Source organism: Acinetobacter sp. IRS14 (genome assembly GCF_034650275.1).
Taxonomy (GTDB): Bacteria; Pseudomonadota; Gammaproteobacteria; order Pseudomonadales; family Moraxellaceae; genus Acinetobacter; species Acinetobacter oleivorans.
Map to the genome: position 1 here is coordinate 23242 of NZ_JAOVFN010000007.1, position 57671 is coordinate 80912.

At 38.7% G+C, this 57671-nt stretch carries 56 protein-coding genes and 1 riboswitch (1 of these 57 running past the window's edge); of the genes, 21 read left to right on the plus strand and 35 right to left on the minus strand.

Translation table 11 applies throughout. The annotated features are described in order from the left end of the window. The first annotated feature begins 89 nt into the window (after nt 1–89). The 4 genes from ODQ17_RS08690 to panD all read left to right on the plus strand — a co-directional run bounded on the left by ODQ17_RS08690 (nt 90) and on the right by panD (nt 2547). The gene (locus ODQ17_RS08690) at nt 90–1040 is read left to right on the plus strand and encodes a ribose-phosphate pyrophosphokinase (RefSeq protein ID WP_005303079.1); all 951 of its coding nucleotides are present in this window, start codon (nt 90–92) and stop codon (nt 1038–1040) included. Nucleotides 1041–1136: 96 nt separating this feature from the next. Next, nucleotides 1137–1433 (plus strand): 50S ribosomal protein L25, encoded by a 297-nt coding sequence (gene rplY, locus ODQ17_RS08695; protein WP_004794199.1) that lies wholly within the window; start codon nt 1137–1139, stop codon nt 1431–1433. A 20-nt stretch (nt 1434–1453) separates the two neighbouring features. After that, nucleotides 1454–2035 (plus strand): aminoacyl-tRNA hydrolase, encoded by a 582-nt coding sequence (gene pth / locus ODQ17_RS08700; protein WP_003653332.1) that lies wholly within the window; start codon nt 1454–1456, stop codon nt 2033–2035. Nucleotides 2036–2166: 131 nt separating this feature from the next. Further along, the gene (gene panD / locus ODQ17_RS08705) at nt 2167–2547 is read left to right on the plus strand and encodes an aspartate 1-decarboxylase (protein ID WP_002120296.1); all 381 of its coding nucleotides are present in this window, start codon (nt 2167–2169) and stop codon (nt 2545–2547) included. 55 nt (nt 2548–2602) lie between these two features. On the opposite strand, the gene ODQ17_RS08710 is transcribed toward panD, so the two are convergent. Further along, nucleotides 2603–3154 (minus strand): GDYXXLXY domain-containing protein, encoded by a 552-nt coding sequence (locus ODQ17_RS08710; RefSeq protein WP_322902971.1) that lies wholly within the window; start codon nt 3152–3154, stop codon nt 2603–2605. Further along, nucleotides 3151–4941: a DUF2157 domain-containing protein gene (locus tag ODQ17_RS08715; RefSeq protein ID WP_322902973.1), complete on the minus strand. Its 1791-nt coding sequence runs from the start codon at nt 4939–4941 to the stop codon at nt 3151–3153. Before ODQ17_RS08715 ends, ODQ17_RS08710 begins: the two co-directional genes overlap by 4 nt. Nucleotides 4942–5117: 176 nt before the next feature. Beyond that, nucleotides 5118–5268, plus strand: a riboswitch (FMN riboswitch). 90 nt (nt 5269–5358) lie between these two features. Here ODQ17_RS08715 and ribB point away from each other — a divergent pair. Beyond that, on the plus strand, nt 5359–6018 hold the full coding sequence (ribB, locus tag ODQ17_RS08720; RefSeq protein ID WP_005303071.1) for a 3,4-dihydroxy-2-butanone-4-phosphate synthase: 660 nt from the start codon (nt 5359–5361) through the stop codon (nt 6016–6018). 59 nt (nt 6019–6077) lie between these two features. Here ribB and ODQ17_RS08725 read toward each other — a convergent pair whose 3' ends face one another. Continuing rightward, nucleotides 6078–6752 (minus strand): HAD-IA family hydrolase, encoded by a 675-nt coding sequence (locus ODQ17_RS08725; RefSeq protein WP_322902975.1) that lies wholly within the window; start codon nt 6750–6752, stop codon nt 6078–6080. A 97-nt stretch (nt 6753–6849) separates the two neighbouring features. Here ODQ17_RS08725 and ODQ17_RS08730 point away from each other — a divergent pair, with 97 nt between their 5' ends. Then, nucleotides 6850–7617: a hydroxymethylpyrimidine/phosphomethylpyrimidine kinase gene (locus tag ODQ17_RS08730; RefSeq protein WP_322902977.1), complete on the plus strand. Its 768-nt coding sequence runs from the start codon at nt 6850–6852 to the stop codon at nt 7615–7617. Nucleotides 7618–7660: 43 nt separating this feature from the next. Here the strand turns inward: ODQ17_RS08730 and lysM are convergent, their stop codons facing one another. The 6 genes from lysM to ODQ17_RS08760 form a co-directional block, all read right to left on the minus strand. Continuing rightward, a complete protein-coding gene (lysM, locus tag ODQ17_RS08735; RefSeq protein ID WP_005303067.1) occupies nt 7661–8134 on the minus strand; it encodes a peptidoglycan-binding protein LysM in 474 nt (157 codons plus the stop codon). A 186-nt stretch (nt 8135–8320) separates the two neighbouring features. Continuing rightward, a complete protein-coding gene (gene acpP, locus ODQ17_RS08740) occupies nt 8321–8557 on the minus strand; it encodes an acyl carrier protein (RefSeq protein ID WP_004641570.1) in 237 nt (78 codons plus the stop codon). An 84-nt stretch (nt 8558–8641) separates the two neighbouring features. Next, nucleotides 8642–9376, minus strand: coding sequence for a 3-oxoacyl-ACP reductase FabG (gene fabG / locus ODQ17_RS08745; protein ID WP_004794212.1), 735 nt, complete (start codon nt 9374–9376; stop codon nt 8642–8644). Then, nucleotides 9373–10359 carry an ACP S-malonyltransferase gene (fabD, locus tag ODQ17_RS08750; protein ID WP_005303062.1) on the minus strand — a complete coding sequence of 329 codons (987 nt, stop codon included), beginning with the start codon at nt 10357–10359 and terminating at the stop codon, nt 9373–9375. The genes fabG and fabD overlap by 4 nt, the downstream gene beginning before the upstream one ends. A 151-nt stretch (nt 10360–10510) precedes the next feature. Next, nucleotides 10511–10696, minus strand: coding sequence for a 50S ribosomal protein L32 (gene rpmF, locus ODQ17_RS08755; protein ID WP_000290730.1), 186 nt, complete (start codon nt 10694–10696; stop codon nt 10511–10513). A 74-nt stretch (nt 10697–10770) separates the two neighbouring features. Next, nucleotides 10771–11331 carry a YceD family protein gene (locus tag ODQ17_RS08760; RefSeq protein ID WP_004794216.1) on the minus strand — a complete coding sequence of 187 codons (561 nt, stop codon included), beginning with the start codon at nt 11329–11331 and terminating at the stop codon, nt 10771–10773. A gap of 96 nt (nt 11332–11427) precedes the next feature. Between ODQ17_RS08760 and ODQ17_RS08765 the strand changes: the two genes are divergently transcribed. The 5 genes from ODQ17_RS08765 to rluB all read left to right on the plus strand — a co-directional run bounded on the left by ODQ17_RS08765 (nt 11428) and on the right by rluB (nt 15368). Further along, nucleotides 11428–12090 (plus strand): elongation factor P hydroxylase, encoded by a 663-nt coding sequence (locus ODQ17_RS08765; protein ID WP_322902980.1) that lies wholly within the window; start codon nt 11428–11430, stop codon nt 12088–12090. Between the two features lie 89 nt (nt 12091–12179). Further along, on the plus strand, nt 12180–12797 hold the full coding sequence (locus ODQ17_RS08770; protein ID WP_004794219.1) for an L-threonylcarbamoyladenylate synthase: 618 nt from the start codon (nt 12180–12182) through the stop codon (nt 12795–12797). A 224-nt stretch (nt 12798–13021) separates the two neighbouring features. Further along, the gene (locus ODQ17_RS08775) at nt 13022–13813 is read left to right on the plus strand and encodes a segregation and condensation protein A (protein ID WP_034590956.1); all 792 of its coding nucleotides are present in this window, start codon (nt 13022–13024) and stop codon (nt 13811–13813) included. After that, nucleotides 13810–14403, plus strand: a complete 594-nt coding sequence (scpB, locus tag ODQ17_RS08780; RefSeq protein WP_004641560.1) for an SMC-Scp complex subunit ScpB — start codon at nt 13810–13812, stop codon at nt 14401–14403. Before ODQ17_RS08775 ends, scpB begins: the two co-directional genes overlap by 4 nt. 41 nt (nt 14404–14444) lie before the next feature. Then, a complete protein-coding gene (gene rluB, locus ODQ17_RS08785) occupies nt 14445–15368 on the plus strand; it encodes a 23S rRNA pseudouridine(2605) synthase RluB (protein ID WP_004794225.1) in 924 nt (307 codons plus the stop codon). 63 nt (nt 15369–15431) lie between these two features. Here the strand turns inward: rluB and bioD are convergent, their stop codons facing one another. The 5 genes from bioD to ODQ17_RS08810 all read right to left on the minus strand — a co-directional run bounded on the left by bioD (nt 15432) and on the right by ODQ17_RS08810 (nt 20087). Then, nucleotides 15432–16076, minus strand: a complete 645-nt coding sequence (gene bioD / locus ODQ17_RS08790; RefSeq protein WP_151821720.1) for a dethiobiotin synthase — start codon at nt 16074–16076, stop codon at nt 15432–15434. After that, on the minus strand, nt 16077–16826 hold the full coding sequence (bioC, locus tag ODQ17_RS08795) for a malonyl-ACP O-methyltransferase BioC (RefSeq protein WP_322902984.1): 750 nt from the start codon (nt 16824–16826) through the stop codon (nt 16077–16079). Then, a complete protein-coding gene (locus tag ODQ17_RS08800; protein ID WP_322902986.1) occupies nt 16823–17980 on the minus strand; it encodes an 8-amino-7-oxononanoate synthase in 1158 nt (385 codons plus the stop codon). Before ODQ17_RS08800 ends, bioC begins: the two co-directional genes overlap by 4 nt. A 1-nt stretch (nt 17981) precedes the next feature. Further along, nucleotides 17982–19262 (minus strand): adenosylmethionine--8-amino-7-oxononanoate transaminase, encoded by a 1281-nt coding sequence (gene bioA, locus ODQ17_RS08805; RefSeq protein WP_322902988.1) that lies wholly within the window; start codon nt 19260–19262, stop codon nt 17982–17984. 93 nt (nt 19263–19355) lie between these two features. Beyond that, a complete protein-coding gene (locus ODQ17_RS08810; RefSeq protein WP_322902990.1) occupies nt 19356–20087 on the minus strand; it encodes a hydrolase in 732 nt (243 codons plus the stop codon). 356 nt (nt 20088–20443) lie between these two features. Between ODQ17_RS08810 and otsB the strand changes: the two genes are divergently transcribed. After that, on the plus strand, nt 20444–21295 hold the full coding sequence (otsB, locus tag ODQ17_RS08815) for a trehalose-phosphatase (protein WP_322902992.1): 852 nt from the start codon (nt 20444–20446) through the stop codon (nt 21293–21295). Further along, nucleotides 21283–22716, plus strand: a complete 1434-nt coding sequence (locus ODQ17_RS08820; RefSeq protein WP_322902994.1) for an alpha,alpha-trehalose-phosphate synthase (UDP-forming) — start codon at nt 21283–21285, stop codon at nt 22714–22716. The genes otsB and ODQ17_RS08820 overlap by 13 nt, the downstream gene beginning before the upstream one ends. Nucleotides 22717–22783: 67 nt before the next feature. On the opposite strand, the gene ODQ17_RS08825 is transcribed toward ODQ17_RS08820, so the two are convergent. The 7 genes from ODQ17_RS08825 to ODQ17_RS08855 all read right to left on the minus strand — a co-directional run bounded on the left by ODQ17_RS08825 (nt 22784) and on the right by ODQ17_RS08855 (nt 33378). Continuing rightward, on the minus strand, nt 22784–23977 hold the full coding sequence (locus ODQ17_RS08825) for an MFS transporter (RefSeq protein ID WP_081402212.1): 1194 nt from the start codon (nt 23975–23977) through the stop codon (nt 22784–22786). A 289-nt stretch (nt 23978–24266) separates the two neighbouring features. Beyond that, complete coding sequence (ftn, locus tag ODQ17_RS08830) at nt 24267–24731, minus strand: heteropolymeric bacterioferritin subunit Ftn (RefSeq protein ID WP_001214863.1); 465 nt, start codon at nt 24729–24731, stop codon at nt 24267–24269. Between the two features lie 252 nt (nt 24732–24983). Further along, on the minus strand, nt 24984–27023 hold the full coding sequence (ligA, locus tag ODQ17_RS08835; protein WP_199987819.1) for an NAD-dependent DNA ligase LigA: 2040 nt from the start codon (nt 27021–27023) through the stop codon (nt 24984–24986). Nucleotides 27024–27117: 94 nt separating this feature from the next. Next, nucleotides 27118–28161, minus strand: a complete 1044-nt coding sequence (locus ODQ17_RS08840) for a cell division protein ZipA C-terminal FtsZ-binding domain-containing protein (RefSeq protein WP_267531514.1) — start codon at nt 28159–28161, stop codon at nt 27118–27120. A 1-nt stretch (nt 28162) separates the two neighbouring features. Further along, nucleotides 28163–31612, minus strand: a complete 3450-nt coding sequence (gene smc, locus ODQ17_RS08845) for a chromosome segregation protein SMC (RefSeq protein ID WP_322902998.1) — start codon at nt 31610–31612, stop codon at nt 28163–28165. A gap of 10 nt (nt 31613–31622) precedes the next feature. After that, nucleotides 31623–32318, minus strand: coding sequence for a GntR family transcriptional regulator (locus tag ODQ17_RS08850; protein ID WP_004794249.1), 696 nt, complete (start codon nt 32316–32318; stop codon nt 31623–31625). A 256-nt stretch (nt 32319–32574) separates the two neighbouring features. Beyond that, on the minus strand, nt 32575–33378 hold the full coding sequence (locus ODQ17_RS08855; RefSeq protein WP_252060406.1) for a sulfite exporter TauE/SafE family protein: 804 nt from the start codon (nt 33376–33378) through the stop codon (nt 32575–32577). A gap of 30 nt (nt 33379–33408) precedes the next feature. Between ODQ17_RS08855 and ODQ17_RS08860 the strand changes: the two genes are divergently transcribed. Both ODQ17_RS08860 and ODQ17_RS08865 read left to right on the plus strand, forming a co-directional pair. After that, nucleotides 33409–34161, plus strand: coding sequence for a biotin--[acetyl-CoA-carboxylase] ligase (locus ODQ17_RS08860; protein ID WP_151822262.1), 753 nt, complete (start codon nt 33409–33411; stop codon nt 34159–34161). 14 nt (nt 34162–34175) lie between these two features. Continuing rightward, nucleotides 34176–34910 carry a pantothenate kinase gene (locus ODQ17_RS08865; RefSeq protein ID WP_049838178.1) on the plus strand — a complete coding sequence of 245 codons (735 nt, stop codon included), beginning with the start codon at nt 34176–34178 and terminating at the stop codon, nt 34908–34910. A 49-nt stretch (nt 34911–34959) separates the two neighbouring features. Here ODQ17_RS08865 and ffh read toward each other — a convergent pair whose 3' ends face one another. Next, nucleotides 34960–36375 (minus strand): signal recognition particle protein, encoded by a 1416-nt coding sequence (gene ffh / locus ODQ17_RS08870; protein ID WP_004794257.1) that lies wholly within the window; start codon nt 36373–36375, stop codon nt 34960–34962. 140 nt (nt 36376–36515) lie between these two features. Between ffh and ODQ17_RS08875 the strand changes: the two genes are divergently transcribed. Both ODQ17_RS08875 and ODQ17_RS08880 read left to right on the plus strand, forming a co-directional pair. Next, a complete protein-coding gene (locus tag ODQ17_RS08875) occupies nt 36516–37325 on the plus strand; it encodes a cytochrome C assembly family protein (protein WP_013198819.1) in 810 nt (269 codons plus the stop codon). Nucleotides 37326–37409: 84 nt separating this feature from the next. Further along, nucleotides 37410–38354 (plus strand): tRNA-dihydrouridine synthase, encoded by a 945-nt coding sequence (locus ODQ17_RS08880; RefSeq protein ID WP_322903003.1) that lies wholly within the window; start codon nt 37410–37412, stop codon nt 38352–38354. A gap of 78 nt (nt 38355–38432) precedes the next feature. Here the strand turns inward: ODQ17_RS08880 and ODQ17_RS08885 are convergent, their stop codons facing one another. The 7 genes from ODQ17_RS08885 to ODQ17_RS08915 all read right to left on the minus strand — a co-directional run bounded on the left by ODQ17_RS08885 (nt 38433) and on the right by ODQ17_RS08915 (nt 47974). Then, nucleotides 38433–39386, minus strand: coding sequence for a DUF6160 family protein (locus tag ODQ17_RS08885; RefSeq protein WP_322903005.1), 954 nt, complete (start codon nt 39384–39386; stop codon nt 38433–38435). A gap of 160 nt (nt 39387–39546) precedes the next feature. Further along, nucleotides 39547–41958 carry a DUF6160 family protein gene (locus tag ODQ17_RS08890; RefSeq protein WP_322903006.1) on the minus strand — a complete coding sequence of 804 codons (2412 nt, stop codon included), beginning with the start codon at nt 41956–41958 and terminating at the stop codon, nt 39547–39549. Between the two features lie 32 nt (nt 41959–41990). Continuing rightward, complete coding sequence (locus ODQ17_RS08895) at nt 41991–42716, minus strand: hypothetical protein (protein WP_322903008.1); 726 nt, start codon at nt 42714–42716, stop codon at nt 41991–41993. Nucleotides 42717–42731: 15 nt separating this feature from the next. Beyond that, nucleotides 42732–44864: a hypothetical protein gene (locus tag ODQ17_RS08900; protein WP_322903011.1), complete on the minus strand. Its 2133-nt coding sequence runs from the start codon at nt 44862–44864 to the stop codon at nt 42732–42734. Between the two features lie 225 nt (nt 44865–45089). Beyond that, nucleotides 45090–46397: a hypothetical protein gene (locus tag ODQ17_RS08905; RefSeq protein WP_322903013.1), complete on the minus strand. Its 1308-nt coding sequence runs from the start codon at nt 46395–46397 to the stop codon at nt 45090–45092. A 298-nt stretch (nt 46398–46695) separates the two neighbouring features. Next, nucleotides 46696–47265, minus strand: a complete 570-nt coding sequence (gene dcd, locus ODQ17_RS08910) for a dCTP deaminase (protein ID WP_003653416.1) — start codon at nt 47263–47265, stop codon at nt 46696–46698. Nucleotides 47266–47380: 115 nt separating this feature from the next. Continuing rightward, nucleotides 47381–47974: a LysE family translocator gene (locus ODQ17_RS08915; protein ID WP_049838184.1), complete on the minus strand. Its 594-nt coding sequence runs from the start codon at nt 47972–47974 to the stop codon at nt 47381–47383. A gap of 362 nt (nt 47975–48336) precedes the next feature. Here ODQ17_RS08915 and ODQ17_RS08920 point away from each other — a divergent pair, with 362 nt between their 5' ends. Next, the gene (locus tag ODQ17_RS08920) at nt 48337–48906 is read left to right on the plus strand and encodes a DUF2062 domain-containing protein (RefSeq protein ID WP_003653419.1); all 570 of its coding nucleotides are present in this window, start codon (nt 48337–48339) and stop codon (nt 48904–48906) included. A gap of 31 nt (nt 48907–48937) precedes the next feature. On the opposite strand, the gene ODQ17_RS08925 is transcribed toward ODQ17_RS08920, so the two are convergent. The 3 genes from ODQ17_RS08925 to ODQ17_RS08935 all read right to left on the minus strand — a co-directional run bounded on the left by ODQ17_RS08925 (nt 48938) and on the right by ODQ17_RS08935 (nt 51736). Then, nucleotides 48938–49810 (minus strand): 5'-methylthioadenosine/S-adenosylhomocysteine nucleosidase, encoded by an 873-nt coding sequence (locus ODQ17_RS08925; RefSeq protein ID WP_322903016.1) that lies wholly within the window; start codon nt 49808–49810, stop codon nt 48938–48940. A gap of 143 nt (nt 49811–49953) precedes the next feature. Next, complete coding sequence (apbC, locus tag ODQ17_RS08930; RefSeq protein ID WP_005303005.1) at nt 49954–51144, minus strand: iron-sulfur cluster carrier protein ApbC; 1191 nt, start codon at nt 51142–51144, stop codon at nt 49954–49956. Nucleotides 51145–51289: 145 nt separating this feature from the next. Beyond that, entirely contained in the window at nt 51290–51736 is a 447-nt protein-coding gene (locus ODQ17_RS08935) for a hypothetical protein (protein ID WP_322903019.1), read from the minus strand. 392 nt (nt 51737–52128) lie between these two features. Between ODQ17_RS08935 and metG the strand changes: the two genes are divergently transcribed. Then, entirely contained in the window at nt 52129–54195 is a 2067-nt protein-coding gene (gene metG, locus ODQ17_RS08940; RefSeq protein ID WP_322903172.1) for a methionine--tRNA ligase, read from the plus strand. A 108-nt stretch (nt 54196–54303) separates the two neighbouring features. Here metG and ODQ17_RS08945 read toward each other — a convergent pair whose 3' ends face one another. The 3 genes from ODQ17_RS08945 to ODQ17_RS08955 form a co-directional block, all read right to left on the minus strand. Then, a complete protein-coding gene (locus ODQ17_RS08945) occupies nt 54304–54639 on the minus strand; it encodes a calcium-binding protein (protein WP_322903021.1) in 336 nt (111 codons plus the stop codon). Continuing rightward, the gene (locus ODQ17_RS08950; protein ID WP_005302999.1) at nt 54620–54808 is read right to left on the minus strand and encodes an NF038215 family lipoprotein; all 189 of its coding nucleotides are present in this window, start codon (nt 54806–54808) and stop codon (nt 54620–54622) included. The genes ODQ17_RS08945 and ODQ17_RS08950 overlap by 20 nt, the downstream gene beginning before the upstream one ends. A 162-nt stretch (nt 54809–54970) precedes the next feature. Continuing rightward, nucleotides 54971–55594, minus strand: a complete 624-nt coding sequence (locus ODQ17_RS08955) for a LysE family translocator (RefSeq protein ID WP_013198835.1) — start codon at nt 55592–55594, stop codon at nt 54971–54973. 178 nt (nt 55595–55772) lie between these two features. Between ODQ17_RS08955 and ODQ17_RS08960 the strand changes: the two genes are divergently transcribed. Together ODQ17_RS08960 and ODQ17_RS08965 are read left to right on the plus strand one after the other, a co-directional pair. Further along, a complete protein-coding gene (locus ODQ17_RS08960) occupies nt 55773–56342 on the plus strand; it encodes a TetR/AcrR family transcriptional regulator (protein WP_322903024.1) in 570 nt (189 codons plus the stop codon). Further along, nucleotides 56339–57671, plus strand: the 5' portion of a protein-coding gene (locus tag ODQ17_RS08965; protein WP_282496055.1) for an MFS transporter. It continues 311 nt past the right edge of the window; the window shows 1333 of its 1644 coding nt (coding positions 1–1333); its start codon is at nt 56339–56341; its stop codon lies beyond the right edge, outside the window. Before ODQ17_RS08960 ends, ODQ17_RS08965 begins: the two co-directional genes overlap by 4 nt.

Here is a 57671-nt window from a genome sequence, read left to right on the forward strand (position 1 = left end):
GCACCGGGTTTTGATCTCGGCATCCGTTGGTTCGAATCCAGCCGCCCCTGCCATCTATTTAATTACATACCAACCGCCAAGGGTGCTTCATGCCCAATCTTGTCGTTTTTAGTGGAAATGCTCATCCACAGTTCGCTCAAAAAGTCGTAAGTCACTTACATATCCCTCTAGGTGCTGCATCAGTCGGTCACTTTTCTGATGGAGAAATTTCAGTAGAAATTACTGAAAATGTTCGTGGTAAAGACGTATTTATCGTTCAGCCTACTTGTGCCCCTACCAATGATAACCTTATGGAAATCTTGGTTATGGCAGACGCTTTGCGTCGTGCAAGTGCTGGTCGTATTACCGCTGTTATCCCTTATTTTGGTTATGCTCGCCAAGACCGTCGTCCACGTTCTGCACGTGTACCGATTACAGCTAAAGTTGTTGCAGACATGCTTACTACTGTTGGTATTGATCGTGTCGTAATGATTGACTTACATGCTGACCAAATTCAGGGTTTCTTCGATATTCCAGTCGACAACATCTACGGTACTCCTGCTTTGCTTGCTGACTTACGTCAACAACAGCATGACAACCTTATGGTGGTTTCTCCTGACGTTGGTGGTGTAGTACGTGCTCGTGCCGTTGCCAAACAGATGGGTGACATCGATTTAGCAATTATTGACAAACGTCGTCAAAAAGCCAATGAGTCGCAAGTTATGCACTTAATTGGTGACGTAAAAGATCGTGATTGCGTTATCGTAGATGACATGGTTGATACTGCCGGTACATTGTGCAAAGCAGCTGATGCGCTTAAGCAATTTGGTGCACGCCGTGTAGTTGCATACGCAACTCACCCTGTACTTTCTGGCAAGGCTATTGAAAACTTACGTAATTCAGTTATTGATGAATTGGTTGTCACTGACACCATTCCTCTTTCTGATGAAGCATTAACCTTGGGCAAAATCCGTCAGGTTTCTGTTGCTAGCATGGTTGCTGAAACGATTCGTCGTATTAATAACGAAGAATCTATCAGTGCGATGTTCGATAGTTTATAATACCGCAGCTTTTATGAACCCTGGCCTTGGCTGGGGTTTTCTATCACTAAACTGGTCGCAAGTTTAGTATATTTAAACTTTAATGAGGATTTACTCATGGCAAACTTCGTATTAAACGCTCAAGCGCGTGCTGAAGACAAACAAGGGAAAGGTGCGAGCCGCCGCCTTCGTCACGAAGCATTAATTCCAGCTATCATTTATGGTGGCAATGCTGAGCCTGTAGCTATTACTTTAGAACTTCGTGAGCTTGTAAAAGCTTTAGAAAACAATGCTTTCTTTGAAGAAGTTGTAGAAATCAAAGTGGGCGACAAAGTTGAAAACGTTAAAATCCAAGCGTTACAACGTCACCCATCTAAAAACACTCCTATGCACGCTGACTTCAAACGCGCATAAGTGTTGAAAGGCGTAGATTAGTGTCAAATATTTCGCTAATTGTTGGTTTGGGCAATCCTGGTTCAGAATATGCCCAAACCCGCCATAATGCAGGCTTTTGGTTCATTGAACAGCTTGCTAATAAATATGGCATTACATTAAAAAATGATCCGAAATTTCACGGAATCAGTGGACGTGGTAATATAGAAGGACACGATGTCCGTCTACTTCTACCCACTACATTTATGAACCGTTCTGGACAAAGTGTAGTTCCATTTGCAAAATTTTATCAAATTGCTCCCGAAGCAATTTTGATTGCTCACGATGAACTTGATATGAACCCTGGTGTAATTCGTCTTAAAACAGGCGGTGGTCATGGTGGTCATAACGGTTTACGTGACATTGTCCCTCATATTGGTCCAAATTTTCATCGTTTACGTATTGGTATCGGACATCCTGGCTCAAAAGAAAGAGTTTCAGGTCACGTACTTGGAAAAGCACCAAGTAGTGAACAAAGTCTGATGGATGCAGCAATTGATCATGCCCTTTCTAAAGTGAAACTACTTGTTCAAGGACAAGTTCCACAGGCCATGAATCAAATTAATGCATATAAACCCACTTAAATTGTTGAACAATCATGCTTGCTATCTTGCTTTTTTAGGAGCAAAATGCGCATCAGCCACTTTGCCAACCGCAAAAGCTAAAGATTTCACCATAAGATCTACATCTTAGGTCTACTCAGGAGACGCTAGCCATGCTATCTCGTTTATTAAAATGCAAAATTCACCGTGCAGTTGTAACCCATGCTGAACTTCACTATGAAGGTTCTTGTGCAATTGATGGCGTATTGATGGACTTAGCTGGTATTCGCGAATATGAAGAAATTCATGTTTGGAATGTAACCAATGGCAAACGCTTCACGACTTATGCGATTCGTGGTGAAGATAACTCTGGAATTATTTCAGTAAACGGCGGTGCTGCACATCAAGCAGACGTTGGTGATCTAGTCATTATTGCTACATTTGGCGATTTTACTGAAGCTGAAGCAAATATTCATAAACCACGTTTGGTCTATGCAAACCCAAATAATACAGTCAACCACACAGCGAATTGTATTCCTGTTCAAGTTGCCTAATTTATTCTAAGAATAAAAAAGCCCGCATTGACGGGCTTTTATAATTTTATATACCCTAAATAGTTCCTTTCAACCAGTTCTTGTGCTGTTTGCAATTTAATGCTTGAAGCCCCTCTCCTCGCAAATCAAACAGAATCGCCTCTCCTTTTGTATTTACCTTAAATTCAGCATACTTTGCTTTCTGATAGCATTGAGCTAGACCTTCGGCAAACAAGAAACTTCGTGAAGCGGGATATAAAGCCTGTAAACGATTTTCAGGATTTTTTAAAATTAAACTTTGCCCAGCAAATGAATTGTTACTATCTAAAATTGTATGAACTACTCGATTTTGTGAATCTAAAATAACTTTTGCTTGAACAGAAGAATGATTAAAAATTACCTGATCTAGAGCCTCACTTTCACTTCCTGCAAGAGCTTTAAGAGATTGTAAATTTAACTCATAAGCCAGTGCCATATAGTCACCTTGTAAAATTGAACGAGGATCGACTGGTCTAAGTTCAATAAAAATACTTTTACTATGATGCAGATGCCATTCGTTTTTTGCCACTAATCCTACAAAGATTAATAGGGTGACTAATGCAAGAATAAGAGAAAAATACTTTTTCATTTTTTCTCTCCTTCAACTTCAACGAGATCATCTTTATTTTCATGATGAAGTAACCATGACAGAGCAAAGAGAACAACACCAGAAATAAAAATTGAAGCACTCTTGGCTAGAAAAGTTATTTGTAAGTTGTAGTAGAGCTGCCAGAACACTAAAACTAATACAGCCAAGCTAACTCCATAAACTATATAATCTTTCTTTTTTAATGCCCACGTTAAAATAATGAACAGGATAAAAATTTCAAAATAGCCAAGTGTAATAAGCAATATGCCAAAAATTAAAAAGGCAAAAAAAGTTACTCCATGAAGTTGTCTATATAAATGAAAAATACCAAAACATAGCAACCATATACTAGGTAGCAAATATAAAACCCATAGCTGGTGACCTATCGAACTCTCTGGAATTAAACCAATAAAAGCATCGAAAAAAGAAGCTACTAAAATTACGACAAGCACACATAAAAAAATACTACGCTCATATAACGCTATTGATTCACTCTTAGGCAACAACACCAAACTAAAAACCAAGTAACTGAGCAAAGTTAAATTTAAATAGGTCTGAGTAGAATGTATTGACCACAATGAATGGTCTAGTTGTAGCAAGTAGATAAAAGCGATGCCATATGTAGCAAGCATTTGAATTAAAATGAAGAACCAATGCGGTTTAAGGAAATGACTGATACATAGAATAAAAATCTGCGCAATTAAAACCCATAGAATTTGATCTGTTTCTGAACCCAGATGAAATAAGAAAGCGGTCTGTCCACTGATAAATAAACAATAAGCAAATTGTCGAAAGAAATAGCTTTGTGATTTCTTTAAAAGAATAAAAGCTAATCCAACAAAAATAATTCCAATGACTAAAGAAATGGCCTCCCAAAACACCAGCGTAAAAGCTGCAAGTGCTAGACCTGCAAGCCAAGCACCAATTGCCAATGGAATGACATAAAAGCGGCTTTGACGAAAAATTTTTATTAAAAGATAACTAATCAGTGCAAACCAAATAAAAATAATGCCCGCAATTAATAAAAAGATAAATTCATTAGAATCTTTAAATAAGTTATTAATCCCATCTACGAGCCATATTGTTGCTGTCACACCAAGAACAGCAGCCATTAAACTGGCACATAACTGATCATCTTTTTTGAAGAAATAATAAAAAGCGATGATTCCTGAAAAGAAAGCCGAAATCAGATAAGGAATATTTTCATTCGATAAATATTGAATCATTCCAATGATTGAAATAACGGCAAACCAAGCGATAAAAACAAATCTTAAAGCGCGATACTTCTTTATACATATCCAAAACTCAACAAGGCTTAATAAATTTAGAGCGAACAGATATAAATATGGAAACTTTTCTGACCAAAAAGTCTGTTTAAAAAATAAAAAAAGTGTGAGCTGGCTGGTTATACAAATTAGACCAAAAATTCCAATATTCGGTCGATATAGCCACGGTAGTAAAAGCAATGTCCAAATTAAAAAAAGCAAATAACTGTCTGCACCAGTTTGATAAACCTGTCCGATAACGGCCAAGCTTAAGCCTATCATCAAGCCACAAATACTGTGTAAGGTCTGCCTAACACCTTCAGTTAAGGTATCTTTTACACTGAACCATGCTGTCACAAGTAATATAAGGGGCGGGATAGCGAGTTGAATGCTATCTGGAAGCATCAACCAGTTAGCAGCAATTAAATAAAGAATACTTACCGCCATAAATACATAACTGAAAATATGGAGATGCTGAATAAATGAGCTATTTGTTAGAGGATAATAGTCTCTTATCTGCATGAAACACCTATTTTATTTATAATTTTCTATAAAAAACATAGCATTCCATTTTCATATCAACAAGTAAGCTCTTGTTAAAAAGCTTAATTCTGTTTATGAAAATACTTATTCATAATGAGACTTAGCATTCTACAAAAGCATCTAGCCAATTTTGCCAAGCGCGCTATAATAAAACCCATCGCTTCAGGGCGGGGTGTAATTCCCCACCGGTGGTAAAGTTAATTTTTATAAATAAATTAACAAGCCCACGAGCTTAAATTGTGTAATTTGAGCAGATTTGGTGAAACTCCAAAGCCGACGGTATAGTCCGGATGAAAGAAGACGACGAACTGGGATAAATCCGTTTTATTTCAGTGCCAGCCTGTTTTTACATCAGTCCTGAAATGTTCAACCGTATTTTTACGAGAGCGTTTCATTATGTCTAGCTTAATTCAACCAGAACTTTTTTTCTCAGCCCTCTCTCCGGCTGAGCAGCGCATTCAACAAGCATTAGAAGATATCCGTAAAGGTAAACCAGTCTTGGTTATGGATGACTTTGACCGTGAAAATGAAGCTGATCTCATTGTTGCAGCCGAAACGTTAACGGTAGAAACAATGGCACGCATGATTCGTGATGGCTCAGGTATCGTATGTTTATGCCTTACAGAAGAGCTAGCAGACCATCTAGAACTACCACCAATGGTTTCTCAAAACTCGAGCCAGTTTCATACCGCTTTCACAGTAACCATTGAAGCTGCTCAAGGTGTTACTACAGGTGTTTCTGCTAAAGACCGTGTTACTACCATTCAAACTGCAATTAAAGATGGTGCTGTCCCAAGCGATCTTAATCGTCCAGGCCACGTTTTTCCGTTACGTGCACGTAATGGCGGAGTGCTTACTCGACGTGGTCATACTGAAGGAACAATTGATCTTGCAAGATTAGCCGGTTTAAAACCTGCTGGTGTGTTATGTGAATTGACCAACCCAGATGGCACTATGGCATCAGGCATTCAAGTTTTAGCTTATGCACAAACTCATCATTTAACTGTGATTACGATTGAAGAACTTGTTCAGTATCGCCAACAACACGGTGTTTAAATAAAAAAAGGTTTGGCTTTATATCAAAGCCAAACCTTTAAATTAAAACTTACTTATATTTAAGAAACTTTCTTTTGTGCTGCCACTTCTTCAACATAGTCCAAGAGTTCAGAGAATTGATTAATCATTACTTTTGGTTGTGCTTGAGCAAGTTCCTCTGCTGTTCCATAGCCATAAGTTACTGCGACTGCCTCAATACCGTTATGACGTGCACCTAAAACATCATATTGACGGTCACCTACCATTAAGCATTCTTCTGGGCTTAGTTGCTCATGTTCAAGAATATAATGAATAAGTTCAGCTTTATTGGTGCGCTCACCTGTCAGTTCACTACCATAAATATGTACAAAATATTGGCTTAATTCAAAATGATCTAAAATACGTTTTGCATAAATCGTTGGTTTCGCAGTGGCAACAAATAAACGATACCCTTCTTCTTTTAACGCTTTAAGTGTCTGTACAACAGAAGGATATACTTCATTTTCAAATAAACCAATCACCGAGAAACGCTCACGATAAGCAAGTAGAGCTTGCTCAGCTAACGCATCATCTTGAGTAGCCAACAATTTTGCGAGTGAAGGTTTTAAGGGTGGGCCAATGGTCCAGTCAATATTTAAATCGGCAGCCAATGGATAGCCTAGTTTTTCCATTGCATAGCGAATTGAAGTATGGATACCAACTTTTGGGTCTGTTAGGGTTCCATCTAAATCAATCAAAATATGTTTTATAGCCATTCAATCACTAACCCAGTAAAGTATTTAATTCAATTGGTCGAGAGTTTAATCAAACTCTCTTATACTAACGTAAATTTAAAATGAAAAGGAAATAACCGTGCGTCCAACCGTACTTTGTTTCTCGGGTTTAGACCCTTCAGGTGGTGCAGGTTTACAAGCTGATATTGAAGCGATTGGACAAAGTGGTGCTCATGCAGCAATTGCATGTACAGCGCTTACCATCCAGAACTCACAACAAGTATTTGGCTTCGAAGCAACCTCAAAAGAACTTTTATTAGCTCAAGCCAATGCCGTTGTTGGTGATTTACCAATTAAATGCGTTAAGTCAGGCATGCTTGGCACTACAGATAATATTGCTGCTCTAGCTGAATTTCTTCGTGCACATCCTGACTATCAATATGTACTTGATCCTGTTTTAGTGGCAAACAGCGGTGGCTCTTTAGGTGATCAAGCGACTCTTGTTAAAGCATTTGTTGAGCTTATTCCCCTAGCCACTATTATTACTCCCAACACGGTCGAATTACGTGCATTAACAGCTACTGATGACTTAGACCAAGCAACCAAAAAACTTTTTGAAATGGGTGCTAAAGCTGTATTAGTTAAGGGTGGGCACGAAGATACACCAGATCATATTAAAAATAGTTTATATATTAATGGTGAGCTTGCAGCGAGTAGTAGCTGCCCCCGTCTTGAAGGCGAATATCATGGATCAGGTTGTTCTTTAGCTAGTTTTATTGCTGGTCGTTTAGCTTTAGGTGATTCTTTAAAAATTGCAGTTCAACATGCTGAAACATGGTTATTCGGTGTTTTAAAGAATGCTGACACTCCAGTGCCAAATGGGCAAAAAATACCAAAAAGATTCTAAAAAGAAAAAAAGGCGCCAAAAGCGCCTTTTTTATTACTATCAATTATTGAGGAATACGTAAAACCTGTCCAGGGAAGATCTCATCTGGATCTTTTAGCATTGGTTTATTTGCTTCAAAGATTTTTGGATACTGATTTGCATCACCGTAAAACTCTTTGGCAATTTTTGAAAGGTTGTCACCAGATTTCACTGTATAAAACTTACTTTCTGGTTCAGGAGTTGCAACAGTCATCTGGTCATCAACTTGCGCCACATGATCAATGTTGCCAACAATAAGAATAATTTTCTCTTTATCTGCTTGGCTTTTTACCTGCCCTTTAATAATTGCGGTATCTGTAGCACCATTATAGGTTACAGATAAGCCCTCTACCCCTAAGCCTAAACTTTTAATTAAACCTAATAATTTATTTGCAACTTCTTGTGCAGAAGGTTCTGCTGGTGTTGCCGGAGCTGGTTGTGGTTCTGCAGGAGCGGTATTTTTCTTACCAATACCTTTTACAAAATCAAAAAGACCCATCTTTTAGTCCTCATATTATTGTTTATAGTAAAGTCATTAAACTGACCTTTATTGTTATACTTCAAAAAAGTTATGCCTCTGCTATCAATTGAGGTTGATCTTGTAAAAATATGTATCTCTTAATTTTTTTATCAAATAAAAAAAGCCACCTTACGGTGGCCTTCTTTTTATTCAGCAATATGCGAATTAACCAAGTTTTTTAGTTACATAGTCAATTGCAGATTGAACTGTAGTGATTTCGTTAGAATCTTCATCAGGGATAGTGATGTCGAAGTCATTTTCGAAAGACATTACAAGCTCAACTAAATCTAAAGAGTCAGCACCTAAGTCATCCATAAAAGATGCTTCGTTTTTAATCTCTTCAGCTTTAAGACCAAGTTGTTCTGCAACCGCTTGTTTAACGCGTAGTTCGATATCGCTCACAGGAATTCTCCTCATTGCTTGTGGCGTTTGATTTGCCACTAGTTTAATTGAATATAAAAATTTTTAAAAGTTTATACATCAGCCTTAGGCCATGTATAAACCACCATTTACATGTAATACCGTACCGGTAATGTAACCTGCTTTATCACTTGCAAGGAAACTCACCGCATTTGCGATATCTTGTGGCTCACCTAAGCGATTTAAAGCCACTTGATCACTCATTTTTTTGCGAATGTCTTCACTAAGTGCATCTGTCATTTCTGTTGCGATGAAACCTGGTGCCACACTGTTCACAGTGATTTGGCGGCTACCCATCTCTTTTGCAAGACTACGGCTAAACGCTTCAATACCTGCTTTTGCAGCAGAGTAGTTCGCTTGGCCTGGGTTTGCAAAGTGCGCAACAACAGAACTAATATTAATAATGCGGCCAAAGCGCGCTTTTGTCATACCTTTAAGCACACGTTTAGATAAACGATAAACAGCTTTGAGGTGAATGTTGAGAATATCATCCCAATCATCTTCTGACATGCGTAGCAATAGATTGTCTTTCGTGATACCCGCATTATTAACCAAAACAAGCACCGGGCCATAGTTCTGTTCAATATGAGAAACGACTGCTTCAATCTCATCGAGATTACGCACATCGAGAGCTAAACCTGCACCTTGCTCACCAAAGCTTTCACTTAACTTTTGTGCACCAGATTCAGATGTCGCAGTACCTACAACAAAATAACCGTCTTGAATAAGTTGCTGGGCAATTGCAGCGCCAATGCCCCGACTCGCGCCCGTTACTAATGCAACTTTGCGTTCTTGTGTCATGCAATTTTTCCTTCTGCCACTAAAACAGCATTTAGGGCATCTTCCATTTTACTCTTGCTATCAATCGCAAAAGCTTTTTCTATATTTGGTAAACGCTTCGCGAGATTACTCAATACTGTACCAGGGCCACACTCAACAACGTAGTGAATACCTTGGTCTTGTAAGAACTGCATCGTGTCTGTCCATTGTACAGATTGGTACAATTGAGCAGTCAACGCCTGACGCAATTGAGCAACATCGGTAGCTATTCCCGCGTTGACATTTTGTATTACAGGTATGGTAGGCAGCTCAATGGCAGTTTGTTCCAAAGCTTCTGCAAATTTTTCAGCAGCAGGCTTCATCAATGAACAATGCGAAGGAACTGACACAGGTAAAGCAATTGCCTTAGCAGATTGCTCTTTTGCCAAAGCCATTACTTGTTGTACAGATGCTGTACTTCCGGCAATTACGACTTGGCCTTGTGAATTATAGTTTGCAGCTTCTACTGAGCCTTGACCTTCTGCATTCACGATTTGGCAAAGTTCAACCACTTTTTCATCAGCCAAACCAAGGATGGCAGCCATAGCTCCTTCCCCTTGAGGAACAGCGCTTTGCATGAGTTTGCCACGCAAATTCACGAGTTTCACTGCATCTGCCAAGCTCATAGATCCTGCAGCAACCAAAGCGCTGTATTCACCTAGAGAATGTCCTGCAAGGTACTTAGGTGCCAGACCACCTAAATCAAGCCATACACGCCATAAAGCGATACTGGCAGTTAATAACACAGGTTGGGTATTTTCCGTTTGGTTGAGACCTTCTCCACTTTGCGCAATATGCCACAGATCAAATCCAAGTGCATCTGAAGCTTCCGCAAAGGTTTGCCCAACCCCACTAAACTGTTCTGCTAGTTCAGCAAGCATACCGACTTTTTGTGAACCTTGACCTGGAAACACAAACGCAGTTTTTGTGGCTAAAGCTACTTGTTCAAGACGTTTAGCAGACATAAGAAATCCTTTTTTGGGTTTTCACTCATTTCTGGAGCGGAAATTTAACATGTTATTTATATTTTTATAATTGCGAAAAACAACAAAAAAAGGGAGCTTTCGCTCCCATTTTTTCTATACTTAAGCATCACGCTTAATGCATATCATACAATTATTCAGCATCAGCTGCTTTAGCGAATAATTGACGACCACGGTAGAAACCGTCTTTAGTCACGTGGTGACGACGATGAGTTTCACCAGTTGCTTGGTCTACTGTTAATGCATTCTCGGTTAAAGCGTCATGTGAACGGCGCATGTCACGGCGAGAGCGACTTTTACGGTTTTGCTGAACGGCCATGATGGCTCCTTACAAAGATCGAAAAAATGGATCAGAACAAATTCAGTTGTCTTATCTCACAATTATATCACAAATTATGAGTTAAGTTTACCCTTCAAACCTGCCAAAACATCAAACGGGTTATCCCGTTTTTCTTCAACAACATTTTGAATGGTAGGTTGATGTTTATTTTCACAAGCATCATGCTTGGGAGATAAAGGCATCAACAATAACAGTTCATCTTCTAGTAATGCGAGCAAGTTAATCGAGGCAGGCGTATCATAATCGCCTTTCGTCGAAGACTCACTTTCACCTAAAACGATGAAATCAGCATCCTCATCCAAGCGCTCTATCAGTGACTCATCATCCACTAATGCAATATGAAAGTCTAAGACAAGAGGCATTTCAACAGGTTCCAAACAACGTTGGCACTCCATTGGAACTATCGTGTCCATATGACCATCCATCCACACAATGCGATGATATGCATCCATTGATAGCTTACAGTCTATGTTGATCAATTGATTATCAATTGATCCAACAGCTTCACGAGCGATACGAGCAAAGCGAGACAAGGGCAGTTGACCTGACCATGTAAAGCCTTGTTCAGCCCATTTAAACGGCTCAATCTGTGCCGGAAAGGTATTTGCTGACATAATTAAGGCGGCAATTCTACAAATTCATCGGTACTCTGTCAAAGATTAAGATACAATTTTGCACTTCTTTAGACAGAACTCGGGGTAAATTAAGCAATGCACCTGTTGCAGCCGCAACCTGAAGTTAACACTTCATTACTCGTTTGCACCCATTCAACTCATCAGAACACTCTTGTACCTGACATAGTGCAACTCTCACCATGGTCAAGCTCAAAATCGGAGTCTGAGCAAGTCGATTGGCTTATTTTACACTTTAATCACTGGTTTTCCCACCATAATGTGACATTAGTTCGTGGAGATTTTGAACCAGAATATTTCCCTGCAACAAATATAGAACCTGCCAAGATTCAATTTGCCCATGGTTTCTTTAATAGTGCCTTACATGAAATTAGTCATTGGTCTATTGCAGGTGAAAAAAGACGTCTATTACCGGATCTAGGATATTGGTACGCTCCCGATGGCCGTACGCAAGAACAGCAAAGTCTATTTGAACAAGTAGAAATTAAGCCTCAGGCAATTGAATGGTTATTTGCACAGTCTATTGGTAGAAAATTTAGAGTCTCGCTTGATAATCTGACAGGTGATGGTGGAGATGGCAAAATATTTAAAGATAATGTCTATGCTCAAGTACAACGTTACTTTTCAGGTGAAGCCAAGTTGCCACGTGATGCAGCAGCATTTATTGGTTTTATTTGCCAATGTACACGTTCAGGCCTAGCATTACAATTAAATGAATTTAATCGTGAACTCCTTGATTAATTGACAAAAAAACCACGTTAATTACTTGCATAGGTTATTTAAAAAGCCTAATAATTATTTTAACACTGGCGTGATGGAGTCTCTAAAATATGATGCATTTACATGTACATCCTGAAAATCCACAGCAACGCCTTATTAGCCAAGCGGTTGAACGCATTCGTGCCGGAGATGTTGTGGTTTATCCTACCGATGCAGCCTACGCAATTGGCTGCCAAATCGGTAATAAAAATGCCATGGAACGTATTGCGCAGATTCGCGGTTTAGGACCTAAACATCAATATGCCATTATGTGCTGTGACTTGTCAGATATTGCAACGTATGCAAAAGTTGATAATGCAACATATCGTTTATTGAAAGCGAATACCCCTGCTATAACGACATTCATTTTACCTGCAACAAGTGAAGTTCCTCGTAGGTTAATGCATCCTAAGAAGAAAACGATTGGCTTACGTATTCCAAGTAATCCAATTTGTCAGGCTTTATTACAAGAACTTGGTGAGCCCCTACTTACGAGTACATTAATTTTACCGGGCCAAGAAGATCCTCTAGATGATCCTTACGATATTGAAAATCAGCTAGATAAACGAATCGATGTATTTATTGATGGCGGTTTCGGTACTTTAACAAGCACAAGTATTGTCGACTTATCGGGTGAACATCCTGAAATTATCCGTCGTGGTATTGGCGATGTAAGTGCTTTTGAATAAGCACTTACAATTTTTACCAATAGTTTAAAAAAAAGTATTATCACTAAAAAAAATACTCTTTATTTATTTTGGATTTTTTTTACACTTTAGTCGTTAAGTAATTTATTAAAAGGCACAATTCATTTAGAATGATTTTCACTATCTGCTGTTCTTCTGTTTACAGCTCTCTTTGACTTGAATAACAAGTCTCATGCTTTTGAAAATTCGCGTGGCTTATAATCGTAATGAATCAATCACTTCATCAATCCATGGAAGACGCTCCACACATCCGTGTTTTAGATGAGTGGCATGACAAGATTCCTGAAGATCTCTATATCCCTCCTGCTGCATTTGAGATTTTGCTCGAACAGTTTGAAGGTCCCCTAGATTTTTTAATTTATCTGATTCAAAAAAACGGTTTTGATTTAATTCACGTCGATATTGCGCCTATCGCAACTCAATATTTAACTTATATGGATAGTATGAAATCCTTAAATATTGAGCTAACCGCTGATTATATGGTGATGGCAGCTTTATTGGCAGATTTAAAGTCTCGCCTACTTTTACCAAAGCCAACAATCATCAGTATTGAAAAAGACCCTAAACAAGAACTTATTGATCGACTTGAAACCTATCTACGAATCAAGCAAGCAGCTGAACGTTTGGGTCAAATGCCAATTCTTGAGCGTGATACATTCAGTGCAAATGTGAGCTTAGGCCATATTGCTCCTGTTTATGAAGGCTATGATATTTCAGCATTACATGATGCATTGTTCTGTGTGTTTAACCGACCAGAACCTATTACGCATGTTGTAGCTCAAGAGCCTGTCTTACTAGAAGAACGCATTGCATATATTGAAGAGAAATTAGAGTCTGGTGACGTGTTAAGTTTTAAAGAATTACTCAATCCTCTGCAAGGTCGCATGGGAATGGTTGTGACATTTATGGCTGTTTTAGAGTTAACCCGACAACAGCGAATTAAAATTATTGCCTCAGGTATTGAAGCTCCGTTAGCAATTCAAGGATCTTCAATATGAGCTTTGAACAAAATAATTCGGATTTGTCATTAGCTGACATCCATCACGAAGTCTTATTACAACTTGAAGCTATTATTTTTGCCAGTGAAGCGCCCGTTTCAATTGCCCGTTTAAAAGAAGCATTTAATAATCAATATAATAAACAACAGCTTCGTCAACTTTTACAACAGCTCGCGCTATTACAACATGGCCGATCTATTGAATTGATTGAAACAGCGCAAGGGTTTCGCTTTCAGGTACGATCTAAATATCGTAGTATTATTGCTCAAATTTGGCCAGAGCGACCAACAAAACTGTCGCCTTCATTACTAGAAACCCTGGCTGTCATTGCTTATCATCAACCGGTTACCCGCGCTGATATTGAACAAATTCGTGGTGTGTCTAATAATAGTCAGATTCTTAGAACACTATTTGACTGGAACTGGATTAAAGAAGCCGGTTTTAGAGATTTACCCGGAAGACCCGCGTTGCTAATTACAACGCCTCAGTTTCTGAATGCTTTTGGTCTAGCATCGCTAGGCCAATTGCCTCCCCTACAGAACGCCAAGGAAGCCTTTATGGCTCTCGATGCAAATGCACCGAAATCATAAAGAGGTGGACTGTTGATCATTATGTCTAAGGTTGTGCTGTCATGAGTGAAAAATTGCAAAAAGTATTAGCGCGAATCGGATTAGGTTCCCGCCGATATATGGAAGAGGTTATTGCCGCAGGACGCGTGAGTGTAAACGGTCGTGTTGCCCAAGTGGGTGAGCGCATTGAACCAGGCGATGAATTACGCATTGATGGCCGTAAAGTTCAGTTTCAAATTGAAGACGAAATTCGTCGCCGTGTATTGATTTACTATAAGCCAGAAGGCGAAATCTGTTCACGTAATGATCCTGAAAAACGCCCGACCGTATTTGATCATTTGCCACAAATTGCGAATGACCGCTGGGTAATGGTAGGTCGTCTAGATATTAACAGTACTGGTTTATTACTATTTACAAATGATGGTGAGCTTGCTAACCGCTTAATGCACCCATCAAATGAAGTTGAACGTGAATATGCTGTTCGAGTTATGGGTGAAGTAACACCTAAAATACGCCAAAACATGGTAAATGGCGTAGAACTTGAAGATGGCCCTGCTAAATTTGAATCTTTCTCTGAAATTGGTGGCGAAGGTATTAACCGCTGGTACCAAGTTGTGGTGAAAGAAGGTCGTAACCGTGAGGTTCGTCGTATTTTTGAATCACAAGAACTTAAAGTAAGCCGCTTATTGCGTACGCGCTACGGTACAGTTATTTTACCACGCGAATTACGTACTGGCCGCTGGATGGAACTCGATAAAACTGACATCGATAATCTAGCAAAATCTGTTGAGTTAAAACCACGTCAAGGTACAGGTTTATTTGGTATGGCAAAACGTCGTACTGACCGTATGACTGAAAAGCCAATGGCTGCTCGTCGTGGCGGTTACTTACGCCAACAACGTCGTGATGAAGAAAAAGAAGCTCCGGCTAACACGGGTAACCAACGTAAATCGACTGGTTTTAACCGTGGTTCAAAGAAATTCTAAGTTATTTAATCATATAAAAAAACCGCTCAAATTAGAGCGGTTTTTTTATAGAGCTTTTTTAACTTAATTCATTTTTTCCAGTTCAATCCATTCAGCTTTAGGGAAATGGACTGCTAAATAGTCTTTCAGATAATTTGAAGTATCTTGAGAAATTAATGGATCTTTTGATTCATCTTTTAAGTTATAAACCAAAGCTTTTAATTTAAGTCCACGAGACTTAAGTGCTTCCAGACTAAGTAAAGTATGGTTAATACTTCCTAAACGACCTGATGTTACTAAAATAACTGGAAACTGGTGCTGAGCAACATAATCAATGCTAAGCAGACTGGTGGTTAGTGGCACCATTAAGCCGCCCGCACCTTCTAACAATACAATTTCAAAACGCTCTGCTAATGTTTGCGTTGCATTTTCAATTTTTTGAAAATCAATTTCTCGGTTATCTAGGCGTGTTGCAAGATGAGGCGAAGCAGGATAGCTAAAAATTTCAGGCATGGTTAGCTTGTCATGATCTTCTTGAAACCAGCCCTGCCCCATAATTTCACGATGCTTTTCGATATCTTCAGAAATATCAGCATTACCCGTCTGAATAAGTTTTTGGGTAATCACTTTTTTACCCTGCTCAGTCCATAATTTTGCTAAAAAGCCTGTAGCGTAGGTTTTACCAATGTCGGTATCAATCCCACTCACAAAATAGATCTGGCCACTCATTTACTTCACTCTCCGGGCAATACAATAAATCGGATGATATGTTAGGGAATATCCCTCAGCGTACTTAAACCGATCATAATCTTGATAAAACTGTTGTAAAGTTTGCTTAGTCCAACGGTGCTGAGCAGTTGCCGTTACACCTGTTGCTTTTAAATGCTGCAACACAGCTTTAGGCGAATCAAAATAGAGTTGAGTTTCCGACTCTGACAAATGCAAAATCTCAAAACCAGCCTGAGTTAAGGCACTATTCCAATTTTCAACTGACCAATAACTTAAGCCTTGGCCTGTCAGCTCTTTAATTTCCATTAAATTCTGAGAGCCGAATGTTGAGAAGCATAACCAGCTTTGATCAACTAAAGCCCCATTACAACGTTCGAGTAAACGCGGTAAATCCTGCATCCATTGCAAAGCAGAACCTGAAACAATCATATCGAGCTGCTGGGGAAACTCTAAAGTTTCAATGTCCCCAATTAACCATTTCAGATTTTCTTGATGATTGAAGTGCTGCTGCACATCTGCATACAGATCATTCAAAATTAACTCTTCAATCTGAAAAGATGCAGTAATAAGACGAGTTAAATTGCCAGAACCACAACCGATTTCAAAAACACGTGACATAGTACTTGGGCAAAACTGCTTTAGTAAGCCCGCTAAATTTTGGCAAATTTGTTTTTGAACTATTGCATGCTCTGAATAGCTTTGCCCAGCTTTGGCAAAACGCTGGGCAACCAAGTTTTTATTCAAACTCACAGAAAACTCACCAATTTTTCAAGCTCATGTTGCTGCACCATTGACGTTAAAGAAATACGCAAACGTGCACTATTTTTAGGTACTGTTGGTGGGCGTACAGGCATGGCATAAAAGCCGCTTTCTTGAACGTGTTTTGCCTTATCGATCGCAGCCTGACTTTCTCCAACAATAACTGGAACAATATGACTAGTCGACGGGCTTACATAACCCTTTTGTACAACGGCTTGTTGAAGATATTGGCTAATATTTTTTAGGTGTTCACGCTGAGGTTGAGCAACCAATACTTTTTGGAATATAAAGTTTACCCAAGCTACAATAATAGGAGGTTGAGAGGTCGTAAAAATAAGCGGGCGCATTTTATTAATAAGATAGTCTTTAATAATTGGATCGCAAATAATGTAACCACCGACTGCTGCTAATGCTTTACCGAAGGTACCAACAAGAAAATCAATTTCCTGAATCACATTATATTGTTCAGCACATCCTAAGCCTTGCTGACCACGAACACCAATTGAGTGTGCCTCATCAACATACAGCATGGTTTTAGCAAAACGTTTTTTAAGCTGGACTAATGCGGCTAAATCCGTTTCATCACCATCCATACTAAAAATACTTTCTGTAGCCACAATGATTCGTTCAATCTTGTCATCATCATGATACTTTTGCAGAAGTTGTTCTAAGTGCTGTAAATCATTATGTCGATAACGCACATACTGCGCACCAGATAAACGTATACCGTCAATCATGCTCGCATGGACTAACTTATCTGCCAAAATTAAAGTTTTACTATCAGAAACAGCTGGTAAAATACCAATATTCATGTGATAGCCACTATTAAATAGCAGAGCCGACCGACCACCAAATGCTTTACTTAGGCTATTTTCCAACTGTTCATATTCATCAAAATTACCCGTCAATAAACGGGCCGATGAAGAACTAAAATAGCTCCGCTCTAACGGCAAGCTATCTAAAAACTCTTGGCGAAGATTTAGATCAGCCGCCAGTCCAAGATAATCATTTGAAGCTAAGTTGAGCATTGTTTTATTTTGAATTGTAATAAAACGGCCATGCTGCACATTTTGGGTAAATTGTCTGAAATTACCTTGTTGTTTTAACTCATCTAACTCGTTAGCAAAATGATCAAGCAATGACATCTTAATGTGCTCCCTGCAACGTTTTAACAACGTCAACTAATTGTTCAAGCAAATCACTTAGCTCTTGTTGAGTGATGACATACGGTGGCATCACATAAACCAGTTTGCCAAAAGGACGAATCCAGATTCCACGGTCTACAAATTGTTGCTGTAAAGTTTTCATATCGACATTAAAGGTAAGTTCTACGACACCAATTGCACCCAACACTCGTACATCAGTAACATAATCAAGCTGACTTAAAGGTGTTAAATATTGGCTAAGCTGTTGCTCAATTCGCTTAATATTGGCTTGCCAATCTTGCTCAATTAACAATTGCGTACTTCTCAAGGCAACAGCGCAAGCAAGCGGATTGGCCATAAAGGTTGGACCGTGCATAAATACCCCAGCCTCGCCGCGACTAATTGTTTCTGCAACATGCTTTGTAGTCAAAGTCGCAGACAAAGTCATATAGCCGCCTGTTAACCCTTTACCTATGCACATAATGTCGGGCTCAACTTGTGCATGTTCCCACGCAAAGAGCTTACCAGTACGACCAAAACCAGTAGCGATTTCATCAAAAATAAATAACAGATGATATTTCTCGCAAAGCGCTTTAGCCTGACGTAAATATTCAGGATGATAAAAACGCATGCCTCCTGCACCTTGAACAATTGGTTCGATAATGAGTGCAGCAAGGTTTTCATGATTTTGCTGAATGGCTTGTTCTAGCTCGGCAATATCTTGAGGATTCCAATCTTCATGATATTTGGTCTGTGGTGCTGCTACAAAAAGACGGTTTGGTAAGCTTGTGCCAAAAATCTGATGCATGCCTGTTACTGGATCACACACAGACATCGCATTCCATGTATCACCGTGATAACCAGAACGCGTAGTAATAAAATTTGTTTTTTGTGGTTGGCCTTGTGCTGTCCAAAATTGCACAGCCATTTTCAAAGCAACTTCAACGGCAACTGAACCTGAATCTGCATAGAAAATTTTATCGAGACTTGGCGGTGTAATTTTTAAAAGAATTTTCCCAAGCTCAATCGCAGGATCATGAGTTAGCCCACCAAACATGATATGTGACATGTTCTGTAATTGATCTGTCACTGCCTGATTAAGTTCAGGATGGTTATAGCCGTGAATTGCACACCACCAAGACGACATACCATCAATTAAAGTTTTACCATCATCTAGTTCAATCGTTGCCCCATAGGCACGCTTTACTTTAAATGTGGGTAAAGGTTGAGTCATTGAAGTATAAGGATGCCAAATATGTTCTAAATCAAAATTATCGGTCATCCTATTTACCCTTTTACCGCATTCAAATCTTTCATTGAACACATGTTAAACCTGTTAAGAATGAAAGAAAATTGCGATATCAATCAAAGCTTATTAACTTTGCTGATGAATTGTTAAAAATTGGCAGATTTCTTCAATTGTTCTTTCGACCTGTAGGTAGGGAAAAGCATGTGTAGCGTCTTTTAGTAGCTTATAACTCATGTTCTTTGTCGCTATATCTTTAAAATTTTCCATAATTTTGCAAGGAATGACATTATCTTGCTCAGCAAACAGATGAAGCTGTGGCCCCGGATAGTTTTTTAAGTTACTTACCAGATTTAATTGTTCAAGCATTTGTAAACCTTCTAATAAAAGTTCATTTGAAGGCGGGCTTGCTATATTTTGTACGCTTATCCAATCTTTTTTAGCTTGAGATGAGCCAAGTGTAATTAAATAATAAAAGCGCTTTAAAGTAGCTTGCGGGTTCTGTAAAAAAGACACTTTAAATTGACTAAATACATCAGTAGGCATTGCTGTTTGCCAATTGTCATTAGCCACAAAACAAGGGTTTGAAGCGAGCGTAATTAAAGTTTTAGTTTGCCCTGTTTGCTTGTAAAAAATATCAACTAGTTGAGATGCTAACTGCCCACCTAAAGACCAACCGATTACCACATCAACTTCAGCCACTAAATCAAGCTGAGCTTGAAAGTCACTCTCTAAAACATTAAAAATATTAATAAGTTGAGTTTCAAAACCAGCTTTTTCTAAATGCAATTTTAGAGATTGCAAAGGTTCTACGCCTACTCCCCAACCCGTAATTAATAAAATTTTATTTTGTAACTTCATATGCCTATCCAACGCCGACTTTATCAGGATTATATAATATTATCGTTTTAAAATATCTTTTAAAATCAACATAAAAATTGAATTACAAAAAGTAAAATCAATGATTTATGAGTATTTAATATTCTGAAATATATTGATAAATAAGACCTGTATTATTCATATTAAATATACAAAACTTTAATTATCTAAACATTGAAGCCACTCAAAAAACAACATAATCCACACTTCGCCTATAAATCCATTATGCAATGTAATTAATGTTAATACTTATGTTTTTTTATTAAAAGAAATGACTCATCAATTCATTTTAATGTTAGAAGATTAATTATTGAACAAAATATATTGGGAAGGCTAATATGAACAGTCAAAGTACAATATCTGATGGGAGAGAAAAAAATACATATTTTGTTACACCAGATGATATTATAAAAACTTTATCTTTAGATAAAAATTACTGCTTATTTTTGGATATTGATGGGACGTTAGCACCCTTCCAAATTAATCCTGAGCAAAGTTTTATTCCAAACACTACATTAGAAACTATAAAAAAAATTATTAAATTAAATATACCCGTTATTGCTGTAACAGGTCGAGATGTAGACACAGCTTGCAAACTACTACCGTCTATTGAGATCCCTGTTGCTGGTTTGCATGGTTTAGATATTTATTTTAGCTCAGATCATTATATTCGACCAGATTTAAGTTCGATTAATTTTAAAAAATTAAAACAAGATATTATAAATTCTTGTGAGAAATATCCTGAATTATTAATTGAGGATAAAGGATATTCTATTGCTTTACATTATCGAAAAAAACCTACCCTAGAAAATGATGCTATTAATATTATGCATCAGATTAATCCTGATTATCCGCAATTAAAAATAAATCATGGGAAATTTGTTGTTGAGTTAATACCAAACCAAGCTGACAAAGGTAAAGCAATTCAAACTATATTAAATCATCTTAATTTACCTTCTGTAGTACCGATTTTTATAGGAGATGATTTAACAGATGAATCTGGTTTTATTTTTATTAATCAGCACGCTGGTCTCACGATTAAAGTAGGGTCCGGCGAAACACAAGCCAACTACAGATTAAAAGATATTGATAATGTCGCGAATTTTCTTCTTTTATTTAAAAAAAGAATAAAAAGCTTATATGTTAAAAATAGCCAAAATGAGAATGGAGAACAAATATGTCTAAATTAATTGTGTTATCGAACAGAATAAGTATGCCATCAGGTAAAGCTTCAGCAGGTGGCCTTGCCGTGGCTGTACAAGATGCTTTGAATGATAGTAATGGCATTTGGTTAGGCTGGAATGGTCAGCAAATCACCGATCGCGAAGCGCCAGAATTTGAACAGGCCTATTCTGAAGGAATTGATTACATTACCTGTCCTCTTACTCATCAACAATACGCGCAATATTACTGTGGATTTGCAAATAAGGTTCTCTGGCCAGCAATGCATGCCCGAGAAGATCTGATTGAATATGATGCAGAAGAATATAGCACCTATCAAAAGGTCAATCGGTTATTCGCTGAAAAATTAAAACAGCTTGCACAGCCTGACGATCTTATTTGGATACATGATTATCACTTTTTTAGTGTGGCGCGTTACTGCCGTGAATTAGGCATGCAAAATAAAATTGGTTTCTTCTTACATATTCCTTTTGCCAGTCTGAATATCTGGCATAAAATTCCGGTAGCCCGTGAGTTAATTCAAGACTTGAGCCAATATGATGTTATTGGCTTACAAACTCAGATTGACCAAAATGCCTGCATGCAGACTTGTCTGAATTTACTCGAAGCTCAAAAAATTCAAAGCAGCAGTATTAGCTATAAAAAACGTCAAATATTAATTAAATCGTACCCAATTGGTGTTCAGCCTGAACTTATACAAAAACAAGCCCAACAAGATTTGGCCACCTCTTCCGTGTTTAATTTTGAAGAAATCCCACGTCAAAAAACTATTATTGGGGTTGATCGTATTGATTACTCAAAAGGTTTACTGGAAAGATTTAATGCGTTTGCAACCTTTTTGGAAACCAGCCCCGAATATCATGGTTTAGTTCGACATCTTCAAGTGGCAATACCTTCTCGTACCGATATTCCAGCTTATCAACGTTTATACCAACGTTTTAAAACCAAGCTTGAGTTAATTAACGAAGAGTTTGCACATGAAGACTGGAGACCGGTAGATTGCTGCTATGACACGGTTCAACACCATAATCTTATGCACATTTACCGCCATTCAGATATTTGCTGGATCAGTTCACTACGCGATGGTATGAACCTAGTCGCTAAAGAGTATATTGCAGCCCAAGACCCAGAAAATCCTGGGGTACTCATTTTATCTAAATATGCTGGAGCTGCTGAGCAGATGTCTCAAGCCTTGATTGTTGATCCGCAAGATAGAGCGGCAATGATGGATACTTTAAAAATGGCTTTAGAAATGTCTAAAACTGAGCGTATTAATCGTTATCAGCAATTGATAGAGGGATTAACAACTTCTGATCTTACCAATTGGCGAAATAACTTCTTGGATGATTTAGAAAAGACACCAACTCTACTAATGAAGCCTCAGCGATTATTACAAGATAATTATCAATCTATCTATCAAGTTTTATAAATCTAGAAAAGAACATCGAGAAATTTAATTTCTCGATGTTCGCTAGAGGGTATCTATTATTTATAAATTAATTTGTCTTGATTAATGTAAAACGGTTAAGTAAAGCAATAACAAAAAGCAATACAGCTACGCCTGTTAAAACCGTGCTTAAACCAGTCCATTCACCAATTAAACCGATTAAAGCTGGTCCACTTAATGAGCCTGTATAGGCAATCGTAGATACTAAAGAAAGTGCTGCTGCTTTCGGCATCTTGTTTTGTCGACCTACGCGAGAAAACATCACTGGCACAATATTAGAACAACCTAATCCTAATAGTGCATAACCTAATACAACCACTTGCCACACAGGTGCTGTCACAATAACAGCCATACCAATCGCAGCCCCAATTGCACTATAAGTCACAATATTTTTTTCGCCCCATTGCTTAAGCAAGACATGACCTGCAAAACGACCAGTGGTCATGCTAAGAGCAAAGAAAGTATATGCAAGACCAGCAAAAGCAGGATTAAGTTGATATTTACTTGTTAAATAAATACCACCCCAGTCCATTGCTGCACCTTCTGATAAAAAGGCAATAAAACACATCATACCAATAAGCAGAATAATGCCATCGGGACGGTAACGTTTTTTTGGTGCTTGAGTTGTATCTTCATGTGGCTTTTCATCCTGTTCAAAAGACGTTAAACAAGAAGGAATAGCAACACCACCAATAACAAGCAAAATCATAACGACTGATAAAGTACTCATTAAGGGTGAAAGTCCTACTGCCAATAGTGCTGTCACAAGCATAGCGCCCGTTAAGCCACCAAGACTACACATTCCATGGAAGCTAGACATGAGCGCTCGCAAGCTATGTTTTTCAACAACCACTGCTTGTAAATTGATAGCGACTCCAAGACACCCTGCTGCCGATCCAAAGACAAACAATGCTACAGCCATAGTCACAATGCTGCTCCACATCGTAAGGCTAGGTAATAAAACTATTAACAGCATCAATGCTAAAGCAATTAACGGACGACATCCCCAGCGCTTGACTAAAGCACCAGTCGCAGGCATAGCAATCATTGAGCCAATACCCATACAAAGCAAAAGTAAACCAAAATCGGCATGATTTAGGTTTAGGCGCTGCTGTGCAAAAGGAATGAGAGGTGCCCAAGCTGCAGTCGCAAAACCTAAGCTAAAAAAGCTTAGTCGTGTTGCAAGACGCTGTGTGCTTAAGAGAGTAGCTGTGTCTAAAACAGCAGGTTTGGTAAATAACATATTTCGCGAACTCACCATAAAATCATTGGCGATCCATACCAACCGATTTTCCATAGAAAAACCCTTGCCTCATTAAATTTCTAGGCAAGGGTTTTGTTGGCGAAATTATATCCAATTTCATAAAAAAAACAGGGGGTGTGATACATTTTTTCTGACTTTTTTGTAACTGCCAAAGCCTTATATAGTAAGGCTTTGAATATGTTCAATTTGACAAAATTAACATTTAAGCGATGAATTGATTTTATAAAAATAAGCCCATAAAAAACCCAGCTTAAGCTGGGTCATTTTATTAAATTTGAGATTGAATATAGTTTTGTAAGCCAATTAACTCAATTAAACGTAATTGCTTTTCTAACCAGTATGTATGGTCTTCTTCAGTATCTGATAATTGTTGACGCAACATATCACGGCTAATGTAATCGCCCTTCTCTTCACAAAGTTTGATACCGGTCGCTAACTTTTCGCGAACATGATATTCAAGCGCCAAATCAGCTTTTAAACAAGATACAACGTCTGTACCAACATTGATATCTTCACGATGCATGTTTGGTTTAGCACCTAAGAACAATACACGGCGAATGATCGCATCAGCATGAGAAGCTTCTTCTTGCATCTCATGATCAATACGTTCATAAATTTTATTTAGGCCCCAATCCTCATACATACGAGAATGGATTAGATATTGATCACGGGCAGCCAATTCTCCGCCAATGAGCATATTTAAATAGTCTATGACTTCTGGATTGCCACGCATAATAAATCTCCTATCGTATGAAGACTATTATGGGCAATCTTAAAAATGATTGCAAAATAAAAAATAGTTAAGTTTATGATTTTTATCAAATTAAAATGAGAAACATACGCATTTGCAGTTTAAGTTATTTAAATTTCCTGTGCAAAAAGAAACGCTTGTCTGATTTATAAGCTCAAACAAGCGTTAAAATATAACTTAAACCATCAATTTATAAATTTGTAACTAAAATCAATGGTTCTTATTTCGGTAGACCTATTCGCTTAAAGTCTGCCCGTAGCTCGCCATAAGTGATAAGAAATCAGTCTCATTCATAACAGCAATACCAAGTTTTGCTGCTTTTTCTAATTTCGAACCTGCCTTCTCGCCCGCAACAACGCATTTGGTCTTGCTGGATACGCTGCCACTTACACGCGCACCTAATGCTTGTAGCATTTGAGTCGCTTGATCACGGGTCATTTGCTCTAATGTGCCTGTTAACACCCAGCTTTCGCCATTTAACGGCTGACGTGTTGGAGCTGTTGGCGCATCCCAATGAATTCCGGCTGCAATTAAGCGATCAAGCACTTCAATGTTATGTGGTGCCAAGAAAAAGTCAGCAATCCACTCTGCGGTAATATCACCGACATCTGGAGTTTTCTTTAAAGCTTCAACATCAGCAGCTTTAAGCGCTTCTAGAGTTTGGAAAGTATTGGCCAACATTCTAGCTGTTGTTTCACCCACCCCACGAATTCCTAGAGCATAAATAAAACGAGCAAGCGTTGTCTTCTTACTGGCCTCAATGGCATCAATCAGGTTTTGTACCGATTTCTCACCCATTTTTTCAATACCGAGTAAAGTCTCTCGGTGCTCATGCAAATGGTAAATGTCGGCAACATCTTTAAGTAAATCGAGATGCAATAAAGACTCTACCCAGCGGTCGCCCAGACCTTCAATATCGAGAGCTTTACGTGATACAAAATGGCGAATCGCTTCAATTCGCTGAGCAGCACAGTAAAGACCACCAGAACAACGTGCTAAAGCTTCCCCCTCAGGCATTACAACTGGTGAAGCACAAACAGGACAGCTTTCAGGTAAATGTACAATTTCAGCATCAGGTGAACGGAATTCTGGCCAAACTTTTTCTACTTTAGGAATAACATCGCCCGTACGATAAACACTAACCGTATCGCCAACACGTACATCTAGACGATGGATTTCACCAATATTATGTAAAGTTACGTTGGAAACCGTTACTCCCCCTACAAATACAGGGTTTAAACGCGCTACAGGGGTTAAAGTACCAGTACGCCCTACTTGCCAATCAATCTGATCAACTGTAGTTAATGCAGCTTGTGCAGGGAATTTATAGGCCGTTGCCCAACGTGGCTCACGACTTAAGAAACCAAGTTGTTGTTGTTGTTTTAAGTCATCAACCTTTACGACCATTCCATCAATTTCAACTTGTAGATCTGGACGCTCTTGCTGAATTTGCTCATAACGCTGCTGTACTTCTTGAATTGAATTACATAGATATTGACGCTCAGCAATTTCAAATCCAAGTTGCGTAAGCCATTGCAGGCTGTCATGCATGGTGGTTAAGCTATGATTTGGTTCGCACTGGGCAATACCATACGCATAAAACGCTAAAGGTCTACTAGCAGCAATATTCGGGTCGAGCTGTCTTAAACTACCTGCTGCGGCATTACGCGGGTTGGCAAAGGTTTTATCACCTTTTGCTTCCTGATCGGCATTAAGTTTTTCAAAGCCAGACTTTGGCATGAGAACTTCACCGCGGACTTCAAGCAAACGTGGAATTTCAAAATGATCTGAATGCAACACTTTAGGCAAGTTACGAATCGTTTTGACGTTTTGGGTAATGTCTTCTCCGGTTTCTCCGTCACCACGTGTAACACCACGTGTTAACACACCATTTTCATACCAAAGCGAAATCGCAAGACCATCAAGTTTTAGTTCTACTTCGTATTGTACTTTTTGGTTAGGCAAACGCTCTTCTACACGGCGAGCAAATGCAAATAAGTCTTCCTGATTAAAAACATTCCCCAAAGAAAGCATCGGAACGACATGAGTCACGCTTTGAAATTTAGAGAGTGCTTGGCCGCCTACCTTTGTGGTTGGAGAATCTGATTGAACCTGATCAGGATATTGCTCTTCTAAAGCTTTTAACTGGTGAAATAAATGATCATATTCACTGTCCGAGATTGTCGGCTGATCCATCACATAATAGGCGTGGTTATGCTTTGCAATCAGTTGAATAAGCTGACGCATCTGTTCGATCACGGAAGTTGTTGCCATTATGTTATTCACCATAAAAAAGGGTGGAAATTTCTCCACCCTGAGCTGCGACTAGATATGTTGCAATTATCGCAACGAACGTAAAAAATTAAAACTAGGCAGTCGCATGTGCCGGACGATAATCAATCACATGATGACGCCAGTGCTCTTTTAACTGTGGTGTAAATTCAAGATTATTTTCATCATAAACTTTGCCATCAATTTCACGAGCAATTAAACCTGCAATACTTGCCATCATGTCAAAACCAGTTACAGCTTTACTGTTTGGAAGCGCAAGGAAAAATGCCAACCCTTGAACTTGTTCACTAGACAACGTTTCAAGATCAAACCCAGCTGGGCCATTGTCTGTCATACGCAGTACCGAAAACATCAGTACGCTCGGCTCATCCGTATTTTCATAACGATGGAAACACGACATTTCGCCATAACGTAACCCATATTTTAGCAATACTTTAAGTGCTTTATCGCCAGACAACGCGCGACGTGGGTTCGGATAGACATTTAAAGCAATAATCTGTTCAGCCATCGCTAATGCACTTTCATCATCATAGCGTTGCTGTTCATGCAAATGTACATCCAGAATATTACTCTCGCCTTCAAATTCAGCAATTTCGGCAGTTTCAATATTTGGATTTAAACTCAACTCAGGCTCAGTTTTTTCACTTTCAGATTTCAAGTTTTCTTCTGATAAAGCTTCAATTTCTGATTTAACAGAAACCGTATCAACTAACTCAGCTGAACTGTCTGTGTTAATGGTAGAGCTTTTTACAGTTTCTTCAGATTTAATCTGGTCTGAAGAATTTTCAACAGCGGGTTGAGTTGATTCGGCTGAAATTGATTTAGCAGGTTCTACAGCCAAAGTTTCTGTTGGTTTTGTTGTACTAGTTTCTACCGATGCAGATTCATTTAACGTCGGCTCTACTCGCTCTGTACTAGTTGCCGATACACGTTCAGCTTCAGCTTGTTCAAGCTGATCTCGCACATGTCTAGGTATAACTGGTTGATTACTATCAGGATTAATATGCAAATCACTGTCTAATGAGGGTTCGGCATGGTTTGACTTTTTTAAAATCATTTTTAAGCCAATTAGCATAATAATAATGGCGACAACGATGCCAATAATCGTATTGATTTCCATTCTATGACTCCGAAACTAACCCGTATTCTTTTGCCTGTTCTAAATCGACAGTGACTAATTTTGATGTACCCGGTTCAGGCATGGTCACACCCAACAAATCAGTTGCCATGGTCATCGCCAGCTTATTATGTGTAATGTAAATGAATTGTACATGTTCAGAAAGCTCTTTTACCAAATTACAATATCTCTGAACATTCGCATCATCAAGTGGTGCGTCCACTTCATCTAACACACAGAACGGTGCCGGATTTAATCTAAAAATCGCAAATACTAATGCTAACGCTGTTAACGCCTTTTCTCCACCGGAAAGTAATGCTAGAGAACTATTTTTCTTACCCGGTGGTCTTGCCATCAGTTTAACACCAGATTGCCAGTCATCTTCAAGGCTTAAACTCGCTTCACCACCATTAAAGACCTTTGGAAACAGATTTTGCAACTCTTGATTAATCTGATCAAACGTTGTCATAAACAACTTACGGGTTTCCTGATCAATGCTTTTCATCGCATCTTTTAGTTGGGTTACCGTATTTTCCAAATCTTGAATCTGGTGACTCAACTCATCAAAACGCTGAGAAACCTCTTCAAATTCTTGTGAAGCAGCAAGGTTCACCGCTCCGATTTTTTCAAACTGTTTTTGTACTTTTTCCAGTTTTTGCTGGTGCTCAGCTAAATCGATCTGTAAGCCTTTTTGGACTTCGGCATTTAGCTCTTTAAGCTGTTCTTGGTAATGTTCACGATCTGACTTAGCGGCTTGCCATGCCAAACGCTTCTCTTCAAGTTGCTCTCTGAGCTGTTCATCTTTTTGTTGATATTGATGACGCTGATCTGTCAGGGTTTGTTGTTTTTCCTGCACACTATTGAGTTCAAGCTGCCATTCATTCCAGTTCTTTTGCAACTTTTCAGTTTGAGCAAATTGTTGCTGAAATTCTGACTCAAGATTTGGTAACTCTAACTGAATAGGGTCAACAAATTTTTTCGCCTGCTCCATTTGAGCATTAATCTGCTGATATTGACTCTGCAAGAACGAGATATCTTTTTCAAGCAACTCGATTTGTTGAGTGGTTTGCGTACTACTACGACGTAAAATCTCGCGTTCTTGTTGCTGATGTTGTAGGGCTTGTTGCTGTTCTTCTAACTGTTCCGTTAACTCTTCTACCCGGAATTGCATAGTTTTATAATCAGGTAAAATGGTTTCAAGTTTGATTGCTAGAGCATGCAAATCAATTTCAAGATCGTCTTTTTGCATTGCATCTTCTTCAAGCTGCATGTCTAGCTGAGCTAACTGATCTTTCAATTGTTGTTTTTGCAATAAAAAGGCTTGTGCTGCGGTTTGCTGTTTAGCAATTTGCACATCAAGCTGTTGTAAGTCTTTTTGTTTTTGTTTAACAACTTGCTGTTTCTGCTGCAAGTCAGACTGCAACTGCCCTAGTTCATCTTTCTGCTGAACTAAAATTTGATCTAATGCTTGTAATTCAGGTTGTTGCTTTTCAAGGGCTTGTTCAATTTCATCTAGACGAATGCGATGGCTCAGCATACCTTGCGCACTTTGACTCTCATCATCATACATAAGGGCAATCACCCAATCCTGCCCGACATGATAGCCATCTAAAGTTAAAATAGACTGACCATGTTGTAATTGCTTTTGCTTATTTAAAGCAACAGTCAAATCTTGTGCAATTGCTACATTCGAAAAGATTGATAGCTGTGGCGACGCAATCCAGTCATTTAAACAGGCCAAATCCCCTTTAAATGTACTTGTTTGCTCTGAAGGTTTTAACTGACGAGCAATTCCTTCCTGAAAGGTTTGTTCAGTTTCAACAATATGAGCTTGCAACCATTTTGCTAAAAATTTTTCAACAATCTGCGCATGTGGCTTACCCTGCTCCGTTAACTCTAGAGCCTGCATTAAACGTAGCGTATCTTGGTTTTGCTTTGGACTTTGTTTAGCAACAAGCTGGCTTAAGTTTTTCTGCTCAGATAATAAAACCTGTATTTCTGTTTTTAGTGTTTGTTGCTGATTTTTGGTTGTCTGATGTGCTTGTTGAGACTGTTCAATCTGTTGCAAATACTGCTCAATTTCAGTCTCTAACGTCGAAATTTCAAGACGTAATTGCTGCTGTAGTTGCTCAAATTCGCCCTGCTCATCTTCATGAACATGCGATTGAATCTGACTTGCTTGATGTTGCAACGTTTCTTTTTGCTGTTCAATGCGTTGAACATTTTTACCTAACTGCTCAATTTGAGCAGACATTTGCATTTTTTGCTGCTGTTGTTTTTCAACCTGAGCTTTTATTTGTTCAAACTGTTGCTGTGCTTGTTTTTGCTGAGATTGTAAATCAGCAAAGTTTTGTTCAGCTTCCGTTGTTGTATGCTCAATTCCAGTTAATGATTCAGTTTGTTCATCTAACTGATTATTCAGTGTTTCAAGTTGCAATTCAGAAAGTTGTAAACGTTCTTTAGTTTGGAATTTTTGCTGTTCTAACTGAACGAGAGTCATACTATTTTGCTGGTATAAACTCTGTTTTTGTTCCAGAGTCATTTTCAGTTCAGATAGTTTTTTCTCAGCTTGTTGCCACTCTTGTTGTAGTGGTGAAGATTGCTGAATAAGTCTCTGAAATAAAGCACTGGTTGCTTCTAAATCATGTTCAATCGTACTTAACTCTGAGCGAACCAATTTAAAAGTTTCGCCCAGTTCATTCATTTGAACTGTATATTCTTCTTGTAAGCGTACGCTTTTATCTGCCTGAAAAGACAAAATTTCAATTTTTAGGGTACGAATCTGACTTTCCAGAGTTTTATATTGAACCGCTGCTTCGGATTGACGTTTAAGCGTCTTCAGCTGTGATTTTAACTCAAGGGCAATATCTTCTAAACGCGAAAGGTTTTGCTCAGTATGTTCAAGATGTTGCAAAGTCTCACGTCGACGAGCTTGATAGCGTGAAACACCTGCGGCCTCTTCAATAAAGATACGCATTTCTTCAGGTTTGGCATCAACCAAACGGTTAATCATGCCTTGTTCAATCACTGCATAAGAACGTGGGCCTAACCCTGTTCCTAAGAAAATATCGGTAATATCACGGCGGCGGCAACGTGTGCCATTTAAGAAATATTCGGATTTACCTTCACGGGTAACCTGACGACGAACGGCGAGCTCATTATAAGCATTATATGACCCGCCCAATTTGCCATAGGTATTATCAAAACGTAGCTCAACACTCGCCACACCCACTGGCTTACGCTTGGAGGTTCCTGTAAAAATAACATCTTGCATGCTACCACCACGTAGCTGACGAGCATTTGATTCACCCATCACCCAACGAATGGCATCAATTACATTTGATTTGCCACAACCATTTGGACCAACCACTGCTGTGCGGTTCGCCTTAAAATTTAAAGTTGTACTATCTGCAAAAGATTTAAAGCCGGAAAGTTTTAAACTGCTTAAACGCATAATGCCCTAACTAGCGGCGTGAGCGTCTTGCCCAGGCCAATTCAATCTGTTTCATTCGTGTCAGCGATTCCAACACAAGGTTACGTAAGTGTCGACAAAAATCTTCCATAAATAAAGCGGCTTGTTGTGATTTTCGGATCAAAATTGCATCAGTCACGAGTTTAAATAATGCAAATGCTTCTTGTAGTTCCCGCTTAGAGGTATTTAAGGTCAAAAAATAACTGCGACGTAGTGAAGGTAGTAACTCTTTATAGAACTTCATTAGGTAGGGATTACCCACCATATCCTGCTGTTCAGCGAGATATTGAAAAACACCATCATAAAATTTTTCGATATCACCTGCTTTTACATGCTCAAGAAGTTGTTCCAACAATAGTTGCAATTGATCTGCTTCATGTGCGCGCCATGTTTCACTGATGCGTTGCACAATATGCCCTAATAACATCACGTTTGTGTCAAACAGTGCTTTAACCTGCTGTGCAGACATTTCTGAAACAATTGCCCCGCGGCGTGGAAATATCTCAATTAAATGAGTACGCTCTAATAATAATAATGCTTCACGAACTGACCCTCGGCTTACATCAAGCTCTTTGGCAATACGTAATTCTTGAATACGCTCGCCTTCAACCAGCTCACCACTAATGATCTGTTCGCTAATATATTTGACAATTTGCTCAGAAAGACTTTCTGTCTCTTCGAGATTCATAAATCACCCGCTACTTTTTATATGCATTAATCCATGCTTTTCTTTCGCATCCTTGTTTTTAACTGATCGTACCGATTAAAAACTATGTCATTGTCTGACAATTTTATTGCATTTTAAGCCAACCCAATTAAAAACAACACCAAAATCGGATGAATAAAAGCCCCGAATGTTCTTATTTTACTGAATAAAAAAAGCTCGAATTTCTAAAAACTCAAGCTCTTAAATCGTAGTTCTAGCAAGATTAATATTTTATTCTCTAGTGCATAATCCCTTTATAAATAAAGTAACTACCTACCACAACTAACAAACAGGCAAAGCATTTTTTCAACATTTGTGGTGACAATGCATGAGCAACTTTTGCGCCAAACTTCGCTGTAACAAAACTCATGACACTAATGCCAATAAACGCATAGATATGCACATAACCAATCGTGTTAGGTACAGAGATGTGTTCTTTGGCACCAAACCACATAAAGCCAATTGCACCCGCAATAGCAATAGGTAAACCACAAGCGGCAGAAGTCGCGACTGCTTTTTGCATGACGACGCCATGACGGTTTAAATACGGAACAGTTAAGCTACCGCCTCCAATACCAAAAATTGCAGAGGCAATACCAATGCCACCACCCGCCATAAATTGCATAGGTGTTGAAGGAAGCTGACGTGTTGGGTCAACAACTACATTTGCCCCTTTAAACATACGATAGGCCATCACAACCGCAAAAATACCAATAAGGAGCTGTAAATGCTGACCAGACATCAAATCGGCAATACCCGCTCCTAAAAATGAACCAATCACCAGTCCAGGTGCTAAATTACGAAAAACAGGCCAAAGAACTGCACCCTTTTTATGGTGGGCCGAAACTGAACTAAACGATGTCACAATAATCGTTGCAAGCGATGTTCCGACTGCAATATGCATGATTACTGCTGGGTCATAGTGCAACTGGGTAAAAACCACATAGAGGATTGGTACAATAATTAGTCCACCACCAACTCCAAACAATCCGGCAGTAAAACCAGCAATTGCGCCAATGAGTAAATATATGATTAACTCCATAAATGTTTTACCACTCTGCTCATATTCAACATGGATTTAGAGACTCGCCAACTACAACAACTTTTAAGCGCAAAAAACCAGCTTCCAGAAGTGGTTTTATTAAAAGCAACCACAACTTCGACCAATGATGATATTCGTGAAATTGCCCAAAAAGGCATTACAACGGGCTTGGTTTGCAGTGCTCAACAAACTCAAGGGCGAGGTCAACATCAACGGCAATGGATTTCACCTGAAGGAAACATTTATTTAAGCACATTGGTGCAAACTCGAACACCCTTAGATGGTCGCTTAGCACTTGAAGTTGCTCTGAATATTTTGCAAATCCCGCAGTTACAAGCGCTGAATTTGCAAGTGAAATGGCCAAATGATTTGTATAGTGCTCAGGGCAAATGGGGTGGAATTTTGGTCGAGCCGCTTTCCCAGCATCAGGCTATTGTGGGTGTAGGTATTAATTTAAAAACACCACCAGTGACTGATAGTGATCAACCGATTACATCTCTAGAGGATTTAGGCCTAGAACAAATGAGTCGTCTTGAACTTATTTCAGAGCTTTACGTTGCAATTCAAAATGCAGCTCGCTGGTTTGATCATGGTTGCTACAACTTGGCTGGACGTTTTAACCACCACGCTGCATGGCTTAATCAGTTGGTGCAGTTCGAACATAGTCAGGGACTGGTTCATGGTCGTTTCGTAGGAATTTCCAATGAAGGTGCAGTAATTCTTGAGACTCCTGAACCTCAGCAGTTTTATCAAGGTCGCTTAAGACCACAAGTGAATCAATAAACAGGTGTTCTTCCATGAAAAGTTTATGGCTTGATATCGGGAACACCCGTTTAAAGTATTGGATTACTGAAAATCAGCAGATTATTGAACATGCAGCTGAGCTACATTTACAGTCCCCTGCCGATTTATTACTGGGTTTAATTCAACACTTTAAACATCAAGGTCTGCATCGCATTGGGATTTCTTCAGTACTCGATACCGAGAACAACCAACGTATTCAGCAGATTTTAAAATGGCTTGAAATTCCTGTTGTTTTTGCCAAAGTGCATGCTGAATATGCTGAGTTAAAGTGCGGCTATGAAGTTCCAAGTCAGCTCGGGATTGACCGTTGGCTACAAGTACTCGCTGTAGCTCAAACAGATGAAAATTATTGCATTATTGGATGTGGAACAGCCTTAACGATTGATTTAACGCAAGGCAAACAGCATTTAGGCGGTTATATTCTGCCAAATCTTTATTTACAGCGTGATGCACTCATTCAAAATACTAAAGGCATTAAAATTCCAGACTCAGCTTTTGATAATTTAAACCCGGGCAATAACACAGTCGATGCAGTACATCACGGTATTTTGTTAGGCCTGATTAGTACAATTGAAAGCATCATGCAGCAATCTCCTAAAAAATTACTCCTTACAGGTGGAGATGCTCCTCTTTTTGCTAAGTTCTTGAAAAAATATGATCCAGTCGTAGAAACAGATCTTTTGCTCAAAGGACTACAACAATATATTGCTCATTATCCTAAAGACTAAAACACAGAACAAAATAAAAGGCGCTATATGCGCCTTTTATTTTATAAGTTTATTTCTTTTGGTCATTGTTGCCAAACAGTGGGCCCATTCCGCCACCACCGCCGCCACCAAATTGCTTTTGCATATTGCCTAATGAACGCATCATTTTGCTCATACCAGATGGATTCGCAAATTTCTTCATCATTTTAGCCATTTGTGCTTGTTGCTTAATGAGTTTATTCACTTCAGCAACATCCATACCACAACCGGCCGCAATACGTTTTTTACGGCTTGGGTTCATCAAGTCTGGATTACGGCGTTCTTTAACGGTCATTGACTGGATAATAGCTTCCATTTTCTTGACCTGTTTTTCAGGATTTGCTTGCTCAATCGCCTGCTGAATCCCTGCACCGCTCATGCCAGGCAACTTATCTAAGAAGCCCATCATGCCGCCCATACTTTTCATTTGCTCAAATTGCATCAGCATATCTTCAAAGTTGAAGCTGCCGCCTTTTTGCAATTTTTTAGCCATTTTTTCGGCTTTTTCTTTGTCAATTTTACGTTCAACTTCCTCGACTAAAGAAAGTACGTCACCCATGCCTAAAATACGTTGAGCAACACGATCTGGATGGAATGGTTCTAAAGCATCAAGCTTCTCACCCATACCCAAGAACTTGATTGGCTTACCCGTAATTGCACGTACAGAAAGCGCTGCACCACCACGTGCATCACCATCAGTTTTAGTAAGAATCACACCTGTAAGTGCTAATGCATCATTAAACGCTTTAGCTGTATTTGCAGCATCCTGACCTGTCATGGCATCAACCACGAACAAGGTTTCAGTCGGCTTAACGGCAGCATGTAATTCTTTAATTTCGTCCATCATGTCTTCATCGACATGTAAACGACCTGCGGTATCGACAATTAACACATCAGCAAACTGGATTTTTGCTTGTTCAATTGCACGATTAACGATATCAATTGGCTTTTCAGAAGCATCTGATGCAATAAAACCTGCACCAACTTCTGCTGACACAGTTTCTAACTGCTTAATTGCTGCTGGACGGTAAACGTCGGCAGAAACCGTCATTACTTTTTTCTTTTGACGTTCTTTTAAGAAACGTGCCAATTTAGCGGCAGTTGTTGTTTTACCCGCACCTTGTAAACCAGCAAGTAATACAACAACGGGAGGCTTAGCACTTAAATCAAGTGTTTCATTCGCCTCACCCATCATCTTGGTGAGTTCGTCATAGACAATTTTTACAAATGCCTGGCCTGGTGATAACTGAGTCATCACTTCTTGGCCCAATGCCTCTTCCTTAACTTTCGCGATAAATTCACGAGTTACAGGTAACGCGACATCGGCTTCAAGAAGTGCCATACGTACTTCACGTAAGGTATCTTTAATATTGTCTTCGGTCAGCTGCCCTGAGCCAGTAACATTTCTTAAACTCTGTGTGAGTCGTTCTGTTAAGGTATCAAACATTGCAAAATCCGCTTAAAATGGCTAGTTGCAAAAAAATCTTTCTCGAAATAGAAAATTTATGCATAGAATGCTATAGGATACTTTAGTTCGCAGCGAATTTATATCTTATATAGATGAATTAATCCTGAAAAAGGTTTGACATGATTAGCCTCCCCTTGGTTTACACAATTTTGGCACTCATCGCATATACCACTTCTTTCTGGTATCTGTTTATTCGTTTAATGTCAAAACGTGAACCAAACCCATGGTTATTTGCTTTTGTTGCGACTTTGGCGCTCCTGTTGCACGGTACAGTTTTATGTCACGCCATGCTGACACCAGCCGGAATTAACTACGATGTTTTTAATTTAGTATCTTTTACATCGTGGCTTATGCTGTTGTTAAGTTTAATTTTTAGTATTTTTCGTCCCATCGTACCGCTAAATTTATTAGGCATTCCTGTAGCGGCTATTGGTCTAATTTTAGGTTTTGGATTCAGTCGACCAGATCAATTTATTGAGCAGCATTCGTTAGGCTTAGATACTCATATTATTCTTTCACTTTCTGCCTATGCAGTTTTATTGATGGCAACCATTCACGCTATTTTGCTCTGGTTCCAAAATCGTGAACTCAAAAAGAAACAAAAAAAACGCTTTTGGGTCAATTTACTTCCGCCTATTCAGGCGATGGAGTCTTTGTTATTTGATCTGATCATTACTGGCTTTATTTTATTAACGATTGCACTCACTTTTGGTTTCTTGACGATTGATAGCTTCTTTGCACAGCATCTTGCTCATAAAACCGTATTTAGTATTATTTCTTGGTTTATCTATGGCTCACTCTTAATTGGCCATTACAAACTCGGATGGCGAGGTCAAAAAGCGATTCGTTTTACCTTAATCGGTTTTGTGCTTTTGGCGATTGGTTTTATTGGTAGTAAATTTGTGCTTGAGATGATCTTGGGCCGTTAAGTAAATTAAAATTTCTTCGATACTAGACAGCGTTATACATATCCCGTATAACGCTGTTTTCTTTTTGCTCAGGTGACACAGACTGTGAAACTCATACTCGCTCCAATGGAAGGTTTAACTGACCCGATCATGCGGGATACACTCACATCTGTTGGTCATTTCGACTGGTGTGTGACCGAGTTTATTCGAGTTACAGACAGCATTTTGCCAGACCATATTTACTATAGTTTTTGCCCTGAGTTAAAGAACGATGGTAAAACAGCTGCTGGAACACCCGTGCATGTTCAGTTCTTAGGTAACAACCCAGATATGCTGGCAGCAAATGCAGCAAAAGTTGTAGAGCTTGGTGCACCAGCAATCGACCTTAATTTTGGTTGTCCTGCAAAAACTGTAAACCGACACAGAGGCGGCTCTGTTCTTCTTGATGAACCTGATGTTGTACATATGCTCATTAAAGCAGTGAGAGATGCGGTACCTGCACACATTCCTGTTTCAGCAAAAATGCGTTTAGGTTATCTCGATGAAAACCACACCATGGAAAATGCCCATGCTGTTGAAGATGCGGGTGCAAGTTGGTTAACGGTTCATGCTCGTACGAAAGCAGACGGTTACACGCCACCTGCCTATTGGGAAAAAATCTTGCCCATTCAAGAAGCTTTAAAAATTAATGTCATTGCGAATGGTGAAATCTGGAGCAATGCAGATGCTAGAGCTTGTCAGCAACAATCTGGCTGTGAAGACTTAATGATTGGCCGTGGTGCGGTAACGACTCCAGATTTAACCCAATGTATTCGTGAAAATATGAATGAAGCATTATTCAGTTGGGAACAACTGGTTGATTTACAAATTCGTTTTTTAAACGGTCAGGCAAAAACAGAAATTGGTATGGTCGGTCGTTATAAGCAATGGTTAGGGATGATGACAAAAGCCTATCCACAAGCTAAAAATTTATGGGACCAAGTAAAACGTATTAAAGCTTTGGATGAAATTGTCCAGCAGTTAGAACACACCAGATCAGAAAACATTTAACGCAATATAGTTAAAAAAAGAGGGCGATTGTTTTAAAACCGCCCTCTTTCGTATTTCAGGTTAAGCTATTATTCTTTTTTAAAAGCCGCTTACTTTCATTTTAAAGTCAGTTACAGAAACGCCAGTGACACCAAAACTCCCCATTGAGCCATTCGGTAAATTATTAAACGTTGTTGTATTTTGAGTACCCATATTTCCTAAAGTGACATTATTAAGTGAAGCATCAAATTTACTTGATACGCCTGTATTTCCAAAAGTTAATCCAGTTGGATCAACACCGGCATAGAAACCATCGAGTACAAAACCTGTTGAGGTATTTGTGCCAGCAAATTTAAACCCGAATGTAGCACCCGTATTATCGGACACTAAAGTAATTGGACAACCTGTAGCAGCAGAACAAATAGATTGAATTGCCCCTCCAAATTTAACCATAACTGATTGAGCAGCATGGCCAAGCTGAATATTTAAACGAGGTTTATTAGTTTGTACAAAGTTAATATCTAAATTGCCAGTAGAACGGATCAGCTCTTTTACACCCGTATTGACTGTCGTTCCTGAACTAAAAATTGATTTTGGTGCATAACTTGTTAATGCATAATCGGATGGACTAGATAAAGATGCACTTGGGGCTAAATAAACTGAAAAAGGTAAAAGTCGAATACCGTTTACATCACTCCCCATCGATACTGCTAAATTTAAAAAGGGATTTCCACCACCAGCATCGACATCCATTGCAATATTAAAAGAAGGATTACTCGATACCGCAGCTTTAATAAACTCTATGCCAGGAACTGGATTTGTAGAATTTCCTGCAATGACAAAGCCAGCCTTACTGTTATATGAAGTTGAAGCGATACCATTTGTATCAATCAGAGCAACTTGATTAAATTTAACTTTATCAGCCTGAATACCTAAGGTTAAACCATTTTGGCCCGTTGCTGCCGCAAGACTTTGATCATCTAAAGGCTGCATTGCAAAAACACTTGAACTACTGGCAAGTAGCAACCAGCACCCTATATTTTTATTCTTCATGTCGCTCTAATCCTTAAGAGACAAACGCTTATTATTTGTTCAGACTATCAGAATAATATTCAAGTACAAAGTAATTATCCCTATAACCCGACGAATGCAAATCCAATCACATTCAAAATAAATTTTTTATAAAAAGTGGCGATATCGCCACTTTTCTTTATTAGTTAAAAGCACCATTTCTAGGCACAATACTAAAGCTACTATTTAAACGTCCACCAGTAATTGCAAGCTCACCTAAACGTGCACCTGCACCAGTTGATGGAGGATAGAAGTTAATATCTTTAACACGTAACGCGCCGTCGATACTCTTATCAGGATTAAAATAAACAGCCGTATTTACGCCAACTTTACCTAAACCACTTGCACTGTCTTTACCAACAACTAAAGCAGTATTAAACGCAAGCTTTCCAGTAATATTATCAAAACCAATCGCAGAACCATCGATCGGATCACTAATTTGAACTGTATTTCCAGTTGCTGTGGCAGGCATCGTGAAATCGCCCAGTACAGTTAGAGCACTACCATCTGCAATTGAACTGTTTGGTACGATCGATAAGTTAAGATCTCCGCCTAAACGCAGTTTTAGACCAAATAAGACATCATTATTTTTGGCAAAGTTATCAATTGGCGAGGTACATGAACCAGTAGCTGGACAAGTTTTATATTTTGCCCCCGGTAAATAACCTGCTGCAATTTCAGTTGATAAAGCAAGTAGCATCTCTTTTAAACTAATATTAAGACTGCCATTTTCTAAACCGATGCTTCCATTGCCTTTAACGAACATATCAATGTTACGTAACCCCATATAATAATCAGTAGGACTACCGCCATTATTAGCATTTGGAGAACCATCAATTAATAAAATTGAGGTCGTTTTGGTTCCAGTCGCATCACGTCCCGTAGTTCCAGCTGCAATACCAAAACCTAAACGTGAAGTCGTTCCAGATGTCGCAACAACATTCTGAACAGGTTTACCATTGGCATCTTTTGTATAGTAATAAGCACTATTTGCTGGCGCGTCTAAACCATATATAGCAGCATTAGCATTTAAGTTATAAAAAGGTAGTGCTAAGCCCCACTGGTTGTTTGCACCATTGTCTGCAAACTGATTGGCAGCAGCTACATTCGCACTTGTCGTAAAACGACCACGTCTTGAAAATGCTTGAAACTCTGCTCCACGCATCGCAAGAATTAAACTGAATGGATTAGTCACCGTATCACGATGAATATTATGCTGATAATCAGCAGCTGTCGTTAAAGTACCACTACCTAAACGGATTCCGTTTAAGGTTGCGTTGTTTGGCATTAATAAAGTTTTTGTATCAGCAAGATTTAGATAAATATTTCCGCTGTCGAAATAACCGCGAGTAGCTGAGTTAAGACCTGTTAAATTACCAAACTCGAAACCATAAGCATTTAAACCTGCTCCACCAATTTCTAAAGTGGTTGCTTTACCATCTGCACCTAGCATTGAGTCATTATCTTTAGTGAACTCACCTTTCATACGAAAGGCAATGCCAGAATTACCTAAAATACTATTACTTGAACCTGTACCCGCTGCAGTATTTGCGGTGCCTAAAGTAGTGGTATCCGCAGTACCATCTATCCCACGAAGCTGTAGATAACTATTTACCATACGTCCGCTAGCACCTAAACGAATCAAACCTTTCGCATTTTGAGGACTATTGGTTGCATCTAAAGCATAAGGATTAGTTTTATCTACATTCGAGCTGAGCATCACCTCAATATTCAGGCCTGAATTGGTTACTTTGCCGCTACTGTCAACATATGTACCCGCAGTTAAACCAGAAGCTGAATCTGCTACACGGTTAAAATCAACATAGCCATAGGTAGTATTCGGAGTTTGCCCTACACCAGCAACATTAGTTCCAGTATTTGTCTGTAAAACTAAGCCACGAGTTGGGTCAATCAACATGGCCCCTTTACCAACAAAATTAAAGTTAAAATTTCTTAAAATTAACTGATTTAGCTGGCTGCGAGCATCCAATTGCCCTAGATAAATATTGGCATTATTAATACCAAGTGTCATGCTTGACTGGCTATTTGCATTAAATAACCCATCTTGAGTTGTAAGTGCCAAATTTAAAGGAGAGGTCGTTTGAATAGCCAACTGCCCTAAAGTTGGCGAGCATGTAGCTGAACTATTACAAACTTTAACGCTATTTACGGTAATAAGTGATGGACTACTTTGCATAGAAAAGTCGAGTCCAGTTTTACCCGTAGTCGGATTACTTCCTACATCTAAACGATAATTAGTGCTTAATGTTTGGCTAGATGCATTACTTTTTTGGACTTTTACACCACTTGCTTGAGCTCTTAATACCTGATCAGCACTTGTTGGTGTGCCTGCATGGTCATCCCAGTAAGCATTATCAATATTAATTTCATTAAACGTAGTTTGAATAGAGATCCCATCTTGTCCATTGACGGCACTCAAATCAGCATCTGTTAAAGCTTCTAAAGCATAAATTTGACCACTCACTAACAACATGCTGGTTGCTAATGTATTTAAAATAAACTTTGAGCTGTGATTTTCTTTATTTTTTTTCATCACTTCAGTTCCTTTGAAATCTACATTAACCCTTAACAACGAGAATGGCTACCATCACAGCTAAAGACCATGACTTTTCCTTGAATAGCCAAATTCCCATTCATCATTAAACCCATGAAACCAGTTTCACGCCCATAGTCATAGGCCGATGGAGTCGCTGTAGCAATTTGCTGGTTCCCACTATTAGTAGTCGCAGCATATGTCGGTTTTTTGAAATATGCATAGTCATACATATTTGCACTCGAACCTTGTGCTGTTGTTGAGCTGGTAAAGTTATCTTGCTCAATTGATAAAGCATTAAATCCAAAATTACGAATTAAAATTGGCTGTGCTGCACTAAAACTAAGCTGAATAGCTGGCTTAATAATTTCAGTATTACTTTTATCAAGATACTTTAAATCAGCGCCATCCAAGCCCATTTTTTGAATATTTAAAGTTCCTTGTACACCTTTAAACACGAGCCAAAGTTTATTACCACTATCGCTATTTTCAGCCCAACCACTTGGCTTAGTTGCATCTGCCTGAACAAAACGCTTATTAATCGCTAAACCAATATGACAGAATTCGACGTTTTGACAAACACCACCACTACCATTATCAAATACACCGTTAGCTGTCTGGTTTAAATTAAGCATTAAAGATAAATCAGCACCAGCCTGACCATTAATCGCCTGCAAAGCATCATTATCTAAAGTTTGCAGCTCCGCATGAGTAACCGTTGTAAAAAGAGTGAGGATCAAAGTACTTAATTTTTTCATATCATTATCCTCCTCTTACAAACCTTTAGTTGTCAGTTTCAAATGCTGGATTAATACACCATCAATAGCAGCTGATCCTAAGTTATTTAAAGGACTAATATTAGCTAAAGCAGGAGCTTGATTGGCAGTTGGAATAACATAACCTGTTGTGCCGTTACTACTACCAATCAAATCATTGACTACAGCATTTCTTGAAGTTAGCCATGGAATAGCAGCATTACTCCAATCACGATTGGAGGTTGCGCCATAGATTGGAGTTGATCCAGATGTACTCGTACATCCTAATACCCCAGAACAAGGGGTCGCATCGGCTGGTTTCGTTGTTGGATTTGTAATAACCCAAGCACCAGTTCCTTTGTTATATTCCCACTGGTATAAATATCCAACAGCACTATAACCACAATTCGAATTAAACAAGCCACAACTATAAGTTTGGTTCCATACCTGAGTATTCTGTTGTCTTTGTTTATAACGGACTTCTGTCATTGTAGCCGATGTCGTACCAGATACTGAATTGGTCAATGACACCAAACTACCAGCTGAAGTTCCGGAAACCTGTGTGCCAGTTGAAACCAAACGACCAAAGGAAACTCCAATTGCCCCTTCACCCGTATTTGCTAACAAGGTTTTTCCATTATCAGGACTATATACGGTACCAATTGCAATACTACTGTGTGTAGGGTTAGCACAAGAATAAACATTACAAGTAGAACCTTTATACGTAGCGTCTACACCAGAGTAATCTGTATAAATTTGTTTATATATTTCAGGTTTATTCGCAATTCGTGCAATTTCGATGCTAAAGTTTTTTCCGTCAGAACCTAAAATAAGGGGCTGATATAAATTACCTAACACTAAGTTAATATTTGGATTATAAAGGTACAATCCTTCACTATCAGCAAACTTTGGTGCTACAGCAGCTGCAGAGTCAAATGCTGGTGTATATAAATTATTTGAAGCATTTGGTGAGTCTGAGGTTTCTCGAGTACTAAAACGTAATACTTTACTTGTGTCATTAAATGCGATTCGCGTTTTATTCGATGTTTTTGTATCTGTCCGTGTTCGATTTTCTACATAGTAACGACAACCACGTAATGTACTAAAACTTCCCGTTCCACTGTTACCACAATCGCCAGTACTACTGGTACTTAAAGTTGAGTTTGCACCTGCATGTACCGTTTGCCATCCGTTATTACTGCTTGTTGCATATGTTTGCGTTTGACTCGTAACATTTTCAGTAACAATACTGGTGTTTTTACTATCGCCTGTATTTAAACGAACTAAACCAGACATTCCTAAAGTATTGTTATAAAAAGGACTCATCCCTCCAGCAGTGGTAGCTCCCCCTAAGGTCTGAAACAAGCTAATCTGACTACCATTTAAACTAAAGCCATTTAAAATGCCTTGTAAGCGCAATCTGTTAGCACGGGTTGTATCAATACTTGTTCCAATTAATCCGTTGTTATTGCCATATTGAAATTGAGCTAGAGAGCCATCCGTTGTAGCGACAACATTTGGATTTCGTACAAATGCATCGGCCCATAGACCCAATTTTAAATTATATGCATCTGCCCCTTCTGCACCATCAATTGTTGGTTGATAAAGAGGAGCCTCTAAAGATAAATACGTGACTGGATAAACAGAACTATCGGTGGTACTAAAATTAGGTACGTTCGTAGCAGTTTTTACTTTGAATATCCATGGATTGGCTCCTGTACCCCAACTCGAAATCGCTGCTGCGGCTGAGGTATTAGCAATACGCGAATTTGCATCACCATCTGACTTAGATAGCGCTAAACCATAAAGAAAGATATCCGCTTTACCTATTGCTCGGTCTTCTGGACCAACACTACCATTACCACTCGTATCAGCAGCAGAGACACTTAAAGGACCAACAGGCACATAGTTAATGTAACCCGTATCTTTACTTCGATCGGTAATAATTTGATTTACAGATTCATTTGGGCCAGCACCACGGAATACCATAAAGGCATTTTGGGGTAATATTGCAATACCTTCGCCAGTAGTTTCACTTAAACCAGCATCAGAAAGTTCTTCAAGAGCAAAGCTAGGCTGGCTTAATAAAAGACCAATTAAACCTGCTAAAACGGTTTTTTGAAAACTTACCGTATAATTAAGTGTAGTCATCGTGACCTTCCTGTTTTATACGATGCCGCGCACCATATTTCTTTTTCTTTAACAGTCCTTAGCGCAAGATAGAATAATTTCCTTTTCCTCTTGCAAGGGGCAAACATTAAAATTGCCAACCTTTCCACATTTCCATTATGCTGAATATTTACTCAAATGCAAAATTAAATAAGTAAAAAACAACTTTTCCGATGAATGAAAAATAGCAGATGCTTTAAAACTCAATTAACAGAATTTTAATGAGCCATAACAGTTGGCTGAGAAACTTTGTTTTTGTAATACGATATTGGTTAAGGCCATAGAAGCTGGTGTTTTACCAGTCAAGTCAACCGTTCCCACAGGAAGATTTCCGGCGATTAAACAGTTAGTTGCTAAAGCTCCACAATCCACTGCATGACCTGGACTATTTAAAAAGGCACTTACTTGACCTAAAGCATCAACAATCGTAGAAAGCGCAATGTCAACACTACCTGTTGGAGTAATTTGACCAATATCGATTGGGTTTGTAAGCTCTAGCCACCATCCTGTTTGTGCTGTAGATGCAGCCTCTGGCCATAGAATATTCACACCTTGCACCGATAGGTAACCAGCAGATCCATTTAATTGTGCAGCATGGAAATAACCCAGACTTTGTTTAATTGCCACATTTACATCAAGATTATCCACTGAACCTGTTACGTTACCTGAAATTGGAATTGGAATTCCCAGTACAGATGCCGTAGCATTTAATGTTCCTGTAATTGCAAGCCCACCAACTTTTGCAGTTGCATTTAAGTTAGCTGTATTAATACGTTTACCCGTAATAATCTGTTGGCCCATAGACAAAGTACCAGTCCCTACACCTAAATTCAAATTATAAGCAGTAGAAGTGAATGGAACAGTTGCCCCTTGTCCTAAAACAGTTGCTCGACCTGTAATTGCAGTGTTTGTTTCATCTTGAGTAATACCATAGTAAGGATTCGTAGTTACGGTCCCTCCTGTTGGTTTAGTTACCATATATCCACTTAATGAATTAATACCACTCGCAGCATCACCATTCTCTAAACCAAAAGTAAGTAAACCCGAAAGTGACTTAGCACTTAATCTAAAACCTTGAATCTCACGAGTAGAAGCTGAATCTGGATTTTTAACAGCAAACTCTAAAAATGGATTAGTAATAACAGCGGAGGAAGAAGCACGTTCAGTGCTCGTACTATCTACTGTGCCACCACTTAAACTAAGATAGTCAATGTCAATGTCACAAGCACCAGCTCCATTTACCCCACCGCAACCTAACTGTAACTTTTTAATATTGGCATTAAGTTCTAATTGAGCATCTAGAGCGAGTCGATAAAATCCCATATTTCCATTTGAACTTGAGTTGCTTGCGGAATCCGTAGGTGCAATATAAGACATGCCCATTAAGGCTTGCCCGCGAGTTGCGGATAGTTCAGCATCTGACATAGGCACTAATGTAGAAGCAGCATAAGCTGAAGAAAAGCATAAGCTTCCGAGTGTCAAGAGTGCTACTCGAAGAGACGTAAAATGTCGCATGGCCGACCTCCGTATCCGTGGGGGCATAATCCTGTTTAATTTCTTTTTATTTGGTTTGCCTAAATTTAGTAGATATCTAAACAATTACGACTAAAAAGACAACCGATACATTTGCTTTTAAATTCTGTGATGCAGAACAAAAAAACAAATCAATTATTGATCATATTATATTATTTTTTACAAAAGGAAACTGTCGTTTATCATAATTCCGATAAACGCATCTCATGTAAGTTTTATTTATAAAATTGGGCCACCTCAGTGACCCATTATTTTAAAACTCTTCTTTATCTAAGAAAAATTATGTCTTAGGCAGTGTAACACCTGTTTGGCCTTGGTATTTACCACCACGGTCTTTATAAGATGTTTCACATACTTCATCACTTTCAAAAAATAGCATTTGTGCTACACCTTCCCCTGCATAAATACGGGCAGGTAAATTAGTGGTGTTTGAAAATTCTAAAGTTACGTGACCTTCCCATTCAGGTTCTAATGGAGTCACATTCACAATGATACCGCAGCGAGCATAGGTCGATTTACCTAAGCAGACTGTCAACACATTACGAGGAATACGGAAATATTCGATTGTACGTGCTAAAGCAAATGAGTTTGGCGGAATAATACAAACATCAGATTCAATATCGATAAAGCTTTTGTCATCAAAATTCTTTGGATCGACAATTGCAGAATGTACGTTAGTAAAAACCTTAAATTCACGGGCACAGCGTACATCGTAACCATAGCTAGAGACCCCGTAGGAAATCAACTTTTCACCATTTTCATCAAAACGGACTTGATTCTCTGCATAAGGTTCAATCATGCCGTGTTTTTCGCTCATCTCGCGAATCCAACGATCAGACTTAATAGCCATGTATTTTCTATCCAAAAGGTAATTTCATTGATTGCGACGTACTTTAACGTAAAAAAGCAATTATGAAAACAACGCTTGAGCTACTCTTCTCGATAAGAATAGCTCAGCTGTACATTTAAAGGTTCAGTAAAGCAGAATAACTAATTGGAATTGAAAAGCTGACTAAAACAAGTGAAGCCGTTCTTTGTAAATTAGTTTGATTTAACCAACCCACTTTCTTAGATGCTAAAACTGAACCCAAGAAAATCCAGAACAACGCAATTGGTGTAATGAGTGCTAAGTAAGCCATCATATGAACCAAATAAATATGAAAATCACTCCATGCAGCTACCGGAAAAATTGCTGAAGCAAACAGTAAGGCTTTGGGGTTCAATAAAGTTGCACAAAATAATTCACGAGCACGGATTGTAGGCTGATTTAATTCAACTTCTTGATTTGCCGTATGCCATAACTTAATGGCTAAGAAAATGATATAGCAGGCACTCAACAGCTTAAGAATAGGCGGCAGCAAGGGCAATGTGTTGGACACTTTCCCAATTAGCATTCCCCATGCAGAAATAGAGATTACGTAACCCAAAACTTCTGCTGGAATAAGTTTTACTGACTTCCGTAGTCCTACTTGCACGCCTGAAGAAGCAAGCAAAGTGTTAGTTGGACCAGGGGTAAGTAAAATTGTGGCTACTAAGCCAATAAAAAGCCATGAAATCATTGAATGACCTCACAATATAGTCATCTCAGATTAATAGATATCCGCTCACATGGCAAAAGGTAATTGTAAGACAAAGTTTTTCAAATCATTTTTTAATTTAAAATAAATAAATTAAAAACAATTACTTATAAAATTACTAGAGAAAGCAGTAAAGAAAACTTTACGGTCAGTTGTTATGCTTTTCAAATAATTTCGTACTTAAGTAACATAAGTATTTTTATTTTAAGTCTATTTTTCCATCAAAAGCCTTTATAATAAAAAATATATAGCGATGGTAAGTTTAAATTTTAAGCTTTTAATAAGTTTCAATTCATATATTGTTTCTGATTTTTTTAAATAGAGCACCGAGCTCTACTACCTTAATGATTATGGCAAAGCACTTTTTTCAATCTTGGCTTCCCTCACCCGAGAAAGTTTCAAATATGAAATTTCTAAGGATTTTTGGTAAAAAGACCTTGAATCCTGTGCTTTGGTATGTCAATCGGAAATCGATTACCAGAGCTGTTTTTGTCGGAACTTTTTTTGGTTTACTGCCTATTCCTTTTCACAGTGTATTTATTGTGATGGCAGTCTTACTATTCGAAGTAAATTTACCAATTAGCTTAATGCTGGCTTGGCTAAGTAATCCTCTTACTCTAGTTCCAATTCTCTATATTGGTTTTTGGTTTGGTGCACATATTTTTCATGTGCATATGATTAATAAAGAAATGTTGCTAGGTGTATTGCACCAAATTTCCCGCTGGATTACTCATTTCGGGCACGGGCATATTGATTTTAGTCTTGCGAAAATTTTGATGACAGGTCTGGTTGTCGAAGCTTTCGTATTTGCCGTCATTTTATATTTATCTACAGAAATTTTCTGGCGTTGGATGGTTATTAAGAACTGGAAAAGTAGACATCGTCATAAAAAGCAAGAAGAAGAAGTTTTATAAAACTTCAATCTTCTTGCTGAGTGTTAAATTATTATTTTGGTAGTTTTGATTTCATATATTCTTCAGCCACATTGAGTACATACTCTTGGCAAGCCTCTCCTGTACCAGGGTCATAAGCTCCGTTATTCGTAATATTATTAGATAAGATTCGAATGCCTAAAAACGGAACATTCAACTGACTTGCAATTTGTGCAACTGATGCTGCTTCCATTTCCTCAACTGAAGTGCCATAACGCTGATGGAAAAATTGAATACGATCAAGTTCGTTATTCCAAACATCTGCTGAACCAATCGTTCCTTCAACCACCTCACCTTTATCATAACGGACTTTATGTGCCGCCATTAATAGCTCTTGATCACCTTCAAATTTGCGTATTGCAATCGGTTCCGGATCAGACTCAGCTGTTGGCAAAACATCAAAAGCTTCAACCCAAGTGAGTGAATTTGACCCAGCACCCAATGGCTGTTTAGGAGTTCTAAATGCACCAATATTAGTCGTATATTTTCCTAAAACAATATCGTAAACATGTAGATCTGGGTCGTGCCCACCTGCTGTTCCCTGATTAATGATCGCAATCGGTTTATAACGCTCAATAGCTAAAGCAGTTGCAGCAGCAGAATTGCTCATCCCCATACGGGTTTTAGAAATAATCATTGGATAACCGTTATAGGTGCCCTTCCAGAATTTCCAACCACCAATTTCTTCAACAGTCTTATTCTCTAATTTTGAAGCCATTTTTTCCGATTCTACTGGCAAAGCACCCTGAATAATAATCGGCTGTAATTTTTGTTTTTGGTCCTGAACGGTTGGTGTTTGTGAAACAGAAGAGTCGTCATTATTGCATCCGACTAAAAATAAAGCGCTACATAAACTGATTACGCCAAAAGCACATTTAAATTGCATTTTTTACCCTTTCTTTTTAAAAAGTGTAAAGTAGCAATCTACATGCCAATTTCAAGTTTAGCTTTGTTATTAAAATTCAGTAATTTAATTTTTTATTTTAACCAGACAATAAAAAGCCCGACTTAAAGTCGGGCTTTAATAAGTTAAAAAATCCGCTTGTCATCACGTGTACGTTGAGGAATTTTTTCAATTTGTTCCCACATAACTTTAGCAATATCAATATAACTATCAGCCGCATCATCCATTGCTACAACACTTGGTTTACCCTGATCGGCATGCTCACGGATCTGAGCGTTTAAAGGTAAACGACCTAACAATGGAATGTGGTACTGTTCAGAGAGCTTATCACCACCACCAATACCAAAAATTTGTTCTTCATGACCACAGTTAGAGCAAATATGGGTCGACATGTTCTCAACGACACCTAATACTGGAATGCCAACCTTATTAAACAACTCAATACCTTTTGTAGCATCCAGTAAGGCAACATTTTGTGGTGTAGTCACAATGATTGAACCAGTCACTGGAATACGCTGTGCAAGCGTAAGTTGAATATCACCAGTACCCGGTGGCATATCAATCATGAGCACATCTAGATCAGGCCAAAGCGTTTGATTAAACAATTGCATTAAAGCACCTGTTGCCTTTGGTCCACGCCACGCGACAGGTGTGTTGTTATCACCAGTTAAATGTCCAATCGATAACACTGCCATTCCATAGGCATCTAAAGGCACGAAGTTTTCACTTTCAATAAGAGGTGTTTTGCCTGCATTGCCTAGCATTGTCGGAATACTTGGGCCATAGATATCGGCATCCAAAACCCCAACCTTAAGTCCCATTTTTTGCAAAGCGAGCGCTAAATTGACCGTAGTTGTCGATTTACCAACGCCGCCCTTACCAGATGAAACTAAAATAACATGCTTAATGCGTGGATGAAGTGGAACATCTCTTTGTTGTGGAGCAGCTTTTTGAATAGGGGGATTATTCGGATCTGGTTCTGATTTAGGTGAAGCATCTAGTACAGGAGGTAAGTTTGAACTTTCTTGTGTAGGGCGCTTCTGTTGCACCACATGTAGGTTTAATTCTTCAATACCACACTTTTCCAAAGCCCCAGCCAAATCATCATGAATTTGCTGCAAGTGCTCTTTTTCATCAGGAAATGTATTAATTGTAAGTTGTAATACACGACCCTGAACTTGGAGCTGACTAATGCGATCTTTTAAAGCATCTTTTGAATGGGGTAGTAAATAATTTTGGAGTACGGTTTGGATTTCATCTTCTTTCACTTCTTGTGCGGGTGAAAAAACAGACTTTAGTGAAGAAAGCCAAGACATATTGTTTACTCCAAAAACAGATCATTACAGCTTAATGGAGATAGTGTAACAGTATTGGTCCGCACTCGCTCACCTTGGGATGAATAATTACTCACTTACAATCTCATCTTTTAGGTGAGGAGTGCAGATTTTAGTTTAGATCAGCTTATTCAGCAGAATCATGGTTTTTCAATTTATTTAACTTATCAGTTGCTGTTTTCTTTAACTCGTCAAATTTTGCTGTTGCTTGAGTTTTTAACTCATCAAATTTTGTTGCAGCCTCATCTTTTAGCTCTGCTGCCTTAGCTTTAGCATCATCAAGTTTATGGCTTGCCTCAGTACGTAAATGATCGAACTTGTCTTGCAGAGTGTGCTGAGCATCTTCAAGTTTGCCTTTCAAATTACTTGCTTTATCTTCAACCGCTTCTTTACCAGCCGCTTGCTTCTCTTTTACATTTTCCTTTAAATCATCCAAAGCTTTTTCGCCTTGAGCTTTTGCATCTGCCGCTTTTGCCTTTAATTCGTTTACTGTATTTTCAACTGCTTCTTTACCAGCAGCTTGTTTTTCTTTTACATTTTCCTTTAAATCATCTAATTTATTTTCAGTAGTCATCGTTGTTATCCTCGTAGTTAATTAAAAAATTACCTGAATAAGTTATTAGTTATACATCGTTATGGCTTGTTTTCTGACCGTAACTGCAATTTGAAACAAAGACAATACAGGAAGATTCAAATATTTTTCGATTTGTTTATCTGTTCTAAAGAGAAATAACTTCGCAATTAAAACCCGATTTTTACGAATACTCATTGTTGCCCAACAAAGATATTATCCCTCCACTCAAGAACAGCTCTCGCCTTGCGCTTGGACAAAGATTATTAACCTTTGCTTATCCCACCACTCAAGCTTAGCTCTCGTCTTGCAGTCGGACAAAGCGTTGCTTTGTTTTTCCTCCTTCATCAGTTAAAATCTTCCACCTTATAAATACGAATGAGAGAATGAAATCCGTGCGTAAAATTTTAGTCACTAATGCCCTTCCTTACGCTAATGGTCCAATTCATATGGGTCATTTACTCGGTTACATCCAGGCAGATATCTGGGTTCGTGCCATGCGGGCAATGGGTCATGATGTGACTTATGTATGTGCGGATGATGCTCATGGTACTGCCATCATGCTACGTGCTGAGGCAAACGGTATTAGCCCTGAGGAGCAAATTGCGAACGTTCAGAAAGAACATATTCGTGATTTTGATGGCTTCGGTGTACATTTCGATCACTATGATTCAACTCATAGCGATGCCAATAAAGCACGTTCAACAGATATTTATATTAAAAACCGTGAAGCTGGAAATATTGCAGTTCGTCCTGTAACTCAATTATTTGATCCAGAAAAAGGCATGTTCTTATCTGACCGCTTCATTAAAGGTACATGCCCGAAATGTAAGTCTGAAGATCAATACGGCGACTCATGTGAAGTTTGCGGTACAACTTATAATGCAACGGAGTTACTTAACCCGCGCTCGACTTTAAGTGGTGCAACACCAGTTGAAAAATCTTCAGATCACTATTTCTTTAAACTACCGAACTTTGCTGAATATTTACAGAAATGGACCCGTGATGAAGGTCGCTTACCTGTTTCGATTGCAAACAAACTCGATGAATGGTTTGAAGCAGGTTTAGCAGATTGGGATATTTCTCGTGACGCGCCATATTTTGGTTTTGAAATTCCAGATGCACCAAATAAATATTTCTATGTTTGGGTTGATGCACCAATTGGTTATATGTCTAGTTTTGAAAACTACATCAAAGCGAAACGTCCAGATTTAAACTTTGATGATTTCTGGAAAAAAGACAGCCAAAACGACGTTTACCATTTCATTGGTAAAGATATTGTTTATTTCCATGCTTTGTTCTGGCCTGCAATGTTGGATGGTGCAAACTATCGCACTCCAACTGGTCTGTTTGTAAATGGTTTCTTGACTGTGAACGGACAAAAAATGTCTAAGTCTCGCGGTACTTTTATTAAAGCAGAGACTTATTTACAGCATTTAAACCCAGAATATTTACGTTACTACTTTGCTTCTAAACTTTCAGATAAAGTTGAAGACTCTGATTTAAATCTTGATGATTTTATTCAAAAAGTAAATTCTGACTTAGTCGGTAAAGTAGTCAACATTGCTAGTCGTTGCGCTAAATTTATCAACAGTAGCTTTAACAATACTTTGTCTGCTGAATGTGCAGAACCTGAATTGGTACAAAGCTTTATTGATGCAGGTGATTCAATCGCTAGTGCATATGAAGCACGTGAATTCTCACTAGCTATTCGTGAAATCATGGCGCTAGCTGATCGTGCAAACCAATATATTGACGAGAAAAAACCTTGGGCCCTTGCTAAACAAGAAGGTCAAGAGCAACAGGTTCTTGATGTATGCTCGGTTGGTATCAACTTATTCCGTCAATTAGCAGTGTACTTAGCGCCTGTTCTTCCAACTTTGGCTGAGCAAGTTCAAGGTTTCTTAAAACTTGAAAGCTTTAATTTCGAATCACGTAAACAAATTCTTGTAAGTCACGAGATTGCACAGTTCCAACCTCTCATGCAGCGTGTTGATCCAAAAGCTGTTACCGCAATGGTGGATGCATCTAAAGAGTCTTTAGGTACTCCTGCTCCAGAAGCAACTAAAGCAACAGCGAAAAAGGACAAAGCTGCCGAGAAAAAAGCAGCCCCTGCTCCAGCAGTGGGAGAAGCTGAGATTATCGGTATCGAAGACTTCTTAAAAGTTGACTTGCGTGTTGCTCAGGTCATTGAAGCAGGTACAGTTGAAGGTTCAGATAAGTTACTTCAACTGACGTTAGACGTTGGTGAAACTGAACCACGCAATGTATTTAGTGGTATTCGTAGCCAATATGCACCAGAAGATTTAAAAGGTAAATTGGTCGTCATGGTGGCTAACCTTGCACCACGTAAAATGCGTTTTGGTATTTCAAACGGAATGGTACTTGCTGCTGGAAATGGTGAAGGTATTTTCATTATTTCTCCAGATACAGGCGCGAAACCAGGCGATAAAGTTTCTTAATCTGTCTTAATAAAAAAGCTTCCTGAATTGGAAGCTTTTTTATTTTAGGAATATCAAAACTGAGTAAATCAAAGTATTAAATAACTTTAGGAAGCCAATGCTCTCAAATTATGACCACGGCCACCCTTCACAAGGGTTATTAAATAAAACATGTATGTTTCCTAACTCCTCATTTGTTAAATAACCATTTTTATTTTCATCTAGATAATGAAATAGCTCTGTTTGCTTGTTTTCACCTTGAAAACGTTTATCGCTCGGCCAGTTGTAAGGATAGAAATCTTCAACGCGTTGAAATTCTTTTAGGCTATACATGCCATCATGATTTAAATCATATTTTTCCTGAAAAAGCTTACAATCTAAAGAAGCAGGCTCACATGCATTTACCATATTCAAAATACAGTAAGTTGCACATCCAGCAAGTAACTTAATAGTTAGCTTGCTCATGATTATTCACTTGTATATCGGAAATTTTATAATCCTTTTCATGAACCGGAGTACCCACAATACTCATGGTCCGCTCATTTGCTGGCTGTTGCTTGCTCATTGTTCTCATCTCACATCCTGTAGTTAAGATGAGAAAAACTACAGAAATGCTCACCATTAGTTTTTTCATAACGTGATCCTCATTTCTTTTTGTTTTATTTATTAAGTTACCACTTTTAAAGTGTTTAAGTGCTAAAAAAGATATTTCAATTTGTATATATTTTACGCAAAAATAAAGCCAGACTATAAATAGCTGGCTTTGGATTTTTTAGATATTTTAATTAAAGACTTATCATTTGAAGAAAATTAACTTTAAGCCTAATACACTCACAATACTTCCAGCTACTCGGTCAACGCCAGTTTTTGCTTTTAAGTACATTGTTCTAGGCTTCTCTGAAGATAACAGCATTGCCACACATGAATACCAACCCGCATCAATCATAAAACAAATCACTGGTAATGCGACGTAGTAATAATTTGGGATTTCTTTGGGCAACAAAGCAGTAAATACACTCGCTAGCACGACTGCAATTTTCGGATTACTTAATTGCGTAATCAAACCATAACGATATGCCTGTTTATAGGTCATTTTTGATTTGCCATCATTTTCCATAGCAATTGGTTCTTTGGCATGTTTAATAATTTTAAAAGCCAGCCAAAGCAAATACAGTCCACCACCAATTTTTAAAATTAAATATGCAGAAGGTACTGCCAGTAAAACTGCTTGCAATCCCATAACAGCTAATAGGCCAAACAGAGCTGCGCCCGTTCCTGTTCCTAACGCTGTAAACAAGCCATGTTTACGTGATTTAGAAATTGAATTTTGCGCTACATAAATAAAGCTTGGCCCAGGGCTTATTGCTCCAAGCATCAATGCCATAGCAATTGAAAAAAGAGGAATAAGGGACTCAAACATTGTATTGACCTAGCATCACGCAATTGCGCGGTATTCTAACAGCTTTTTATGACGCATATAAAAATGCAGAAGATATAAATGATGAAAATTGAATTTTCATGTTTTTACAATTTATATCTTCACAACGGACAAAAATGTCCGTTAAATATATCACCTTTGAAACTCCCCAATCGATGACATGAGTAAACGTCAAAAAATTGCTGCCCACAATCGGGATGAATTACTCAATGCAGCCGAAGAATGTTTTCGTATTCATGGCATTAATGTTCCCTTACAAGTTGTAATTGACCACGCTGGGGTCGGCAGAGCAACTTTTTACCGCAACTTTTGTGATCGCAAGGCTTTAATTAGCTCGCTTTTAGAGCGTGCGATTACACAGCTAGAGCAAAAAGCAGCTCATTTTCAACAATTCGAGGACGGTTTATTTCGTTTAATTGAAGGACATATTGGGCAACTTCCCAAGCTCGCAATTTTGCAAGATTTTTGGAGAGTAATTGATCGACAAGACCCAATTATGTTAAAAATTTATGAACGGCGAAATAATGCACTTAACCCACTGATTGAAAATGCGATACAACAAAAACTGTGCCGAGCTGATTTCACTGCCAATGACTATGCAATGGTCACTGCGATGTTGGGTTCTTCATTTCAAGGACATGAGCCAGAAGAACAGACTCGCTTAGCAAAACGAGCAATTGAATTACTATTTCACGGTATTCAAATACAAAAAATTCGAGGGATAGAATGAGTAAAACGCCTCGTTATTTAGAAACACCACCCGACTGGACACCAGAAGAGCAACCGACTCTACCTGGTTCACCAGCAGCTATTGCGCATTCTGTACCTAAGCGATTTATTTACTTTTTTATTGGTTTATTTATCGCCCTTTCGGCAAGCTTAAGTAATGGTTTTATTACAGCAAACTTACCTTTAATTCAAGGTGAATATGGCCTGACGCCTTCCGAAGCTGCTTGGCTGCCTGCGGCATATGTCATGGCAAATGTCAGTTCAAACCTGATTTTATTTAAAGCCAGACAACAATATGGCTTAAGAGTATTTTCAGAAATAGGCCTTGTCATTTTTATTGCCGTGCTTGTATTGCATATTTTTGTACACACCTATGAAATGGCACTATTCGCACGGGTTGTGGCAGGTTTAGCGGGAGCACCATTAAGCTCATTAGGTATGTATTACACCATGCAAGCCTTCAAGAAAGCAGACATGGCAAAAGGAATCTATATCGCCTTCGGCTTTCAGCAACTTGGCGTACCGTTAGCTTGGATTATTTCTCCATTTCTTGTCAGTACAGACAGTTGGTCTGTTCTTTACACCTTTGAGCTTGGTTTAGCACTTTGTTGCTTAGCCATGGTGGTTTCATTGAAATTACCACGTAGTTTAAGAATCTATGTTTTTGAGAAGCAAGATTTCTTTACCTTTGCCTTATTGGCTCCTGGCTTTGCCTGCTTGTGTATTGTGCTCACGCAAGGCCCAATTTTATGGTGGTTTAATAGTGAATGGCTTGCTTACGTCTTAATTGCAGGTTTTAGCTTAGTCGTTTTAGGTTTACTCTACGAACACTATCGTGCCAATCCCTTAATTATGACACGCTGGCTAGGTACTGCTTCGACCTTACGTTTCATTTTTGGTGCTTTTGCTATCCGACTTTTAATGTCTGAACAAAGCTACGCTGCTGTTAACTTCTTAAAAACAATGGGAATGGGTCCTGACCAATTTGTGCCACTTTATGTTGTCATATTAGTCGGGATTTTAAGCGGAACACTTTTTAGTGCACTTACCTTTTCACGCGAACGAATTATCTTTCACTTACTTTTTGCAGAATTCCTCATTCTGGTTGCCTGTGGACTAGATTATCACCTAACCAGTGATGTCCGACCTGTGAATTTCTTTGCAAGTCAGTTTTTAGTCGGTTTTGCTGGTGGTCTATTTATTGGTCCATTACTTCTGATTGGCTTTGCGCAAACGCTTGCTAAAGGCCCATCTTACGTAGTGACCTTTATCGTATTATTTTCTGCTACCCAAACTTTCGGTGGTCTTGTTGGGTCTTCTTTCTTCTCGA

Coding starts and splice junctions, on each gene's coding strand:
- ODQ17_RS08690 (WP_005303079.1), top strand. CDS start 90: ATGCCCAATCTTGTCGTTTTTAGTGGAAATGCTCATCCACAGTTCGCT.
- rplY (WP_004794199.1), top strand. CDS start 1,137: ATGGCAAACTTCGTATTAAACGCTCAAGCGCGTGCTGAAGACAAACAA.
- panD (WP_002120296.1), top strand. CDS start 2,167: ATGCTATCTCGTTTATTAAAATGCAAAATTCACCGTGCAGTTGTAACC.
- ODQ17_RS08710 (WP_322902971.1), bottom strand. CDS start 3,154: ATGAAAAAGTATTTTTCTCTTATTCTTGCATTAGTCACCCTATTAATC.
- ODQ17_RS08715 (WP_322902973.1), bottom strand. CDS start 4,941: ATGCAGATAAGAGACTATTATCCTCTAACAAATAGCTCATTTATTCAG.
- ribB (WP_005303071.1), top strand. CDS start 5,359: ATGTCTAGCTTAATTCAACCAGAACTTTTTTTCTCAGCCCTCTCTCCG.
- ODQ17_RS08725 (WP_322902975.1), bottom strand. CDS start 6,752: ATGGCTATAAAACATATTTTGATTGATTTAGATGGAACCCTAACAGAC.
- lysM (WP_005303067.1), bottom strand. CDS start 8,134: ATGGGTCTTTTTGATTTTGTAAAAGGTATTGGTAAGAAAAATACCGCT.
- fabG (WP_004794212.1), bottom strand. CDS start 9,376: ATGACACAAGAACGCAAAGTTGCATTAGTAACGGGCGCGAGTCGGGGC.
- fabD (WP_005303062.1), bottom strand. CDS start 10,359: ATGTCTGCTAAACGTCTTGAACAAGTAGCTTTAGCCACAAAAACTGCG.
- rpmF (WP_000290730.1), bottom strand. CDS start 10,696: ATGGCCGTTCAGCAAAACCGTAAAAGTCGCTCTCGCCGTGACATGCGC.
- ODQ17_RS08760 (WP_004794216.1), bottom strand. CDS start 11,331: ATGTCAGCAAATACCTTTCCGGCACAGATTGAGCCGTTTAAATGGGCT.
- ODQ17_RS08765 (WP_322902980.1), top strand. CDS start 11,428: ATGCACCTGTTGCAGCCGCAACCTGAAGTTAACACTTCATTACTCGTT.
- ODQ17_RS08770 (WP_004794219.1), top strand. CDS start 12,180: ATGATGCATTTACATGTACATCCTGAAAATCCACAGCAACGCCTTATT.
- ODQ17_RS08775 (WP_034590956.1), top strand. CDS start 13,022: ATGAATCAATCACTTCATCAATCCATGGAAGACGCTCCACACATCCGT.
- scpB (WP_004641560.1), top strand. CDS start 13,810: ATGAGCTTTGAACAAAATAATTCGGATTTGTCATTAGCTGACATCCAT.
- rluB (WP_004794225.1), top strand. CDS start 14,445: ATGAGTGAAAAATTGCAAAAAGTATTAGCGCGAATCGGATTAGGTTCC.
- bioD (WP_151821720.1), bottom strand. CDS start 16,076: ATGAGTGGCCAGATCTATTTTGTGAGTGGGATTGATACCGACATTGGT.
- ODQ17_RS08800 (WP_322902986.1), bottom strand. CDS start 17,980: ATGTCATTGCTTGATCATTTTGCTAACGAGTTAGATGAGTTAAAACAA.
- bioA (WP_322902988.1), bottom strand. CDS start 19,262: ATGACCGATAATTTTGATTTAGAACATATTTGGCATCCTTATACTTCA.
- ODQ17_RS08810 (WP_322902990.1), bottom strand. CDS start 20,087: ATGAAGTTACAAAATAAAATTTTATTAATTACGGGTTGGGGAGTAGGC.
- otsB (WP_322902992.1), top strand. CDS start 20,444: ATGAACAGTCAAAGTACAATATCTGATGGGAGAGAAAAAAATACATAT.
- ODQ17_RS08820 (WP_322902994.1), top strand. CDS start 21,283: ATGTCTAAATTAATTGTGTTATCGAACAGAATAAGTATGCCATCAGGT.
- ODQ17_RS08825 (WP_081402212.1), bottom strand. CDS start 23,977: ATGTTATTTACCAAACCTGCTGTTTTAGACACAGCTACTCTCTTAAGC.
- ftn (WP_001214863.1), bottom strand. CDS start 24,731: ATGCGTGGCAATCCAGAAGTCATAGACTATTTAAATATGCTCATTGGC.
- ligA (WP_199987819.1), bottom strand. CDS start 27,023: ATGGCAACAACTTCCGTGATCGAACAGATGCGTCAGCTTATTCAACTG.
- ODQ17_RS08840 (WP_267531514.1), bottom strand. CDS start 28,161: ATGGAAATCAATACGATTATTGGCATCGTTGTCGCCATTATTATTATG.
- smc (WP_322902998.1), bottom strand. CDS start 31,612: ATGCGTTTAAGCAGTTTAAAACTTTCCGGCTTTAAATCTTTTGCAGAT.
- ODQ17_RS08850 (WP_004794249.1), bottom strand. CDS start 32,318: ATGAATCTCGAAGAGACAGAAAGTCTTTCTGAGCAAATTGTCAAATAT.
- ODQ17_RS08855 (WP_252060406.1), bottom strand. CDS start 33,378: ATGGAGTTAATCATATATTTACTCATTGGCGCAATTGCTGGTTTTACT.
- ODQ17_RS08860 (WP_151822262.1), top strand. CDS start 33,409: ATGGATTTAGAGACTCGCCAACTACAACAACTTTTAAGCGCAAAAAAC.
- ODQ17_RS08865 (WP_049838178.1), top strand. CDS start 34,176: ATGAAAAGTTTATGGCTTGATATCGGGAACACCCGTTTAAAGTATTGG.
- ffh (WP_004794257.1), bottom strand. CDS start 36,375: ATGTTTGATACCTTAACAGAACGACTCACACAGAGTTTAAGAAATGTT.
- ODQ17_RS08875 (WP_013198819.1), top strand. CDS start 36,516: ATGATTAGCCTCCCCTTGGTTTACACAATTTTGGCACTCATCGCATAT.
- ODQ17_RS08885 (WP_322903005.1), bottom strand. CDS start 39,386: ATGAAGAATAAAAATATAGGGTGCTGGTTGCTACTTGCCAGTAGTTCA.
- ODQ17_RS08890 (WP_322903006.1), bottom strand. CDS start 41,958: ATGAAAAAAAATAAAGAAAATCACAGCTCAAAGTTTATTTTAAATACA.
- ODQ17_RS08895 (WP_322903008.1), bottom strand. CDS start 42,716: ATGAAAAAATTAAGTACTTTGATCCTCACTCTTTTTACAACGGTTACT.
- ODQ17_RS08900 (WP_322903011.1), bottom strand. CDS start 44,864: ATGACTACACTTAATTATACGGTAAGTTTTCAAAAAACCGTTTTAGCA.
- ODQ17_RS08905 (WP_322903013.1), bottom strand. CDS start 46,397: ATGCGACATTTTACGTCTCTTCGAGTAGCACTCTTGACACTCGGAAGC.
- dcd (WP_003653416.1), bottom strand. CDS start 47,265: ATGGCTATTAAGTCTGATCGTTGGATTCGCGAGATGAGCGAAAAACAC.
- ODQ17_RS08915 (WP_049838184.1), bottom strand. CDS start 47,974: ATGATTTCATGGCTTTTTATTGGCTTAGTAGCCACAATTTTACTTACC.
- ODQ17_RS08920 (WP_003653419.1), top strand. CDS start 48,337: ATGATTATGGCAAAGCACTTTTTTCAATCTTGGCTTCCCTCACCCGAG.
- ODQ17_RS08925 (WP_322903016.1), bottom strand. CDS start 49,810: ATGCAATTTAAATGTGCTTTTGGCGTAATCAGTTTATGTAGCGCTTTA.
- apbC (WP_005303005.1), bottom strand. CDS start 51,144: ATGTCTTGGCTTTCTTCACTAAAGTCTGTTTTTTCACCCGCACAAGAA.
- ODQ17_RS08935 (WP_322903019.1), bottom strand. CDS start 51,736: ATGACTACTGAAAATAAATTAGATGATTTAAAGGAAAATGTAAAAGAA.
- ODQ17_RS08945 (WP_322903021.1), bottom strand. CDS start 54,639: ATGAGCAAGCTAACTATTAAGTTACTTGCTGGATGTGCAACTTACTGT.
- ODQ17_RS08950 (WP_005302999.1), bottom strand. CDS start 54,808: ATGAAAAAACTAATGGTGAGCATTTCTGTAGTTTTTCTCATCTTAACT.
- ODQ17_RS08955 (WP_013198835.1), bottom strand. CDS start 55,594: ATGTTTGAGTCCCTTATTCCTCTTTTTTCAATTGCTATGGCATTGATG.
- ODQ17_RS08960 (WP_322903024.1), top strand. CDS start 55,773: ATGAGTAAACGTCAAAAAATTGCTGCCCACAATCGGGATGAATTACTC.